Here is a 55,182-nt window from a genome sequence, read left to right on the forward strand (position 1 = left end):
CAAGGGCTGACCGGCATTCAACTGGGCACCTCCGGCTTGGGAGCCAAGGCGCTGCGTGGCGCCCGCATCCGTCCACTGTGGTCCGTTGTCCAGTGTGACTGTGTATCGGGACCGACCGACGTGGCCACCGTTCTCAACGGCCGGCTGGACACGCTCACCCGACAGTTGCCCGACAGCGAGGCGCACAGGTTCACGGCGGGGATTCGTCCGCTCGCCGAAGCGTTCGCGACCGCTGCACAGACGCCAGAACCACCGAAAGGACAGAATCCATGATCGTCGTTCTCGAAACAACCGCCACGCCCCCGGACGTCGTCGAGATTGTCGACATCATCGAGAGCGGGGGCGGAAGTGCCAGCGTGAGCAGCGGCAGTGGCCGGACCGTCGTCGTCGGGACCGGCGCCGCCGTCGATGTGACCACGGATCTGCTGGCCCTGTCCGCAGTCAGCGGCGTGGTTCCGGTGACCAGCTCCTACAAGCTGGTGAGCCGCGAGCACCAGCCGGTGCGCTCGACCGTGCGAATCGGCGGCACCGCCATCGGCCCGGACACGGTGACCCTCGTCGCCGGGCCGTGCGCTGTGGAAAGCCCGGAGCAGATGCTCGAGTGCGCGCTGATGGCCAAGACCGCAGGCGCGACGGTGCTGCGCGGTGGCGCCTTCAAGCCACGTTCTTCCCCCTACGCGTTCCAGGGGCTCGGTGAGCGAGGCCTCAAGGTCCTCGCCGCAGTTGGGCAGGAGACGGGCCTGCCCGTCGTCACGGAGATCCTCGATCCACGTGACCTGGACCTGGTCTGCGCGCACGCCGACATGCTCCAGGTTGGCACCCGGAACATGCAGAACTTCGAGCTGCTGAAGGCGATCGGTCGGACGGGGATGCCCGTACTGCTCAAGCGCGGGATGAGCGCGACGGTGGAAGAGTGGCTGCTCGCCGCGGAATACATCGCGACGAGCGGCAACCTCGACATCGTTCTGTGCGAGCGTGGGATCAGAACGTTCGAGAGGGCCACCCGCAACACCCTCGACATTTCGGCAGTCCCGGTGATCCAACAGTTGTCACACCTGCCGGTGATCGTTGACCCATCGCACTCGGGAGGTAGGCGTGATCTGGTCCTGCCGCTGACCCGGGCGGCAATCGCCGCTGGTGCTGACGGGGTCATCGTCGACGTGCACACGGACCCGGGCGCCGCCCTGTGCGATGGGGGGCAGGCACTGACGCAGCAGGACACGGTTGGTTTGCGCGAATCAATCAGAGATCTGGCGCGGGTCAGCGGTCGCTTGTCGGCTGCCTGACCGGGGCCTGTGACGGGGGCTCGCGGTCGCACCGCCACCGGCACCACGCATGCGGGTAATGCGACCACCCATTCATAGCGGTGGCCGACCCTTCCGCACCGGTACAAGGATGGGATGACGTGCGCGTACCAGTTGTGATCTCCGCATACGCCTCATCCACCTACGGCAGCTCCCTCAACATGATGGTGCTGGGGCTGTTCACCTTGGACGTCACCGGTTCCACCGTGCACACCGGGATGTTGATGGCCGTCCGCCTGGCTGCGGGGTTCCTGATGGGGCCGATCTCCGGAGTTCTCCTGGGCCGGTTTGCCTGGACCCGCCTGATGATCACGGCCGACCTCTTTTCGGCAACCGCCCTCGTGCTATTGGTAGTGGTCCCGGTTGGAGCGAAACCTGCGGTGCTCTACGGGCTCGCCGTTGTGCTCGGCGCCGGCCAGACCCAGTGGGGGGTCGCGCTGCGCACGGGGCTGCCCGAACTGGTGGGATCCCAAGGGCTCGCCCGGGCCAACGCGCATCTCGTGACCGCTCGTTCTACGGCGATGCTGCTCGGTTTCGGCACCTCGGGCATCCTGGTCACACTGCTCGGCTACCACGCCGCGTTTCTAATCGACGCAGCCTCCTACGTTCTCTCTGCGCTGCTGATGACCAGGGTGGGTAGGTTGCGTCCGGCACCGTCGCCCGCACGGCGGCAACCGGAGGGCCGTCCCCGCGGCCCGCACCTCTCGCGCGCTCTCGCAGGGATCGCCCCTGTGGTGCTGGCGATGATCACGCTACGGGCGACCGACGCCTTCGGTTCCGCGTCTCACAACGTGGGTCTGCCGGTGTACGCGAATCTGACCCGACCTGGCGCGCCCGCCTTCTTCGCCGCGATGTTCACCACGGCGTGGGCGGTTGGCAGCCTGGTTGTCGGCCGCTGGTTCGCCCGGTGGTCCGGTCAGCGGAACATCGACCTGACCTCCCCGGCAGTCTTCGGGTTCGCCACCTGCGCGATGTCAGTGCTGTTCGTCCTCGCCTTCACCGGCCCCCCGCTGTGGCTGCTGGTCGTCGTGGTGGTCATGGCCGGCATGGCGGACGGCTGCGCCGAGATCAGCTACACCACCCGCCTGCAGAACGTCGAGCCGTCTCGCCGTGCCCACCTGTTCGGACTGGCCGCAGCGTTCCAGAACGCCGGATTCGGCCTCGGCATGATCGTCGCCGCATTCGCCCTCGACCAGCTTCCCCCGTTGCCGGTGGTCGCTGCTGCGCACGGGCTGGCGCTCGTCGCTGCCGTCGTGTTCCTCGTCATCCACGCCCGTCCCCCGCAGCGCCGACCCGCCGTGCAGAAAGTCGAGGTTGCCCCGTGAACTCACCATCGCCCGCCCGACGTCCCGCCATCAGCTACGGCGGGGACGTGCCCGACGATGCCGACCACCCCCGCACCCTCGGGGCCGCGCTCGTTCGAGCGGCTCGGGACTTCCCCGGTTCTGGCATCCGGGTGGTGGACGCGGACGGGGGCGAGGAGTTCCTCGATTATCCGACGCTGCTGGCGAGGGGAGAGGCGGCACTGGCCGGCCTGCGGGCATGCGGGATGGGAACTGGTTCGTACGTCATTCTTCGCATCGCGTCCGGCGCCGAATACTGGCCCGTCTTCGCCGGCTGCATGCTGGGGGGCATGGTGCCGCTCACCGTCGGGGCCCTCAGCGGTTATGACCCGGACGCGCCGGGGGCTGGTGCCCTCTTACACGCCTGGAAGAAGTTGGGGGAACCTGTCGTCGTCAGCGGCTCCGACGACCTTGACGGGCTCGCCCGGCTGGCGGTGCGGGAGCGGGTCGTGGCGGTGCCTGAGCTGACCACCTTCGGGGCCGGAGGCGGGCGTCGGCAGGGGTGGGCTCGTGGCGATCTGGGACAGGACCCTCCGGTGGCCGACCCGGCGGCGGTGGCGCTCCTGCAACTTTCCTCCGGCAGCACCGGGACGCCCAAGATCATGCCACTGACGCACCGGGCGCTGGCCGAGAACGCCATCGGCGCGCGCACGATGCTCGACATTGGCTCGAGTGATGTCCTGCTCAACTGGCTGCCGTTAGACCACTCCGCCGGCCTGCTGCTCTACCACGTTGCCGGAGTTTTCCTAGGCGCCACCTCTGTGCACGTCCCCACCGAGCTGGTGCTCGCCGACCCGCTGCGCTGGCTGGATCTGATGGACAGGCACCGGGTGACGCACGGCTGGGCGCCGAACTTCGGATTGCGGCTGCTTGCCGACGCCGTCGCGGATGCGCCCGATCGGCAGTGGGACCTTCGCGCGGTGCGCTGCATGGTTAGCGGTGGGGAGCAGTGCCTGCCGGAGACGTTCGAGGCGTTCCTGGCCGCGACCGGGTTGCCAGCGGCGGCGATGCGCCCGGCCTGGGGCATGTCGGAAACCGCCACCGGGATCACGTACGCCTCCTACGGAGCACCCGGTGCTCGGCACCGCATCCGCACCGCCAGTGTGGGTGGTGACGTCCAATGGGCCGCCAGCGAGGATGCCTCGGAGAGCGTCACCGAGTATCTCTCCGTCGGGCGCCCGGCCCCGGGGGCCACGGTGCGGATCGTCGATCACGACGGGGCGGTACTCCCCGAGGGTCGCATCGGCTGCCTCCAGCTCGCGTCAGCCCGGGTCACCGCCGGTTACCTTGACGATCCGGAAACGGTCCGGCTCGCCTTCCCGCACGGGGACGACTGGCTGGACACGGGCGACCTCGCGTTCATGCACGACGGGGAGATCGCGATCACCGGACGGACCAAGGACCTGATCGTCCTCAACGGACAGAAGCTTCCCTGCCACGAGGTCGAGCGGGTGGTGGGCGGGGTGGACGGGGTACGCGACGGGCTGGTCGCCGCGGTCGGCGTACCGGAACCACTGACCGGCACGGAATCGCTGGTGATCTTCTACGTCCCCGCCGACGGGGGCATGCCCGTCGGGCAGGTAGCCCGAGCCGTCACCGCGGTGGTGGCCCGGCGCTGGCAGGTCATGTTGGCCCAGGTTCTCGCGGTACCGGCAGCGGAGTTTCCGCGTACGTCGGGCGGGAAGATCCAGCGTGCGGCGCTGCGCCGGCGCTTTCTGGCCGGGGAGTTTCCGACGCCGTGCCACGACGACGGCGCGCGCCCTACCCTCGACGGCGCGATCGCCCCGGCCGATGGCCGGCCCGCCGCGCGCGGTCGCGCTGAGGTACAGGCACTAGTGGCCGACATTCTCGCCGACTTGACTGGCCGTCTGGTCGACCCTGCCGTGCCGTTCTACGAGCTCGGGGTCGGATCGGTCGAGATGGTCCGGCTCCGGTCACGTCTGGAACAGGCGCTGGGCCGCCGAATCTCCGCACCCACGCTCTTCGCCCATCCGACGGTCCATGCGCTCAGCGCCCACCTCGCCGCCGCCCCCGCCCCGTCGCCACGGTCGCCGGAGCCGGTCGGGGCGCCGACGCGGGACCGGCGCATGGCGGTGGTCGGCATGGCGGCCCGGTTTCCGGGCGCCGACACCGTCGAGCGGTACTGGGCCAACCTGCTCGCCGGGGTGGAGAGCATCAGGTCCTTCACCCCGGATGAGCTGATAGCGGCGGGGATTCCGCCGGAGACTGCTATGGCACCCGACTTCGTTGCGGCGAGCGGGACTCTAGACGACATCACCGGCTTCGACGCGGGCTTCTTCGGCATCACCGCCCGGGAGGCCCAGATGCTGGACCCACAGCATCGCCTGTTCCTCGAGACGTGCCACCACGCGCTGGAGGACGCCGGGCACCCGGGCGACGGCCCCGGTCTTCGCACCGCGGTCTACGCGGGCAGCGGGATGAACCTCTACCCGCATCACAGTTACCTGCGAAACCAGCTTGGGGAGTTGGCCGGATCTGCCGATCCGGTGGCCTCGATCGGCGCGGCGCTCGGCAATCAGCCCGACTTCCTGGCCACCCGGGTCGCCTATCGCCTCGGGCTGACCGGGCCGGCGATCAACGTGCAGACCGCCTGCTCGACCTCCCTGGTCGCGGTGCACCTGGCGGTGCGGGCTCTGCTCGACGGCGAGGCGGATCTGGCGATCGCCGGGGCCGTGGCGCTGCACGTGCCACAGGTGACCGGCTACCGGTACCACCCGGGATCCATCCTGTCGGCCCGCGGGCGCTGCCGGCCGTTCGACGCCGACGCCGATGGAACGGTCGGGGGCAACGGTGTCGCCGCGGTCGTCCTCAAACCGCTCGATCGCGCCCTCGCCGACGGGGATCGCATCCACGCGGTGATCCTCGGCTCGGCGGTCAACAACGACGGTGCCGGCAAGGTCGGCTTCACCGCACCCGGCGTGTCCGGCCAGGTCGATGTCGCCCGACGGGCGCTGGGTGCCGCAGCGGTGCCGGCCGAGTCAGTCGGCTACGTCGAGGCGCACGGCACCGGCACCGCCCTCGGCGACCCGTTGGAGCACCAGGCCCTCTCCGAGGTTTACGCGGGCGCTCGACCGTTCCTCGGCTCGGTCAAGGCCAACATCGGTCACCTGGACAGCTGCGCCGGCATGGCCGGGCTGATCAAGGCGATCATGACCGTCCGCGACGCCCGGATCCCCCCGCAGATCAACTTCACCCGGCCGAACCCGGCCATTGACAGGCCCGGCGGGCCCTTCACGATCGCCACCACCGGCACGGCCTGGCCGGAGGCCTCCGACCCGCGCCGGGCGGCGGTGAGCGCGCTCGGGGTAGGCGGCACGAACGCACACCTGCTTGTCGAGCAGCCGCCGGAGGCGGCACCCACCCCGGTCGGTGAGACCCGGGTTCACCCAGCGCCGGGACTACTGCCCCTCTCCGCGGCCGATCCCGACGCGCTGCGCGAACTCGCCGCCCGATACCGCGACCGGCTGCGGTCCCAGCCGGGGCTGCCGCTGACGGACGTCATCTCGACCGCCGGGCGGGGGCGCCGTCACCTGCGACACCGCCTGGTCGCCCGCGGCAGCTCCACGGCCGCGCTGGCCGACGCCCTGAACGGGTACCTGAGTGGCGGCAGGGCCGGCAGGGTGCTGGTCGGGCAGGTCGGCGCGGACGCGCCCAGCTCGGTCGCGTTCGCCTTCCCGGGCCAGGGGGACCTTCGGGAGGTCGTCCTCGACCTCGCCGAGCGCTTTCCGGTGGTCCGAGAGGTGCTCGACGAAGGCGCCGAGGCGTACCGGCGGGCGGTCGGCGGCGACCTTGTCGCTCGGCTGCGGGAGCGACCAGGCGCCAGCGCCCAGGTGACTGAGGTGGCGCAACCGGCCCTGGTCATCACCGGCGTGGCGCTGACGGAACTGTGGCGGACGTGGGGGCTGAACCCCGAGTACCTCCTCGGGCACAGCGTGGGGGAGTACGCCGCCCTGGTCGCCGCGGGCGCCCTGTCACTGGCCGACGCTGTCACGCTCACCACCCACCGCGGCCGACTCATGCAGCAGGACCTGCCGCCCGGCGCGATGCTGGCGGTGCTGGCGGGCGCGGATGTCGTCGAGGAGCTGCTCGCCGGATCCGGGGTGGAGGTCGCCGCCCGCAACGGTCCGAGCCAGTACGTCGTCTCCGGGTCACCCGAGGCGGTGGACGCGTTGACCGGCCGTGCCGAGCGGCTGGCGGCGGTGACTCGCCGGCTTCCGGTGGATCGGGCGTTCCACTCGGCGGCCGTGGAGCCGGTGCTCGACGCGTTTCGGCGGGGGATCGACGAGGTGACGGTGCGGCCGACCCGGGTATCGGTGGTCAGCACCGTGGACGGGCAGGTGCGGCCACCGGGCTGGCTGCCCGACGGCGACTACCTGTGCCGCCAGGTCCGCCAGCCCGTCGCGTACGACGCAGCGGTAAGGACCCTCGTCGACCAGGGCGTCACGACGGTCGCGGAGGCGGGGGCGGACGGTGTGCTGACCGGGATCGCCCGGGGCTCCGGATCGCCGTTGCGATGGGTGCCCTCCCAGCGCAGGGAGCTGGCGCCGGTCGACGGACTCTGGCAGGCCGTTGCCGAGCTGCACGTCGCGGGCGTCGGGGTGGACTGGGCCGCGATCACCGCCGACTGTGGCGGCCGCGGCACGTCGTTGCCGGCTTACCCGTTCCAACGGCGGCGGTTCTGGGCCGAGGTGTCCGCGCCGCTGCCGTCTCCGGGGGCTGCGGATCCGACGCCGTCCGTGGCCGTCGTCGCGGCAGCGGAGGACATCGAGTCCCCGCCGGTGACTGCCGCGCCGCCCGGGCCCGCGCTGGAGAAGCTCTCCGGCCCGGCTGTCGAGTCGGCGCTGACACGGGTGCTGGCCCTGACCGCCGAGCGGCTCGGCGTGGACGCGGCCGAGGTCGACCCGGACCAGACGTTCCTGCAGGCCGGCGCCGATTCACTGCTCCTGATGACCATGTCTCGGGAGATCAACGACGTCTTCGGCGTCCGGGTTCCGGTACGCGACCTGTTCGGTGCCGTCGGCACTCCCCGTGGGCTCGCCGAGGCGGTGGTCGCCGGTGCCTCGCCCGCGACCCCACCGGTCGCGGCAGCGCCGCCCGGCCTGTCGACGAGGCAGGCGAAGGAGCCGGGACCGGCGGCGGCAGAGCCGGCACCCGTGCGCTCGACGGTCACGCCACCACCGGTGCCGCCGGCTGCCGCAGCCCCGCCGCCCGAACCGGTGGCCGCGGGCGGCGGCGGCAGCGCCCGGGAGGTGCCGGCCGATCTCGTGGCTGTCGTACACCGCCAGCTCGATCTGATGCGGGAGCAACTCGCTCTGCTCGGGGGTGGGGTACCGGCCCCGCCTGCCCCACCGACCCGACCCGTGCCACCGGCGCAACTCGTCCCGCTCCCGCGCCCGGCGATCGACGCGCGCCGGGCGGCGGCCGGGCCGGCCGACGAGGCGGCCGACACCGTCGACTTCAGTCTCTACTTTTTCGGCGACTACGCGGAGCAGGACGGGGACGACTCGTACGAGGTCATCCTGGACGCCGCCGAGTTCGCCGACACCCACGGCTTCCACGCCGTGTGGTTGCCGGAGCGGCATTTCCACTCGTTCGGCGGGATCTTCCCCAATCCTTCCGTGCTCGCCGCGGCCCTGGCGGTGCGGACCCGCCGGTTGCGGATCAACGCTGGGTCGGTGGTGCTGCCGCTGCACCATCCCATCCGGGTCGCGGAGGAATGGTCAATGGTGGATCGGCTTTCGGGAGGCAGGATCGGACTCGGCTGCGCACCCGGCTGGCATGCCAACGATTTCGTCTTCTACCCGGACAACTTCGCGCGGCACAAGCAGGTGATGTACGAGAACCTGGACACCGTGCGGCGGCTGTGGCGCGGCGAGGCCGTCCGTGCCCGCTCCGGCACGGGTGATGACATCGACGTGCGCCTCTTTCCTCGCCCGGTGCAGGCCGAGCCGCCAACCTTCACCGCCATCGTGGGCAATCCGGACAGCTACCGCGAGGCCGCCCGCCGCGGTCTCGGTGTGGTGACCAACTTGATGACACAGGACGTGACGCGGCTGACGGAGAACATCGCACTGTATCGCCGCACCCGCGCCGAGCATGGGCTCGACCCCGATGCCGGACGGGTTGTGGTGCTGATGCACACGTACCTGGACGAGAACGCCGAGCGGGCCCGCGCCACGGCGTTCGAGCCGTTCTGCGCGTACCTGCGCTCGTCATTCAGCCTGCTCGGGCAGGTGGTCAACAGCCTTGGAATGAACGTCGACCTGGCCGACACCCCCGACGACGACGTCCGGTTCGTGCTCTCCCGGGCCTACCAGCGGTACTGCGATCAGCGGGCGCTCATCGGCTCACCGGAGAGCTGCCGGCCGGTGCTGGATCAGATCCTCGCGGCGGGTGCCGACGAGATCGCCTGCTTCATCGACTTCGGGCTGCCGGCGCAGGCTGTCCGGGACGGGCTGCCGCTCATCGACACGCTGCGCCGAGCCACCCCCCGCCGGAGCTCCCGCACCAGGACCAAGGCCGTCGACATGGCGCCGCTCACCCCGGGCCAGCGGCGGTTGTGGTTGGCCGAACAGATCCATCCGGGCACCCCGGCGTACACCGAGGGTGCGGCGGTACGGCTGCGCGGCGCGCTGGACCCGGTTGCGCTCCGCGACGCCGTGCAGGACGTCGTGGACCGGCACGCCCCGCTGCGGACCACCTACCGCGAGATTGGCGGAGAGCCTCACCAGATGATCCGTCGGGCACTGGAGGTCGACATCCCGGTGCGGGAACACCCGGGAGCCGACGAGGCGGCAGTGGTACGGGCGGCGATGGCCGCGGCGAGCGTACGGCTGTTCGATCTCACCGACGGCCCGGTGTTCGCATTCGAGCTGCTGCGCCTCTCCCCGACGCATCACGTGCTGGTGATGTCGTTCCACCACCTGGCCACCGACGGCGGCTCGTACGCCGTGCTGACCCGGGAGGTGTCGGCCTGCTACCAGGCCCGCGTCGCCGGCCGTGCGCCGCATCTCCCCCCGCTGCCCGTGACCTATCCGGAACTCGCCCGAGCGCGGGCCGCCGCCGACGAGGTCGACAAGCATCTGGACTACTGGCTCAGCCAGCTCGACCCCCTGCCGCCCACCCTGGTCCTGCCCTCCGACCTGCAGCGACCGGCCGTTCCGTCGGCTGCCGGTGACAGCCTCTTCGTGGACTTCCCCGCCGACCTGCACGAGCGGATCCGGCGATTCAGCCGGGCCGAGGGACTGACAGTCTTCAGCACGTTGCTCAGCGCGTTCGGGGTGATGCTGTTTCGGTTCAGCGGCCAGCCTGACCTGCTCGTGGGCACGGGCACGAGCGGACGGGACGAGAGTTCCGAGAACCTGATCGGGTTCTTCGTCAACACCCTGCCGCTGCGACTGGACCTCACCGGCGACCCCACGTTCCGGGAACTGGTCGCCCGCACCCAGGCCAGCGCGGTCGACGGGTACGACCACGTCGTCCCGTTCGACGTCCTGGTCCACGCGCTCGCCCCGGACCGGCAGGTCGGGCACCACCCGCTCTTCGACGTCGTCGTCGAGTACGAGAGCGGCGACGAGACCTTCGCGTTCGAACTACCCGGGGTCACGGCGGAGCCCCTCAGGATTGGTCTGGACAAGGCGCCGGTCGACCTGATCGTCTACCTGTCCCACCGGGACACCGTGCGCTGCCACGTCGAGTACCGCACCGAGGTGTTCGACCGCGCGACCGTGCAGCGGTTCCTCGACTACTTCCGCCGGGTCCTCGACCGGGCGACGCAGCAGCCGGATGACCGGCTGTCCCACCTGGCCACGCGCCTGGACACGCCCACCGGCCAGCTCCGTGGGCCGCGTCGCGAACCGCTGGCAGACCGGTTGCACGACCCGTTCGTCCGGCAGGCTTCCCGCGCGCCTGACGCCGTCGCGGTGATCGGCGGCCAGGTCCATTGGACATACCGGGAGCTGCACCGGCGAGCCGAGCTGTTGGCCCGCCGGATCGCCGCCGCGGGTGTGGGGGAGGACGACATCGTCGCGGTGCTCCTGCCACGTCGGCCCGAACTCGTCGCCGCGCAACTCGCCGTCCTGATGGCCGGCGCCGCGTTCCTGCCCCTCGATCCGGCGATGCCGATCGCCCGCGTCAATGCCCTGCTGGCCGACAGCGGCGCGCGACTGCTGCTCACCACCGCCGAGGTCGACCACCCGACCGACGTGGCGTACGTCCGGGTGGAAGAGCCGGTGGATCCGCACCTGCCGCCACCCGAGCGGATGCCCGCACCAGAGCATCTGGCCTGGTGCGTGTACACCTCGGGCTCCACCGGCCGCCCCAAGGGGGTCCTGGTGCCGCACCGGGCCGCCGTGGACACGGTGTCCTGGCACGTGCGGGCACTTGCGCTCAGCGAGGCCGACACGGTGGCGCACGGCATGGGGCTCGGTTTCGACGCGAACCTCGCCGAGATCCACCCGGCTCTCGCCGCCGGCGCCACCGTCCACCTCGTCCCGGCCGAGGTCCGGTCGGACCCGGCGGCCCTGGTCGCCGAGTGGTCCCGGCACGGCGTCACCGTCGCCCTGGTGCCGGCGCCCCTGGCTGAGCTCATCTTCGCGCTGCCGACCCCCCCGCCCAGCACCCTCCGGGCCCTTGTCGTCGGCGGCAGCCAGTTGCGGCGTCGCCCACCCGTCGGCTTCCCGGCGGCGGTGATCAACGCCTACGGCCCCACCGAGTGCAGCATCGTGAGCACGGCCGGCCCGGTGTCGCCGACGGATACCGGGCCGATCGACATCGGCACCCCGGTGGACAACCGGAGTCTGCACCTGCTGGACGCCGCCGGCCTGCCGGTGCCACCGGGGGCGGTCGGGGAACTCCGTGTCGGCGGCGCTGGAGTGGCCCGGGGCTACCGGGGACGACCGGCCGACACCGCGGCCGCGTTTGTGCCGGACCCGCTCCGGCCCGGTGACCGGATGTACCGCACCGGAGATCTTGTCCGGCTGCGCGGGAACGGCACCCTCGAGTTCGTCGGCAGGACGGACGATCAGGTCAAGATCGCCGGACATCGGGTGGAACCCGGTGAGGCGGCCGCGGAACTGGCCCTGTTGCCCGGCGTGCGCCAGGCGACGGTGATCGCCCGTCACGACCGGGGCGACGATCCCTATCTGGCCGCGTACGTGGTGGCCGAGGGCGACGAGCCGGCGGGGGCGCGGACCGCGACGCTGGCCACCCTGCTGGCCGAGCGCCTCCCGGCGTACCTGATGCCGGCGGCCTGGGTGCTGCTGGAGGCCCTGCCCACCACCGACGTCGGCAAGGTGGATGCCGCCCGACTGCCGGCGCCGCCCAGCGCACCCGTCGCCGAGCGACCCCGCACGACCCAGGAACAGCTCGTCCACGACGCCTGGTGTGCCGAGTTGGCGCTGCCCCAGCTGTCGGTGGACGTTCCCTTCGCGGCGGCGGGTGGCCACTCTCTCGCCGCCGTGCGGCTGGCCAACCACCTGACCGCGCTCGGTGGGGTCACGGTTGGCGTCCATGATGTGCTGCGCAGCCGTGGTATCCGCGACATGGCGGCAGCCCTGTCGCCGGCGGATGACGCCGCGGTCCTCGACCGGGCGCCGGCGACGTACCAGCAGGAGCTGATGTGGCGCCGCCAGCGCCAGGCGCCCAATCCCGCCGCCGTGCACATGGCGGTACGGATGAACCTCACCGGTCGGCTCGACGTGCCCGCTCTGGAACGTGCGGTCGACGGGCTCGTCGCGCGGCACGAGAGCCTGCGAACCCGTCTGGTGGATCGCGCCGGCGAGCTGACCCAGGAGGTCCTGCCGGCCGGCCACGTGGGTCTGCCCGTGGCCGACCTCCACCGTGACCAGCTCGACGAGTGGTGCCTCCGGGTCGGACGGGAGGCATTCCCCGACGATGCCGATCGCTGGCTCCAGACCCGGCTGGCCCGGGTCGACGACGGGACCTGGGTGCTGATGCTCGTCGTGCACCACCTGCACGGCGACGGGTGGTCCATGCTCCAGCTCCTCGACGAGCTGGGGCGCGGGTACGCCGCCGAGCGCAACGGCGAAGCAGTCCCCCCGCCGCCCGCCTCCAGCTACCTGGAGTACGCGCGCCGACAGCGTGCCACCCCGGTGGCGCCGGGAGCGCTCGCGTACTGGCGACGGCAGCTTGCCGGCGCTCCCCGGACGCTGTCGCTGCCTACGGATCGGCCACAGCCGGCCAGGTTGTCCGGCCAGGGCGAGGAGTTCACCTTCGAGATCCCCGCAGACCTGACGGAGCTGCTGACAAGCTTCGCCGCCGCCCGCGGCAGCACGATCTTCCCCGTCCTGGCGGCGGCGTACGCGTCCCTGATGCGCGAACTGACCGGCAGCAGCGACGTCGTGCTCGCGATCCCCTACGCCCACCGCGACGATCGGGCCTACGAGTCGGTGGTGGGTCTGTTCACCAGCACCTTGCTGCTGCGGCCACCGCTGGCGACCGCGGCGTCCTTCACCGAACTGGTGGCCGGCACCGAACAGGCGTTCCTCGACGCGATACGGCACCAGCCGGCACCCCTGCCCGCGATCTACGCCGCGGTCGATCCGGAGTGGCGCACCGGCACCCCGCCGGTGGCCACCATGCTGTTCGGAATGAATCCCGGGATGCCCCGGGTCGAGCTGCCCGGCCTCGCAGTGGAGGTGGCGGACCAGGGGCTCAGATGCGCCCGCCGGGACTTCGCGATGATCGTCACGCCATTCGCCGGCAGCCTGCGTGGCGTGGTCGAGTATTCAACCGACCTGTTCGACTGCTCGACGGTCGACGCCTGGTGTGGAAGGTTCTTGGAACTCCTTGTCAAGATTGGCGGGAAGTCCAGGCCAGGGCTCAGTCGAGCAGGTAGCTGGCAGGGACCGCGTCGGTGAGCCAGACGCCGTTGGCGCTGCGGTGGAACACGTGCCCGGCGGCGGCCATCGCCGCCGCGTCGATGGTGAGGATCACGACCCGGCCGGCCCGTCGGGCGCCGACCCGGTGGGCGGTCTCGGTGTCGGCGGAGAGATGGACGTGGTGCCGGCCGCCGCGGTGCAGCCCGGTGGCCCTGATCGACTCCAGCGCACCGGCGCCGGTGCCGTGATAGAGCCGATCCGGTGGGGTCACCGGGGGCAGCCCGAGGTCCACCGGGACCGAGTGGCCCTGGTTGGCCCGGATCCGCAACACCCCGTCGGTGCCGCGCTCGACAGCGAACCGCTGCTTGTCGTTGCCGGCGACGACCGCGTCCAGCTCGGCCCGCTCGATCCGTAGGGCGGCGAGTAGAGCGTCGACGGGAGTCCAACCTGCCGGATCGAGCACCAGGCCGGCCCGGTCGGGATCGTGCCGGAGCGCCTTCGACATCCGTTTGCTCAACTTCACCAGGCGTTCGCGTTCCACGGTGACATTGTGGTCGATAGCCGTTGCTCGAATCGAGAGGTTTTCCGACGACACCGAACCCGGGTTTCCTCTCCGGTCGGCCCGCCGGTTCCAACCTGTCTGCTGGAAAGGCGGGTCACCCGAAGACCTTCTTAGCGCTGGCGGTCCGCGCCCGGTGGCTGGTCTGGGTCGGGGTCCGACGGGCGGGGCATTTCCGGGCCGCTGGCGCCCATGCGCAGCAGGGTTTCGATGCGGGTGACCCGGAAGTGGCGCCCGAGCACGGTGACGTCGTCGACGGGTTTGGTATCGAGGGTGTCGGCGGTTTGTTGGTAGGCGGCGGTCTGGTCGTCGGTCAGCCTCAGGAGGCGCGGTTCCATGTGGCGCAGGCCGAAGGCGATCTCGTCGCGGGCCAGCTGCGGTGTGGCCACCGCACGACTGTAGGGCCGCCACGACCCACCGACGGATTCGGCGGCGGCGTGGCGGGTCGGCAGGATGACCCCGACCGGGTGGGAGGCGACGGCGGCGACGCTGTCGGCGTAGACGTTGGCGGGCACCTGGGCGCGGGGGTAGTGCGCGGTCGTCAGCTCCACCCGCAGCCTCGCCTCACTCAGGCCGGTCGCCGCGTCCGGGTCGATGACGATCTCTGGGGCGAGGAAGCTGTCGTTGTCCTCGGCGTCGCGGGGGTCGAGGTCGGTGGGTCGGGGCGGTTCCGGCCCGTCCGGGCCGAACCGCGCGAACGTGTCCACCCGCACGATGCGGTGTACGCGGCCGGTGATCACCACCTCATCTACCTTCTCCCGGTCCAGGACGCCGAGCGCGGTGGTCAGCTCCGCAGCCAGCGGGGGGTCGGTGGTCTCGTCGAGCTGCTCCATCAGGTGGTGCGCGAGGTCGTCCCGCGCGGCCTGCGGCGTGTCCGACACGACCGCGTACACCTGCCACCGCCCGCCGTCTGCCTGCACCGCGTGGCCGAACAGCGGGGCACCGACGCGGATCTTCGGGTACGCCGCCGTTCGCCGTGCCGCGTCGTCCTCGGTGACCGCGCCGACCGGGTCGGTGGGCTGCTGCACCCGCAGGATTACCGGCGGCGGCATTTCGTCGGCACTCATGCCACGGATTGTGCGACGGCTCGATGGCCTGTGTCACGACGGCACGCCATCACCGCGGTGGCGTCATCGGTGACTGCCGACACCCAAGCGGGCTCTGACCTCCGTGGCGGCTTCTCGTGCGTGGGCGGCGGTGCCGTTCGTTACGGGTATCGGGAGGTGTGGCGGAACAGGCCGAGCCGGTCCAGTCCCACCAGGGTCAGCACAATTCCGGCCAGGAGCGCCAGCCACTGCTCGACCAGCGGATACAACGGTACGGCCCACCCCTGCGTGAATGTGACGTTGTCCGTTCAGGAGACCGGGGCCGGCCCGGAGAACCACGGGTTGATCCGGCGGCCGCCGATGTGTGGGCCACGGCTGGGCCAGGACGGCACGTCGACGGGCCGTTCGTCGCCGCTCACCGGGGTGATGGTGCAGGTGCGCGTGCCGCCGCGGACGGCGCTGGTGAGGTACGCCGGACCGGCGCCGTCCCAGGTGTGGCCAGTGCCGACGGCACCGGTGCGGGCGTAACCCACGAGAGCCAGGCACAGCGCTTACCCTGACCGTCCGCTAGCGTTCGGTGTGGGCCGGCCCGTCACGGCTGCGCCGGCTCACACCGCACATCGTGGACACGGCTCCCGGAGGTCTGCGTGGCGACCCTGCTGGGCAGCATTATCGCCACCCCCATGCCTGAGCGCTGCCTGATCACCATCATCGGTGCGGACTTCGACGTGTTCGGCCACCCCGAGACCACTGCCCGCCTCCTGTGCTGGGCCGGCACCGAGCAGATTCACCTGTTCAGCGAGATCAGCAGCGGCCACCGTGCCCACGTCGAAGTCGAAGCCTGGGACGGCCCCGCACCAGCGGAGACCGATGAATGGGAGGCCCACGGCCGCGCCGAACTGCGCTCCACCAGCGGCACGCTGTGCATCAGCGCCCTGGACGAGCGGCTGCTCACCCCACCCCTGCCGATCGGCAAACCCGGGCCGTACGCCGTGGATGTCCACGCCGCCGGCCGGCGTCGGCTGCGCACCCTCTACGGGCAGGACGCCTGGTACGCCGACGAGCCCTCGATCGGCGTCGAACGATTCCGGGTCCGCGTCTGGCCACAGCCTTAACCATCTCGCGCGGGTCCTCCCCAACGACGCGGAGAGGACCACAAGCCGCCTCTGCTCACCGGGGCTGCCCCGCATCGAGATCCGGCATGGATGCGGTCGCGCGGCAACGCGGCGCCGGCCGCCCGGGTAGGTCGATCCCGACAGATCACCTCGCACAGCAGCGGCGGCCACCACGTGCTCCGCCCGGCGGCGGCGTTGCGGATGCGATGCAGTGGACCGGTGATCGCACGATCGGCGTCAGCATCAGCGCTTGGCAGGAATCTGTTGCTGGGCAATCAGCACTGTGGCTGAGCCCTCTCCATCAGCACATCGTGGGCAGGACGTCGTCCCAGGTTGCCAGCTCGGCGACGAGTTCCTGCGTGGTGGCCTTCTCGCGCAGCTGGTTAGCCGCCTGCAGCAAGGCTCGCGTCAGCTTGGACCGCTGGACATCGGCGGGCCTGAGTTCGCGCCAGTTGATGGGCAGCGACCGCGCCGCCTCGCGGGTGAGCGGCAATACGTCGAGGCAGCGGCCGATCATGGCGTCGGGTGACGGGGGGCCGGGACGCGCGGGTAGGGCGTCGAAGGTTCTGCCGCCGGCGCAGCGCGCCGACAGCAGTGCCTGCTCGACGTCAGACCAGACACTGATGGCCTCTGCCTGGCTGAGGAGCCAGTCGTGCAACGCCGTGGCCTGCGGTGCCCGCTCGGGGTGCTCTCGGACGACCGTATGGATCGCTGCATGCGCCACCCGGAACCATTGTGCGCGGGGTTCTGGCTGCTGGGCGGCCAGCCATGCCGTCCAGGACCGCTCTGGCTCGGCGATGACGGCATAGACTTCGCGATGGACCGCGTTGAATTCGTACCGTGGCGATGGCGACCACAGAGGCAGCCAGTCAGACGAGGAGATTTTCGCGATGTGGCCGCGTGGCCATCCGGTGTCTTCCCCGTTCACCACTGCCCCCGCTCCGGACTCGCAGACGAGAAAGTAGTCGTCTGTATCGGCGATGACCACGGCAATCCGAGAACTGGTGCGCATCGGAGACATCACGAGCGTTGGCATCCGATGCCACGGCCAAGACCGATACACCTCGGCCCTCGACGGTGACTGACCCCTTCAACCGATGCCTCGAACCCGATCTGGGTCGATCCGGATGCCCGGCTGCGGCACTGCCGATCGTGCGTTCACCGTCGTGGTCGGCACAGCAGTGCGGGTGCTCGTCTGCCCGGTGACGCTAGCCCGAAGGTGCCCCACCCGGTGCTGTCAGTGTGCCACGATCAACTCCACCTGAAGCTGGCGAGTTGTTGTTTGAACTGCTTCAGAGTGAGGCCGTGGCCCGCTGGCGGTTCGAGCGACAGCGAGTAGGTGACCTGCCCGACCTCCCACCAGACCGTCCAAGAGCCCGCTGCGCCGTTGCCAGTGATGATGCCTTTTCCGGAACGGACCGGGACCGTGGCGATAGTGGCCGGCCGGTGTGCGCTAGTTGTGGGCAGCGCGTTGACGACAAGCATTGTGCCGCCGGCTTTGCTGTAGCGCTGAGACCAGCGTGCGTCGCGGGACGTCAGGTGTCCTCCGGTGGGATCCCACCGCTTGTCGGCAAGGAGGTCCGGCAGATCTCGCTCGTAGTACGTCGGATGCGGCCGGGGGGTGGCGGCGTCGCGCAGAACTTTGTCACCCAGGGGTTCTTGCAGCGACACGAAAACGCGCGCGGCGTCACCGGTGGCGGCGCATGCTTCTTCTTCTGCTCGCGCAATGCTCATGGTCACCGAAATGACCACCTCGGTGTCGTCCTGGTGGGTGATCGTCGCCTCCGGGCGAAGCTCGGGCTCTCCGCAGCTCGCGCTGTCGAGGGTGGTGGCCACGGTGATCGAGGTGTCGTCGCGAGCGACGATCACTGCGACCCATTGCAGCACAACGTGTCCATCCGGTGTCGAGCCTCGATCTCCATGCTGCGGTGCCGCTGACGCGGAGGGTGTCGCCTCTTGCGGAGGTTCGGCTACGGCGTCCCGGCGACCTGTTCCGCAGGCACCACAGAGCAGCGCGACGAGCACTGCTGCGGTGGTGCGCACAACCTTGCGCGAGCTCATGATCACCGCCGTAGCCTGCCACGATGGCCAAGCTCCCGCCGTCCTCACCTCATGGGGCGTTGGTCTGAGCCAACCCCGATCGGCAGGTAGCAGGCGTTACCCGGATCAGGCGCGGTGAGCCGTAGGCTGACCCAATGCGGTCCGGACGTGCCCTCGTCGGGCTCACCACGCTCCTGACCATCGTGTTCGCCGTGCCCGAGTGGCGGATCGTCGAGGAGTACCCGCTCCGCGCCATACCCCTGCTACTCGCCAACACCCTGCCGGTGCTGGCGATCCGATGGAACCCCGTCGCGATCGTGCTCGTCTTCGGTGTCACGTACCCGCTCTGGCTCCAAACGCCCATCGACGGAGGAGCGCACGAGGGTCATTTCCTCCAGTCGCTGCCGCTGCTGGTCGCCCTCTACGCCGCCGGCGCCTGGCGCCGACCGCTCTGGCAGCGGGCCATCGCCCTCATCACCCCGTTGTGGATGATGGCCGCGGTCATCGCCGGCCAGTGGCCGGTGAGCGTGACCGATCTGCTCTACGTCGCCGTGGTCTGCGGTGTGGTCTGGGCCCTCGGAGTCGCCATCGACGACCGGCAGCGCTACGCCGAGGACCTGGAGGTCAAGGCCGAGCAGTTGCGGGCGGCGCAGCAGGCGCTGGCCGAGCGCGCCATCGCCGACGAGCGGTCCCGGATCGCCCGCGAGCTGCACGACGTCATCGCCCACGCGATGAGTGTCATCACCGTGCAGGCCGGCGTCGGCGCGCACCTGGTCGCCGCCCGCCCGGCGCAGGCCGCCGAGGCGCTCACCATCATCGAGCGGACCGGTCGGGAAGCGCTGTCGGAGTTGCGCCGCATGCTGACCGTGCTGCGCGACCCGGCCCGAAACGACCAGATCGGTCCGGCCCCAGCACCGCAGCCGGGCCTCGCCGACGTGCCATCGCTGGTGGCAGCCGCAGGCGACGCCGGGGTCGCCGTCACCGTCGCGGCCTCCGGACCGCAGGTGCCGCTCCCACCCGGCCTCGACCTGGCCGCCTACCGGGTAGTCCAGGAGTCGCTCACCAACGTCATCAAGCACGCTCCGGGCGTACGGGCCCAGCTCACTATCAGCTACCAACCAGACCGGCTCACCGTGGAGGTCCAGGACCCGGGCGCGGCCGATCCGGCGTACATTCCTGGCCAGGGCCTGCGGGGGATGGCCGAGCGGGTCGCCCTCTACGACGGCGAGCTGTCGACCGCTGGCGGACCCGACGGGTTCCGGGTAACCGCGACCTTCCCACTGGAGGCGCCGTGATCCGAGTGCTGATCGCCGACGACCAGGCGCTGCTGCGGGCCGGGTTCCGGGCGCTACTCGACTCCGATCCACAGATCGAGGTGGTGGCCGAGGCCGAGGACGGGGAGCGCGCGGTGGCCGCCGCCGCCGTACACCGGCCCGACGTGGTGCTGATGGACATTCGGATGCCGAAGCTGGACGGGATAGCGGCGACCCGCCAGGTGCTGGCCGCCGCCGACCCGCCGCACGTGCTGATCCTGACGACCTACGACACCGACGAGAACGTCTTCGACGCGCTGGAGGCGGGGGCGGTCGGCTTCCTGGTGAAGGACACCCCGCCGGCGCAGTTGCTGGAGGCGGTCAGGTCGGCGGTGCGCGGCGGCGCGGTCATCTCGCCGTCGACGACCCGCCGCCTGGTCGACCATCTGGTCGCCGCTCGGCTGCGGCGGGACCGCCCCGCGCCGCCCGCGCTGGCGGCCCTCACCGGGCGGGAGCGGGAGGTGTTGGGACTCATCGCCCGCGGCTGCTCCAACCGGGAGATAGCCGGCCGGCTCCACATCGCCGAGCTGACCGCGAAGACCCACGTCTCCCGGGTCCTGACCAAGCTCGCGGTGGAGAGCCGGGTCCAGGCGGCCGTGGTCGCCTACGAGACGGGGCTGGTCCAGGCCGTACCTCCTTCGGAGTAGCCGCGAACGCCGCCTTTGGCGGACGTGCCAGGCTCGGCCCTCTCGTAGCGTCACCTCATGGACGTCGTGAGGGTCGAGAATCTCCGCAAGAGCTACGGGTGCGTGGTCGCCGTCGAGGACGTGTCGTTCAGCGTGCGGCGGGGCGAGATCTTCGGATTGCTCGGCCCGAACGGCGCGGGCAAGACCACCACCGTGGAGTGCCTGCAGGGTCTGCGGGGACGCGACGGGGGCCGGGTCGAGGTCCTGGGCCTCGACCCGGCCCGCGAGCCGGAACCGCTGCGCCGCCGGATCGGCTCGCAACTGCAGTCCTCCGCCCTGCCCGACCGGCTGCGGGTGGCCGAGGCGATCCGGCTCTTCACCCCGCCGGGGTCCGCCGGAGACGTCGAGGCGACGCTGGCGGCCTGGGACCTGGCCGCGTTGCGTCGCCGGCCGTTCGCCGCGCTCTCCGGCGGCCAACGGCAGCGGCTCTTCCTCGCCCTGGCGATGCTCGGCCAGCCGGAGGTCGTCTTCCTGGACGAGCTGACCACCGGGCTGGACCCGCAGGCGCGCCGCGCGACCTGGGACCTGGTCCGAGGGGTACGCGAGCGGGGGGCCACCGTCGTCCTCGTCACCCACCTCATGGAAGAGGCGCAGGCACTCTGCGACCGGGTGGCCATCGTGGACGGTGGTCGGGTCGTCGCGCTGGACCGCCCGGACACCCTGACCGCCCAGCAGGGCGGCCCGATCGCCATCACCTTCACCGCCGACGGCCAGGACGTCGGCTTCCTCGCCGGAATACCGGGCGTCAGCAACGTCAGCACCACCGGCGGTGTGGTCACCATCGCCGGGCTGGCCCGGGCCACGGTGCCGGTGGCGGCTGCCCTCGCCGAACGACGGCTGTTTCCCGACGACTTTCGGACTCACCATCCCACGCTCGAGGACGTCTTCCTCGCCACCACCGGTCGCCGGCTTCGCGACTGACCACGGAGGAGACCGCCATGACGGCCCGCATCGTCTGGACCGAGATCAAACTGCTCGGCCGGGAACCGATCACCCTGCTGATGGGCCTGGCGTTCCCCGCCCTCCTGCTGGTCCTGCTGGCCGGCTCGTTCGGCAACGAGCCCGATCCGGAGATGGGCGGCATCGGCGGCGTCGACTTCTACGTACCCGTGTACGCCGCCGCGGCGATCGCCGTGATGGGCTTCCTGGGCGTTCCCACCCACCTGGCCGCGTACCGCGAACGGGGAGTGTTGCGGCGGTTCCGCGCGGCCGGGGTCTCCGCCTGGCCGCTTGCGGGTGCACAGATCATCGTCACCGCGCTGATGGCGGCGGTCGCCGCCGCTCTCATGATCGCGATCGGATTCGGAGGCTACGACCTCAACGCGCCGTCCTCGACCCTCGGGGTGCTGGCCGGGTTCCTCGTCGGCACGCTGGCCTTCGCGGCGCTCGGCGTCCTGCTCGGGACGCTGCTACCGACCGCGCGGGCCGCCCAGGGTGTGGGACTCCTGCTCTTCTTCGGGCTCTTCTTCATCGCCGGTGGCGGGCCTCCGCCGTACCTGCTGCCCGACGCCCTCAACACCGCCGTCGACTTCACCCCGATGGGGCCGCTGATGGACGCGGTCAGCGACCCGTGGCACGGCGCCGGGTTCAACCCGACCGCCGTGGCGGTGTTGCTCGGCATGGCGGTGGTGGCCACGCTTCTCGCCGTCCGTCGGCTCGCCCGAACCTGAACCGCGGATCCCATCGTTTGCCCCATGATGAGGCGGGTCCTCCTCGTTCGACATCCCCGTGTAGGAGTGGCCGGCGGGCGGAGCTACTGGTGCCAGGCGGTCAGATACAGCGACTGTTCGGCGGCGTCGTCGGTCCATGCCTTGGTTTCGACGTTGTCCTCCTCGCGGCGGTGTGATCTGTACACCCGGTCTGCGGGCAGGGTCCAGCCGAACTCCGCCGCCCGCTTGTCTCTGGTGACCGTCAGTGGTGCGGCGGGCAGCGGCTCGGACGTGCTCAGCCGGTTCTCCTCGATGAACCGGCTGACGCAGTCCGGCGGTGCGGTGATCGTCAGATACAGATCCAGACTGCCCGCCCAGTAGCGCATCCGCCCGTCGGTGCACGCCGGCAGGGTGATGTCAAAGTCGGTGAAGACCTCGTCAGGCGTTTTGCTGAAGCTGCTGCCCGAGTACGCGCGGTCGTCGAACCGGGTGGTGTCTCGTAGCAGGACGCGCGTGCCCACGAGCCCGATCAGCACCACGACCACTACGGACACACAGCCGACGATCCACTTGCGCACGCTCGTCCCCGCTTCTGGTCTGCCCACGTTGATAGGGTGCTGCTCTGGTCCCGGACCGCGAATCCGCAGCCCAGCCATACTCGTAAGCTAGCCGACGAGGGCCATGGCTTCGGCGAGGCCCGGTCCCGGCCCGCGCGGCCGGCCATCGACTCCGATGACCGGCGCACGGAGAGGACCGCGCTGCGTTTTCCTGGTGAGACCAAGCGATCGGGCTCCGCAGCGCGGTCACACTCGCGGTGGCAGGGTCACGCGGAGTTGCGCCACTTGCGGCCGTTGCGGCCGATGAGCCGGTCGGCGTCGGTCGGGCCCCAGGAGGCGGCCTCGTAGGTGGGGATCGGCGAGTTGTCCTTCGCCCAGTTGTCGATGATCGGGTCGACGATCCGCCAGCACTGTTGCACCTCGTCGCTGCGGATGAACAGCGACGCGTCACCGATCAGCGCGTCCAGGAGCAGACGCTCGTACGCCTCCGGGGATTCCTCGACGAACGTCTGGTCGTAGGAGAACTCCATCGTCGCGGTGCGGACCCGGAAGGAGTGGCCCGGCACCTTGGCGCCGAAGCGCAGCGAGATGCCTTCGTTCGGCTGGATCCGCAGGATCAGCGCGTCAGCATCGAGGCCGGTGAGCTGGTCGGTCGGGATCGGCAGGTGCGGCGGCCGCTGGAACTGCAGTGCCACCTCGGTGAGCCGGGCCGGCAGGCGCTTGCCGGTGCGTACGTAGAACGGCACCCCGGCCCAGCGCCAGTTGTCCACGTTGAGCCGCATCGCGGCGTAGGTCTCGGTCCGCGACAGGGGATCGACTCCGGCCTCCTCGCGGTAGCCGGGCATCAGCTCCTCGCGGGTGCCGCCCCGGGTGTACTGTCCCCGGACCGCGGCCTCGGCGATGTCCCGGTCGGTGGGGAGCCGGATCGCCTGTAGCAGCTTCACCTTCTCGTTGCGCAGGCCCTCAGCCTCGAATGAGGCCGGTGGTTCCATCAGTGCCAGCGCGAGAACCTGGAGCACGTGGTTCTGCACGATGTCCCGCATCGCGCCGGCGTCCTCGTAGAAGCCACCGCGGCTGCCGACGCCGAGGGTCTCGGCGACGGTGATCTGCACGTGGTCGACCCAGGAGCGATCCCAGATGGGCTGGAAGATCGAGTTCGCGAAGCGCAGCGCCAGCACGTTCTGGACGGTGTCCTTGCCCAGGTAGTGATCGATACGAAAGACCTGGTGCTCGTCGAAGGCGCTGTGCACGACGCCGTCGAGCTCGCGGGCCGTGACCAGGTCGCGCCCGTACGGCTTCTCGATGACCAGGCGGGAGAAGGAGCCTTCGGCCGGCTGGTTGAGCCCGACACCGGCCAGTCCGTTGATCACCGGTTCGAAGGCCCCGGCCGGCGTGGACAGATAGAAGAGCCGGTTGCCGGACGTGCCCCGCTGTGCGTCCAGCTCGTCGAGGGTCTCCACGAGCTTCTTGTAGGTCTCCGGGTCGTCGTAGCCGCCGGACACGTACCGCACACCGCCCTGGAGTTGGCGCTTACTGGCGAGGGTGCGTTCGCCGAGGGCGCTCTCGGCGAACTGCTCGTCGGTCATCGACGTGCGCGCGACGCCGACCAGCGCGAACTGGTCCGGGAGCCGCTCGTGCCGAGCCAGGCTCTCGATTGCGGGCAGCAGCTTACGCCGGGTCAGGTCACCGGAGGCTCCGAAGATCACCAGCGTGGCCGGCGGGGCACTCCGCTCCTGGATGAGCTGAGATGCGTGGTCCATGGTCTGCGTTCCTCCGGGCACAAGGGGTGTGGGTTGGGGGATGCTGTGCTGTCAGGCCAGGAATTGTGCGGGCTTTGGCGGAAGTGTCCGGGGCCACCGCGGTGTGGCCCGTTGGTCATGGAGCTTCAGCGTCGCATGCCCGGCTGACGGGCAGGTGCCGGCCACCTCCAGGAGAACCTCGCGCTGTCGTGTGTCAGCCGGTCGAGCGCCAGGGATCGGCCCATGGTTGCCGGGGCGAGGCCATCGGCGAATCGAGTCACCAGGCGGCGTGTCACCGACGGGTCGATGAGCGCCTCTCCGCGCGACGGTCCCGACCGCGGCCGGCGGGTGTGCAGTCGCGCGTATCGTCGTCGCATGACGACGGACGAAGATCGGGACCGTCTTGCGGAGCAGCTCGTAGGGCTACCGGTCTACGAGCTGGTCGACGTCATGCGGCGGGTCCTGCCGCACTACACCGACGAGCGGTACGGCTGCCAGGAGAGGCTGATCCTGGCCACCTCGTATCGATGCGACGAAGCGCCGGACACAGTCCTCAGCCTGGTCGCGTGGCCGGACCGCGATTACTACGACGGCGGCCTCGGACCCGACCAGGGTTTGTGGGAGGGCGGCCCGTGCTCGACCTGCGAGATCGACGTGAGCTCGAACGCAAAGCGCGGGTACTGCCCGGCCTGCGACACCAGGTTGGGCATGACCTGACCTAACCCTTGGTGTGTGACACCGCGCGGCCCTGACCACGACAGCCGCCCACTAGGTTGAAAATCGTGACAGCTCTCAGCGCTCTGTGGTCGTTCGTCATCGTCGTGGGCCTGCTCACCATGACCCCCGGGATGGACACCGCCCTCATCCTGCGCACCGCAGCCCTCGGAGAAACCCGCCGTGCCTGGGGAGTCGTTCTCGGCATCCAAACCGGCACCCTGGCCTGGGGTGCGCTCACCTCCGCCGGTGTCACCGCGTTGCTGACGGCTTCCCAGTTGGCCTACGAGGTGCTGCGATGGGCTGGCGCCTGCTACCTGATCTGGATGGGGCTGAGCATGCTGTGGGGCACCCGCCACCGTCGACCAGACACAGCGAATCCACCGGTCGACGAACCCGCGACGGCCGGCAACGACTTCTACCCGGGGTGGCGTCGCGGCGCACTGACAAACCTGCTGAACCCGAAGATGGGCGTGTTCTACGTCGCGCTCCTGCCACAGTTCATTCCCGCCGGCGCTTCCCCGTTTGCCTTCGGTGTGTTGCTGGCCTGCGTGCATATCCTTCTGGGTACTGCCTGGTCGACCGTGCTGGTCGTCCTGGCACGTCGGCTGCGCACGGTGTTGCGACGTCCCGCGGCTCGCCGGCTGTTGGACCGCGTCACCGGGACGGTGATTACCGGATTCGGGATCCGGCTCGCAACCAATAGTCACTGACCTCGCCGAACCCCTCCGGCCGCGGCGACGACTACGCTGCGAACGTGATCAAGGGACTGCTGCTGGACTTCTACGGCACGGTGGTCGAGGACGACGACGCGATCATGCAGGCGATCGCTGACCAGGTAGCCGCGGGCGCCTCCACATCCGTCTCCGGGGGCGACGTCCTGGCTGCCTGGGCCCTGCAGTACGAGGCGGTCGCCGACGGCCCGCAGTTCCGGACCCTGCGACACTGCGCGATGCGCAGCCTGGCCACGGTCATGGCCGAGGTGGGCTGCGCCGGTGACGCGGCCACACTGTGCGCGGCGCAGTTCAGGTACTGGCAGTCGCCGCCGTTGCGTCCGGGTACCCGCGAGTTTCTCTCCCGGGTCACGGTGCCCGTCTGCGTGGTGTCCGACGTCGACCGCGCCGACCTGGACGCGGCGATGGCGCACCATGGCCTGGCCTTCGCCGCCGTCGTGACCAGCGAGGACGTCCGCGCCTACAAACCGGACCGGGCCATGTTCGCCCGAGCGCTCGCCGCCCTGGACCTGGGTGCGCACGAGGTGCTGCACGTGGGCGACTCGACGAGCGCCGACGTGCGCGGGGCGCACGCGGCCGGCATCCGGGCGGCGTGGATCAACCATCGCGGGCATACCCTGCCGGACGATACGCCCGTCGAATACGAGCTCACGGACCTGACCGGCCTTACCGACATCATCCGATAGTCACGGTCGGCATGCCCCGGATCCCCCGCCGCTCACCGGCGTTCGGATCAGCAGGACGCCGTACGCCACGATCCATACCAGCCCCAGGAGCCAACCGGCGAGGCCGAGGAGGGCGAGTGGGTTGACGCTGCCGACGCCGTACGGGCTGGTCGTCGCGGTGACGAAGAGAAGTGTGGCGGCGAGGAGGCCGGTGCCGGCGTGCCATCGGGCTATGGCACCGGTGTGGATGCCGGACATGGTCAACCCGAGGAGTGCGGTGGCCAGGAAGGCGGTCGGTCAGTACGCGATGCCGATCGCCCGGTGGATCGTGGCGGGGTCGCCTGCGGCGGCGAGCATGGCGTGGGCCGCGTCGGCCCGGGAGATCGTGTAGCCGCGGGCGACGTTGCCACCGATGACGGTGCGGTACCGGCCGGTCAGCGCCTTGTCCACGAGCTTCGGCGGCCGCACCACCGTCCACTGCGCCGGGCTGTTCGCCATCGCGTGCTCCATGGCACGCAGGTCCGCGTACAGATCCCTGAGCAGGGCACTGATGACCGGCAGAACGATGCGGCGGTTGAGGAAGCTGTCCCCGTCGGGTGTCGGGCCGACCGGGGCGGCGCTGACCGTGACGAGCCGGCGGACACCTTCGGCGTGCATCGCTCCCAGGATCGCGCGCGTGGCGGTGGAGGCGACCGGCCCGTCGTGGCGTCCGCGTGGGCCCACACCGGACAGGACCGCGTCACTGCCGCGTACCGCGGACCCCAACGCGTCGGCGTCGTCGAGCGTGGACACCGTCGTGACCTCCAGCGCCGGATGGCGCACGTCGAGGCGGACCGGGTCGCGGACGACCGCGGTCACGGTCAGACCGCGGTCGAGTGCCTGGCGTACGACGTGGCTGCCGATGCCGCCGGTAGCACCGAAGACGGTCACCTTCATCAGCATCTCCCAAGTATGGATCGCCAGTTACTGTTACCGTAACGGACAATAACGAGGACGTACAATGTTGGAGTGCTCGACGACGCCGCACCAGGCACCGACCGGCCGTTGGCCGGTCGGGCCAACTTCCTGCTGTCCCAACTCGGGTTCCACGTCGCGCAGACGTTCGCCGCGCGGCTGGCGCCGCTGGGCATCGCGCCGAACCACTTCGGGCTGCTCATGCACCTGGAGCGAAATGAGGGCACCACCCAGCAACAGCTCGCCGACGCGCTGGGCATCCACCGCAAGGTCATGGTCGGCCTGCTCGACGACCTCGAACACCGCGATCTGGTCGAACGTCGGCGGCACCCCCGCGACCGTCGTGCCCACGCCATCCACCTGACCGAAACCTCGCGCAAGCTGCTGCCTCGTGCTCGCTGGGTCGCCGACCAGCACGAGGGCGAGATCCTCACCCCGCTCGACGCCGGCGAACGCGCCCGGCTTGTCACTGTCCTGCAACGGCTCGCCGAGCACACGGGGAGCCCGGCCGGCGTCCACCCGGGTCTGCACCAGGCAGCCGCGCGACTTCGCCATCCGGACGACTCGTCGGGCGCCCGGTAGGGCCTCGACCGCGGGCGGACGTGGGCCCATCTGCGGTAGGGGAGCGGACGGACCCTCAGATACGCATCGAATGGTCATGGTCGATGCGCCGGGCGGGCCATTGGCGGCGGCAGCGGAACGTGCTCAACTGTGCTGGCGACCACCGACCCGCGCCGCGCGGGGGGCGGTCCTGAGTGAATCAGCCGTACTACCAGGAGGTCAGGTGTCCCGACCCCCTTACCGTCCTGACGTCGTGCTCGTGCCCGCGTGGGTGGCGGAGCGTCCGGAGACGGTCGAGCGGCTCAACGGGCTGCTGGCCGAGGCTGGTCTCGGCCGGCCGTTGTCCCCGCCGGCCGCCCCCGCGCCGCCCGCCGTCGAGCTGGTCGAACTGCCCGTCCAGGGTGACCCGGTGGCCGTGGCCCGGGCCAGCCGCCGGCTGGCCGGCCGACCCGACACCGACGTGCCGGAGTGCCTGCCCGACTACGAGTGCGTGGCCGCCACCGTGGAGGACGACGCCCGGTCGGAGGCACGTCTCTTCCCGTACTTCCGGGCCAGCGGCCGCAAGAGCGGACACGGCACCGTTGCCTGGCTCCCGGCCCCCGACCACGTGATGCTGCCGAAGCCCCCACGGCGCCCGGCCAGCCAGTTCCCGGCCGGGCGGCCCGTGGTGGCGCTGCTCGACACCGGGGTGCGGGAGCACGACTGGCTGGTGGAGACCGACGGCGAGCCGTACTGGGAGGAGGCGCGGGGATGGACGCCGCTGCGCGCCATTCCGGAGATCGCCGGCCAGGAGAGCCACGGCCAGGACAGCCACGGCGAGGAGAGCGACGAGACGGACTTCGGCAGTCACTGGGGGCACGGCACCTTCCTCGCCGGACTCCTCCGCCGTGCGGCGCCCGACGCGCGGATCCTCTCGGTGCGGGTGATGAGCGACGCGGGCCGGGTCAGCGACCTGAACGCGGCACACGCGCTGAACTGGCTGGCGGACCGGGTTCGCGACGGCCAGCGGATCGACGTCGTGCTGACCGCGTTCGGCCGCCCGGGTGTCGGCGAGGAAGCAGAGATGAAGCCGGTCCGGGCGGCGCTCAAACGCCTGGCGGACCAGGGCGTCGCGGTGGTCGCCTCGGCCGGGAACGGCGGTACGGACAGTCCAATCTATCCGGCTGCCTTCGCGGTTGATCCGGCGCTTACGGTGATCAGCGTCGGGGCCTGCGCCTCGCCGACCACCCGGGCGCCATACAGCAACCACGGGGTGTGGGTGCGCCAGTGGCACGAGGGCACCAACGCGGTGAGCCTCATGCCACTGACCACGGCACAGATCACCGGGCAGGGCGCGTACGCCTACTGGAGCGGCACGTCGTTCGCGGCGGCCCGGTACGCGGGCCGGCTCGCCCAGGAGCTGGCGCCAGCGCCGGCGTCCTCGCGGCTGCCGGACTGACGCGATGTCGAATGTGCCGGTGGACCGCGCGAGCGCGTCGCTCGACCGTGCGGCACGCCTCGGCGAGCGCCTCGATCGGGCCAGGGCGGGCGACCGGGACGCCCTCGACGAGGTGGTTCGGGAACTCAACCCGCTGCTGTGGCGCGTCGCCCGGGCACAGGGTCTCACCGCCGAGGAGGCCGCCGATGTCGTCCAGACGACCTGGCTGGAGCTGGTACGCGGACTGCACACCATCCGGTCCTCGAGCGCCCTCACCGCGTGGCTGGTGACCACCGCCCGCCGGGAATCCTGGCGGGTCCGTGGGCTCGCGCAGCGGCAGACACCGCACGACGCGGCGACGCTGGACTCCTCGCCCGACCCGGATCCCGGCCCCGCCGACCTGCTGCTGTCCGAGGAACGTGACCGGACGCTGTGGCGGCACGTCGCGCGGCTGCCGGAGCGGTGCCGGGCGCTGCTGCGGATCGTCGCGCACGTCGACCGCCCCGACTACACGGCGGTGGCCGAGGCGCTGGACATGCCCCGTGGCAGCATCGGGCCGACCCGTGGCCGGTGTCTGGCGAAGCTGCGGGAGATGCTGGCCGCCGACTCGACGTGGAGCCCGACATGACCGCCCCGCACTCCGCCGACCAGCCGCTCGACGGCCTGGACCAGGCGATCCTGGACCAGTTGGCAGCGGTGCTCACCCAGCTCGACCCGCCACCCCCCGACCTCGACGACCGGGTACGCCTGGTGCTGGCACTCGACGACGTCGACCGGGAGGTCGCCCGGCTGCGCGAAGAGCAGCTCGTCGGCGCGGTGCGTGGCACGCAACGGACCCGCACCCTGACCTTCGACGCGGAGAGCCGGACCGTGATGATCACGATCGTGGACCGGCCCGACGGCCTGGTCCGGATCGACGGCTGGCTCGCGCCCGGCGCCGCCGTACGGGTCGAGCTGCGGCACCCCGCGCCCGACCCGTCCCAGACGGTGGAGTCCGACGCGTCCGGCCGCTTCGTGCTGGACGGTGTGCCGCACGGCCTGGCGCAGGTGGTGGTGCACCCGGCACGGGGTGAGCACGCACCGCAGGTGGTCACGCCGGCCCTCGCCCTGTGACATGGACCAGGCCGCACTCGCTCGCCGGGCCACCCGCTGGCACGCGGCGGGCCTGGCGTCCAGCGACGCCGGCCAGCCGGGGCGGGCCGCCCGGGAACTGCGGGCGGGCCTGCGGCTGGCGAAGAGCCACCCCGGCCTGCGCGACATCCACGCCCGCCTGCTGATCAGCCTCGCCTGGGCCGAGTCCGAGCGGGGCCGGGTGGAGCTGGGCTTCCGGCTGCTGGACGAGGCCGAGGCACTCGTGGCTCCACCGCAGCGGCCGATCCTGCTCGGCCAGCGGGCCCTGCTGCTCAAACGCAGCGGCCGCAACGCGGAGGCGCTGCGCCAGTACGACGAGTCCATCGGCCTGTTGGGCGACCTGACACACCCGCCTGATCTGGTCAAGGCGCTCAACAACCGCAGCCTCGTGCACCTGGAGGCGGGCAACGTCCGGCTCGCCCGGGCCGACCTGCGGCGCTGCGCCGAGGTCGCCGCCCGGCACGGGCTCGGCCTGCACGTGGCCATGGCGCGGACGAACCTGGGTTGTCTCGACGTGATCGCCGGTGACCTGCCCGCCGCGCTGCGTGCCTTCGCCCAGTCCGACGCCGACTACCGGATGCTCGCGCCGGGCCGGCTCGCCAACCTGGCAGTGGAACGGGCCCGCGCGCTGGTCGCGGCCGGGCTCTACCGCGAGGCCGAACGGCAACTCGCCAGCGCGGTGGAGCGGGCGACGCGGCAGCAGCTCGGACACACCTATGCGGATGCTCTCCAGGTGCGCGCGGAGGCGGCCCTCCTCGCCGGCGAGCCGGTCGCTGCCGCGCACTGGGCCCGACGCGCCCGCGCCGCGTTCCTCGGCCGTACCAACGTCCGCCGTGCGGCCCTCGCTGCCCTGCTCGAGCTGCGCGCCGACCAGGCGGTCGGCGAGGTCGACCAGGCGACGGTGGCCCGGCGCGCCGGGGTGCTGGCCGGCCGGTTGGCCCGGCTCGGGCTGCCCGAGGACGCCCGAGTCGCCGGTATGGTCAAGGCCCGGGCGCTGGTGGCCGCGGGACGACCCCGCCGGGCGGCGGAGCTGATCGGGCGACAGCCCGGGCCACAGCGGAGCGATCGGCTCGACACGCGCCTGCTCTGGCACATGGCCCGCGCGGAGGTGGCGGCCTCGACCGACCGGTCGGCCGAAGCCCGGCGCAGTCTGCTGGCCGGAATGACCGCTCTGCACCGGCACCGCGCCCGGTTCGGCTGCGCCGACCTGCAGACCGGGGCCGCAGTGCACGGCCGCGACCTGGCCCGGGCGGGGCTCGCCGCGGCGTTGGCAGAGGGCTCCGCCAGCGCCGTCTACCGGTGGTCCGAGCGGGCCCGGGCGCAGGCGCTGCTGCTGCCGCCGGTGCGGCCGCCCGACGACCCGGTCGCCGCCGAGGCGCTGGAGGAGCTGCGCCAGCTACAGCACCGCGTCCGGCAGGCGGAACTCGCGGGCCACCCGACCCTGGCCTTCCACGGTCGGCTGGAGGCGCTCCAGCGGGTGATCCGGGAGCGCGCCTGGGCGACGCCGGGTCCCCGGGACGCGGCACCGCCGACGCCGGCGCCGCTGACCGCCGTGACGGCGCAGCTGGCCGGCGCGGCGCTCGTGGTGTACGTGGCCACCGGGGACGTCCTGCGCGCGCTCGTGGTCACCGACCGGGGGACCTCGGTGGTGGTGCTCGGCGACCGCGGCACGACCGAGGAGGCGGTACGACGGTTGCGCGCCGACCTGGACGCGCAGGCGGGCCGGGCCATGCCCGCCCGGCTGGCGGCGGTGGTCCACGCCACGACACGCCAGGACGCCGACCGAGTGGGCTCGATGGTGCTCGATCCAGTGCTGCCGCTGGTCGGCGACCGAGACCTCGTGGTGGTCCCGACCGGGCTGTTGCTGACCACGCCCTGGCACGCCCTGCCAGCGTGCGCGTCCCGGCCGGTCACGGTGGCGCCGTCGGTCGGGGTGTGGCTGGCCGCCCGGCGCCGCCTGAACGCCGGCCGGCCCGTCGCCGGGTCGGCCGCGGTGGCGGTGGTGGCGGGACCGGGAATCCCCCGCGGGGAGGCGGAGGCCCGGGCCGTGGCGTCGCTGCACCGCGGTGCCGTGGTGCTCACCGGGCCGGAGGCGACCCCGGCGGCGGCACTCGCGGCGATGGCCGGCGCCGACCTCGCCCATATCGCCGCGCACGGCCAGCACCAGACCGAGAACCCACTGTTCTCCACGCTGGAGCTGGCCGGCGGCCCGCTGATGGGCCATGACGTGCAGGAGCTGCGGACCGCGCCGCGTACCGTGGTCCTGTCCTGCTGCGACCTGGGCCTGACCGACGTGCGGCACGGCGACGAGGCGCTCGGCATGCCGACCGCCCTGCTCGCCGCCGGCACCGCCACGGTCGTCGCGAGCGTCGGCCGGGTCGCCGACGAGGCGGCCACGGAGATCATGGTGGCCTATCACCGGGCGGTCGTCGCGGGCCGGCCGCCGGCGGCGGCACTGGCGGAGGCCGTGCGCGACAACCAGCCCCCGAGCTTCGTCTGTTTCGGCGCCGGCTGAACCGACAGCACCAGAGTCGCGCCGACAGCAGGTATCCAGGACGCCGCCCGGCCCCCCATCCAGGCATGACTGACCACAATGTGAGGAAGCTCCCAGGCCGGGCGGGTCTCGCCGCCGGCCTCACCGTGCTCGCCCTGGCGTCCGGTCTCCTGACGGGATGCCGCACGAACGGCGGCGCGGCCGGCGGCGGTGCCGAGAACCGCCCCGGCACGGCCAACGGTCTCGCGAAGGTCGCCGGAGGCGGCTGCCCGGCGGCCGGCACCCGCAGCGGCGGACTACTACCGAAGCTGGACGAGAAAAGCTACACCTCGATCGAGAACCCCTGTCTGCCGCACGTCGACCTGGTGAGCGAGGTGACCCAACGGATCGTGCCCGGGCAGCGGCCCCGGGTCGGTCAGTTCCTCGACAACGTCGGCCGCTTTGCCGACCGGCTCGGGCAGGTCGACGACGCCGTCCAATGCGCCTACGAGACGGACCGGCTGGCGGTGCGGATCTACCAGAGCCGACGCGACTCGTGGGCGGTCGGCGTCGTCGCGGTCCTCCGTGGCCGCCTCGGCGCGGTCGCCGACACGACCGCCTGCTTCCTGATCAAGCAGATTCCGCTCTTGGACCTGGCCACCCGGGGCAATGGACCGGAGCAGGACAAGCCGGCGTACTGCTTCGACACCAGCCACCAACGACGCGACGGCGAGGACTACACAATCATGTGGATCGGCTCGTCGGCGAACACCTGCCGGGGCCTCCAGGACGGCCTGGTTCCCGGCGACGGCCGGCTTGTCGCGATGAAGGCCCAACCCAACGTGTCGATGCGCGCCGGCCCCTCGACGGGCGACCGGGTGCTGCGCAAGGTGCCCGACGGCACGCTGGGCCGGGTGACCTGCCACCGCACCGGGGAAGCCGTCAAGGGCGACGACGTGTGGGCCCGGACGACAGTCCTGGGCGACACCGGCTGGATCGCGGCGGCCCACCTGGACAGCGCTCTGCCGATCCGCGGCACCCGGTTGTGCCCGGACAACTGAGCCGCACCGTCCCCGCTGGCGGCATTCGGCCGGGGAAAACCCGACGGATCGGTATCTGCCGGCGACCCTCCCGCCACGTATCCAGGAGACCGGCCGGAAGTCGTTCCGGCCGGAGAGGGGAGCAGGACAGATGTGCGGTATTCAGATCGGTGCTGAAGAGCTGGAGAACATCCTCGTCAACCGGGGGCCGGACACCTCCGTTGAAGAGGCCCTCGCCTGCGGAGTCCAGGTCGGGGCGCCGGAGGTCAGCCGGATTCTCGCCAACCGCAGCTCCGCACAGCTCACGGACGCGGCCTGCGGGATCCAGATCGGCGCACCGGAGAACGCCACGCTGCAGCAGAAAGCCGGCCCGGAAGCCTAGCCAAGGTGCGTTACCGCGGGGCCCGTTGGCGGCTGCGACCGGCCTACGGGCCCCGCTGACCCGACACGCAGCACCATCGAGGGAAGGAAAAGTCATGATCGGCACCCGCCTGGACGACACCGACGCGCCGCGCCTGATCCGCAGCGAACACGGCTGGTGGTTCATCGGGAACCAGACCTGGACCCTGCTGCGCCCCGAGTGTGTGGGCCCCGACGGCAGGGTGGACGACGCCACCACTGGCATCCTGCGCCGCACCGGGGCGTTCCAGCCGCGTGTGCCGGCCTCGTTCTCGCTGACCGTGCTCACCACGACCACCTGCAACCTTGGCTGTGGCTACTGCTTCCAGAACACCGGGCTGGACAACACCGGGGGCGCACGCCCGCCGCGGATCCGGCGGGCCTGGCTGGACACCGACACCGTCGAGCGCATCATCACATTTGCCGGCGACCGGATGCGTCGGTGCGAGCTGGATCGCCTCTACCTGCTGCTGTTCGGGGGTGAACCGCTGCTCAACCCGCGTGGCTGCCTCACCCTGCTGGACCGAGCCCGCGAAATCGGACTCGACCAGAGCGCCATGACCACGAACGGCGTCCTGCTGAGCCCGAGGCTGGCCCGCGAGCTGTACGCGGCGGGTCTCAACGGCGTGCAGGTGACGTTCGACGGCAGCCGGGCCGACCATGACCAGATCCGGGTCAAGCGGTCCGGGGCGCCCACCTTCGACACCATCCTGCGCAACGTGGCCCGCGCGACCGAGGTCACCGGGCTCAACTGGAATCTGCGGGTGAACGTGTCGCACCACAACGTCGACCGGATCGCCGACCTCGTCGGGGAACTGGCCGCCGGCCTGAGCCCTGACCGGTGCACGGTGACGTTCGCCTGGGTCGGCGACGCGGGCTTCGGGTACCGCAACACCATGCGACACCTCGACGACGTCAGCGATGCGTTCGCGAGCTGGAGCATCGCGGCACTGGAAGCTGGCTTCCGGATGGTCCGGCCCAGCATGAGAACCACCTGCCACATCTGTTCGGCGCCCGGAGGTCGGTACGGCGCCGTGGTCAACGCCGACGGTCAACTCTTCAGCTGCTGGCAGTCGGCCGGAAAGCCCGGCTTCGAGGTGGGCAGCATCGACGAGGGGTACCTGGACGTGGCAAGCGTCCCGGACCGGTGGGTGCGCTGCGGTTACGAGTACGAACAACCGTCAACCGCGCTGGCCGACACCTTCCAGGACCGGGTGGACGGCCGGTTGCTGGACTACCTCTACACCAGCGGCCGCCTGTAATCCTGCCGACAGATGACGCCGATCAGCACGTCGAGGTCACGGACGTAGCTGGCGCTGGCTGGCCACCCCCTTGTCGATATCGTCAACTCCCTCTGGAAGGAACGGCATGAAGATCCTCCGCCGGACGTCAATGGTGCTCGCGGTGTGCATCGGACTCGTAGCCGCCAGCCTGGTGGCCGCCTCGCCAGCCAGCGCCGCCACCGAGTACTCATTCAGATCCGAGAGTTCCGCCACCAGCGAGCACCCCTTCGGCAGCCTGTGCATCGACGTGTCGTATGCCAGCACCGCCAACGGCACGGCCATCAAGCAGTGGCCCTGCGACGGCGGCGCGGCCCAGAGGTGGACGATGGTCTTCGAGGGAAGGTGGGGCGGCGTCGTCTACTACCAGCTTGTCAGCTCGCTCTGGTCGCCCGACGGCCCCAAGTGCCTCGACCTGCCCTGGGGCAACCCGGCTGCCGGTCAGACGCTCCAACTGTGGGACTGCCTGGGCGCCGCCCGGCAGCTCTGGTCCGTCACGCAGGTACCCGGCGTGAATGGCTACGCGCTGCGCAACCTCCAGACCGGGCAGTGCGCCGATGTCCCCTGGGGTGACCCCGTCGCGGGCAACGCCGTGTGGCAGTGGACCTGCAACAACACGCCCGCCCAGCAGTGGAACTTGCGCTCCTGGTAGACGGACCGCCGCCTGATCAACCGCTCGGTTGATCAGGCGGTGGGCGGGTGGCCTCGAAGGCTGCCGCGCCATGGCTGCTGTCGTCGGTGCGAGCCCTGTTCCTGACCCAACCGCCTCCGACTCGGATGCGGCCAGGATGGATGCTGTGACTCACCTACGGCAGTTCACCTGGACGGATTACGACGGCGTCGCCGAGGTGTGGAAATCCGCGGGCCGGGCCGTGCTACCCCGGGCGGAGCTCGCGGCCACGCTCGTACGCGAACCGCAGTTGTTCCTGGTCGCCGAGCACGCCGGCACCCTGGCGGCGGTGGTACTTGGCACCTTCGACGGCCTGTCCATCCGGGTTCGACGCGGTCCTGCGGCGACCGGGCTGCCGGCCGGAGCGTGTGCGCCCTACCGACGGCGGCGGGCCTCGCTCTCGGCGTCGAGCAGGTCATTGAGCGTCAACGCTGAGTTGATCAATGAGAGATGGCTGAACGCCTGGGGATAGTTGCCGATCTGTTCCCCGGTCGCGGCGATCTCCTCGGCATAGAGACCCAGGTGGTTGCTGAAGGTGAACATCTTCTCGAACGTGAGTCGGGCGTCGTCGAGGCGTCCGGAACGGGCCAACGCCTCGACATACCAGAAGGTGCACATGTTGAAGGTCCCCTCGTGGCCGGGCAGACCGTCGGGGGAGTGCGCCGGGTCGTACCGGTGGACCAGGCTGTCGGAGACCAGTTCACGTTCGATCGCGCCCAGGGTGGACTGCCACAGCGGGTCACTCGGCGTCACGAAACCGACCGCGGGCATGGCGAGCAACGCCGCGTCCAGCACGTTCTCGTCGTACGCCTGCACGAAGGTTCCGCGGGCCCGGTCGTATCCGCGGGCCATGACCTGGTCGTAGATGCGGTTGCGTTGCTCGGTCCAGCAGGTCAGGTCCCCGGGACGGCCGGTGCGGGTGGCCAACCGGATGGCCCGGTCCAGCGCGACCCAGGACATCACCCGGCCGAAGGTGTAGTTACGGGGGTGGTGGCGGCTCTCCCAGATGCCGGCGTCGGGCTGGTCCCAGTTGTGGCAGAGCCAGTCGACGAGCCGGATGGTGCTCTTCCACACCTGGTGCGAGACGCGGATGCCCTGCTCGTCGGCGAGGTGCATGGCGTAGAGCGCCTCGCCGTGGATGTCGAGCTGGATCTGGTCGGCCGCGCCGTTGCCGATCCGCACCGGCCGCGAGCCGCGGTAGCCCTCCAGATGGTCCAGCACCTCCTCGTGCAGGTCGGAGGAGCCGTCCACCCGGTACATGATCTTCAGTGGGTCCTGGTGCTCGCCGGCCTCGCGGATCCGCTCGTCCAGCCAGTTCATGTACCGGCTGACCTCCTCGGTGAAGCCGAGGCCGAGCAGCGCGTGCACCGAGAACGACGTGTCGCGTACCCAGGTGTAGCGGTAGTCCCAGTTACGGGTGCCGCCCACCAGTTCGGGCAACGCGGCGGTGGGTGCGGCGATCATCGCGCCGGTCGGCGCGTACGTCATGAGTTTGAGCGTGATGGCGGAGCGCTCGACCATCTCGCGCCAGCGGCCGGTGTAGCGGGAGCGTTCCAGCCAGCGCCGCCAGTAGTCCCGAGTCCACTCGAACATGCCCTGGATCTCCTCCGGCGGGATGATCCGCGGCTCGGTGCCGGCCGTCTCCAGGACCACCCCGCCGGTGTCGCCCTCGTTGAGCGTGCCGTACGCGACCAGGTCGCCGCCCTCCAGATGGACGTCGCCCTGTTCGGAGATCAACCGCCGCACGGGGTCGACCGGGTTGAACGTCAGCGTCGCCGACCGGCTGCGGAAGACGTAGCCGTTGTGGTGGCGCTCCAGCTGATGCTCTTCGCGGGCGTAGTCGAACCGCGGCCGGCACTCCACCTTGAAGCGCATGCTGCCTCGGACCATGGTGACGATGCGGACCAGGCGATGGGCGTCGGTGGCCTTCTCGCCGGTGACCGGCATGAAGTCCATCACCTCGGCCACACCGTCGGCGCTGATGAACCGTGTGATCAAGATGGGTGTGCCGGGGAGGTAGAGCTGCTTGGTCACGTACCGCACGTCGTGCGGCGCGATCTGGAAGTAGCCGCCCTTGTCCTTGTCCAGCAGCGCGGCGAAGATACTCGGCGAGTCGAACCGCGGCGCGCAGAACCAGTCGACCGTCCCGTCACACGTCACCAGCGCGGCGGTCTGCAGGTCGCCGATGAGTCCGTGATCCTCGATCGCCGGATAGCTGTCCACGTCTCTCCCCGGTTCGGCTGCGTCCTGCGCATCGAACCTAGGGGGAGGATCGTCGAGGCAGGTGAGTTTCGCGTTCAGCCACCCTGACGCGTACCCCATGGGCCTCGACCGGCCGGGAAACCGCTGATATTTCGACCGCCGGGAGACTCACGCGTCTGCCCAGCGCCAGTGACCTGCCACCGCCGTCCGCGAGTCACATGAAGGTGGCTCGGAATATCCATTGCCATCCGAGCGGCGCAGCGCCTACCTTGAATGAGCAAGGCCGTTCCGACAAACCCAAGGAGTTCCCCGTGTTGCAGTACGCCTACGCCGAACCTACGCGGTTGATGCCGCGCGGCGGTGTCGTGCTGCCCTCGATCGGGCGAGCCCACGATCTGTGCGCGAGTGAGCAAAACTGGAAGCCGGGGTGGCGGCGCGAATAGCGTCAGCGCAAGCTGCGAAGCCGCCCACCCCGACAGGGACAGGGCGGCTTTCTCGTTACCGGAACAACCCCACAGGGGCGTAGCTCAACTGGTAGAGCACCGGTCTCCAAAACCGAAGGTTGCGGGTTCGATTCCTGCTGCCCCTGCATTTCGTCTCGGCTGCGGCCGGCGGCGTAGCAAATTCTCAACTCCACAGTGGATGGCATAAAAAAGACCCCGGCCGGCGCCTGCACGGGCCGGCCGGGGGCGCGACCTCCGGGACGAGGGAGACGGCTGACCCGCTCGCTTTGGGAGCGAGAGACACGGGGTTCGACACCCGGTCCCGGACCACGGGGTTGTAGCTCAGATGGGAGAGCGCCGGTTCGGCAGACCGGAGGTCGAGGGTTCGAATCCCTTCTTCTCCACCAGGGGCCGTTGGAGCAAGGTGGCAGCTCACCTGGTTCTCAACCAGGAGGTTACGGGTTCGAGCCCCGTACGGCCTACGTGAACGAAATGCCATGCGGTCGTAGTGAACTCGGCGGACACGTCGGTCTTCCAAACCGAAGAAGCGGGGTCGGTGCCCGCCGACCGCTCGACCGTTCCGGGATGCTCTGCTGGCAAGGGCGACGGGACTTTGGATCCCGGTACAGACGCAGGTTCGATTCCTGCTCCCGGAGCTGACACGCGACCGGCGCAGAGTCGCCAATGCGGCGCCGGTCACCGGCCGGCGAACCCGCCGTTCGTCGACCACCATTCCCGGGTCGTCTATTCGGTAAGACGCCGCACTCTGGATCCGGAGTTCTCTGGGGGTCCGGCGGCCTGGCGTGGACTCCTCGCCGGAGTTTCAGCAGCTCAGTGGCTATGTTCAAGAACCGTAGCGATCACAACACGTGTTGCGCAAGCGGGCTTGCTCAGTGCCGCCCAACCGGGTGAACGGAACGCGGGCAAGCTGCAGCGCCCCGGCGAGCCAGGCATTGAGAATTGAGTGCCTGCCGTAGGAGCGGCACCCGTACTCTCTCTGGGTGAGCGATAGCAATGACTTCGTGAGGCTGCGAGAAACTTTCAACGAGGACGCTGAACGGTATGACCGTGCGCGGCCCCGGTACCCGGCACAGATGTTCGATGATCTCGCTGCGGCCGGAGTAGCGCCCGGTGCAAGGGTGTTGGAGATCGGCTGTGGCACTGGGCAGGCGACCGTGCCGCTGGCGGAACGGGGCTACCGGATCGTGGCCGTCGAGTTAGGCGCAGACATGGCTGCTGTGGCTCGGCGAAACCTTGCCGGCTCCGACTCGGTGGAGGTCGTGGCGGCAGCGTTCGAGGAGTGGCCCTTGCCTGCGGAACCGTTCGACGTGGTCTTCTCCGCGACGGCGTTTCACTGGATCGATCCGGCCGTGCGGGTGTCGAAGTCTGCTGACGCCGTGCGTCTCGGTGGTCTGCTGGCCACCGTGGGAACCCACCACATCGCCGGTGGCACCTGGACCGAGGCGTTCTTCGTTGAGATTCAGAAGCTTTACGAGCGCTTCGATCCGTCGACCCCACCGGGCCTGCGTCTTGAAGGTGCTCAAGACATTCCGGAGGACGATCGGGAGCTGACCTCGTCGGAGCGGTTCGGGCCTGCGAGCTTCTACCGATACGAGTGGGAGTTGCCGTACTCGACAGCGGACTACCTGGATCTGCTGATGACCTACTCGGGCCACCGTGCCTTGCCGGACGCGCAGCAGAGCGCATTGCTGGACTCCATCGCGCGGCTCATCGACGTCAACTACGGGGGCCAAGTCGTCAAGCGTTACCTGACTGAGCTGAGGCTCGCCGAACGTGTCCGGTGAATCGCTTCTATCGGTAGCGGTCGTCGGGTTCAGCAGCGGATTGCGCGCGACCGGCTGATCGCCGAAGATGCAGTTCGTAACGCCGAACGGCTCAACATTCGTGCCATCGAGGTCCACGGATCCCGTGACGCTCAATCCATGGCGGATCTGATGGCCGAACACTTCCGCGACTTCTTGCGGTAGGCCTTCCAGCAGCTCTGGCCTGAATCGATCCACGGCGCGCTGGTAATCGGCATCAGCTTCGCCGGTTCAGGTTGGCGAGGAGTTGCCGGTTGGCGGCCCGGGCGGCCTCGAGTTCCTGATCGCGTTCCTCGGTCTGGTTCTTCAGCTCGACGACTTGCTGCTCCAGCTGGGTGATCCGACGCTGCAACTGATCAACGTCGACCGGAGCGCCAAGGCCCGTCTCTCGCCAGACCTGCTCCCCGAGCAGCTCGGACGGTTTCTGCTCCAGTTGTCGGACGCGGGCGGACTGTCGGGCGATCTGGCCTTGCGCGTTGGCCAGGTCCGCCAGGAGGGAGGCCCGGCTGACCATCGGTCCGTCGCCGTCTCCGTCGCCGTTGGCGGCCGTCGGGTTGACCTGGGTGGCGTGGACCTGGCCGAGCAAGTCGTCGTGTCGGTAGAGGAAGGTGCGGTCGACGCCGGCCGCGCGGGCGATGGCCGACACGCTGATCTCGTCGCCTCGGGCCGAGGCCTCGTTGATGGCCTTGATCACCCGCTGCCGCCGGCGGGCCGAGTCGGCCCGCCGGCCTTCGATCATCGGGTTGCTGCTCATGCGGTGCGCTCCGGTCGCAGGTCGGGCAGGTCAGGCAGCGGTTGATGGACGCGGGGGAGCCCAAGGTTGACGATCTTGGTCCGGCTGCGGCGTACCTGGATGACGGCGTCCTCGATCTGGGTGCGGTCTTCGTCAGTCAGTTCCTCCAGGTCGCCCTTCATGCGGTTGATCAGGCGGCGGACGCGCATGATCTCCTGGTCAGACGGCATGGCCTCGTTTCGTGCCCACTCGTCGGCGTCGAGAGTCGCGGTCAGGCGTTCCCGGTGACGCAGCAGACCGGCGAGGTAGCGCTCGAGGTCGGGCAGGTAGGAGTGCTCGCCCTCGTAGCTCAGTGGATAGAGCAGCGGTCTACGGAACCGCGTGCGCTGGTTCGATTCCAGTCGGGGGCTCTTTCGGGATATGGCGCAGTCAGGTAGCGCTCCGGTCTGGGGGACCGGAAGCCGTCGGTTCGAATCCGGCTATCCCGACTCAACGGGTACTAGCTCAGCTTGGGAGAGCGCCGCGTTCGGGACGCGGAGGCCGAGGGTTCAATTCCCTCGTACCCGACTCGTGGAGGGTTCCGGCCCGTGGGGGCCAGCCGGTCTTGAAAACCGGAGGGGGGTGCAAGCCCTGGCGTTCGACTCGTCAACCTTCCGCCATGCGCCGTTAGCTCAGTTGGTAGAGCTTCCGACTCTTAATCGGAATGTCGCAGGTTCGATCCCTGCACGGCGTACCAGTTCGCCCCGCTAGCTCAGGGGATGGAGCAGCAGTTTCCTGAACTGCGTGTCGCCGGTTCGAATCCAGCGCGGGGCACGACACGGGCCGCTAGCTCAATGGCGTAGAGCTGCGTACTTTTAATACGCAGGTTCGGGGTTCGAGTCCCCGGCGGCCACTGCGGGGTGGAGGAGTTGGGTCGTCCTCGCCGGCCTCACGTGGTATGAGACGCAGGGACGAACGACGGTTCGCAGTCCGTCCGTCCTGACGATGCGGGTGTGGTGGAGAGGATCCACGCCGGGCTCATAACCCGGAGACGCCGTTCGAATCGGACACCCGCCACCAAGCCCTGATAGCTCAGTGGGAGAGCGCCGTCCTGACGCGACGGAGGTCGGGGGTTCGACACCCTCTCGGGGCACCACGGAGCCGTAGACGAATTGGCAAAGTCACCGCCCTTTCAAGGCGGGTAATGTGCGGGTTCAAATCCCGTCGGCTCTACCATTCTGGCGTAAACCGTAAACCGTAAACCGTAAACCGTAAACCGTAAACCGTAATCCGGTAGCGGTCCGGACTGTTAATCCGGCGGGCGTAAGCCCTTTACAGGTTCGAGTCCTGTCGCCAGAGCCATGCCCGTGTAGCTCAGTGGGAGAGCGGCGCCTTCACACGGCGCAGGTCGGGGGTTCGACACCCTCCGCGGGCACTGGCCTTCGGGCCGAAGTTGTGGCTGTAGCTCAATGGAAGAGCGGCGGGTTGTGGCCCCGCAGATGCCGGGTCAGTACCGGCCAGTCACCCCACGGGAGTGCGCCACCGATGGTGAGGTGGGCCGGGTTGTAGCCCCGGTGCGTTCGCGCTCGGGGAGTTCGAATCTCTCCACTCCCACGCATGCCCGCGTAGCTCAGGGGACAGAGCACCAGCTTCCGGAGCTGGGTGTCGGGGGTTCGATTCCCTCCGCGGGCGCTTTTGTCTGGTCGTGTGCCCGAGTGGTGAGGGAGCGGTCCGCAAAACCGTCTACGCCGGTTCGATCCCGGTCACGGCCTCAACTGCCATCCACCGTGGACAGAAAAAATCGGTTACGGCAGGAGCCCGAGACGTCCCGGCCGATGCAGCCAGGGTGCGACCCTGGGCGCCGCGGTGACAAGGGCGACCGCGAGCACCGTGATGACCGCTTGCCCGATCCGGCCGAGCGTGACCCCGGGAGCGACGTCCAGTACGTAGTTGGCGTACCCGTTCGCTACCGCGTCGGTGGCGAGCACGACGCAGCCGAGCACCAGTCCCTCAAGCCGGCGCAGCGCCAGCAACAGCGCGGCAAGCGGGTCGAACACGGTCAGCGAGGTGAAGTACCACATCAGCCACCCCGGCGTGGAGGGACTTGGACCACCCGGCCGGACACCGAGCACGTCGCCCAGGTGAACGATCCCGCCGTACGCGAAGACCCAGGCGGCGGCGAATACCACAACCCGAACCCACCTGGGTGCACCGGCCCACCGTCGCCACGATGTCCGTGCCGCCGCCAATGATCCCCCTCGGTCGGGCTGTGGTCGACCGATCGATGCTAACGCGACGCCCCAAGACGGCTCGACGGATCCGCTCGGTCAGCCGCCCGGGCAGCGGTTGTCACCGCCGCTGTGCACCACGCAGTGCCCCGGCGGGCCGGGCGTCGTCGCTGCCGGTGCCGGATCGAGGCTCCCGCCGACAGCGACGGCGAGCGGCATGGCGGGTACCGCGATGACGACGGTCAGCACCAGGAAGACGACCGCGGTGCGTACCAGCCGCAGGTGGTACGCGACGAGCGCGATGAGGGCTGGCCCGGCGGTCGCCGCCATCGCGGCGACCAGCAGGGCCTGGTCTGCCCGACGTTGGATGTCCTCGAACTCACCGGGTTTGTCGTCGTAGTTGGCGCTCCACTGTTCGAGGGCGATGCCCATCCACCACAGGGCCACTGCGATCAGTCCGCAGACCCAGACCAGTGCCAGGAATCCCACGATCGGACCACCCCGTCGGCCTGTCCCGACCTCTTCAGACGTCACGCGGTCCAGGGTGCAGGGCCTGACCCGGCCGGGCATGAGGTCGTGTACTCAGGTTTGCCCAGCGGCGGAACGTGTTGGCTAATGCCCTTCGGTCACTGGAGGTGCGCCGGCCCCGAGGACGTCGAGTGCTGCGGTGTGCAGCAGGCTGCTGCGCGCGAAGAGAGCTGGCCCGGGGGTGGGCTGTGTCTGTCCGTCGAGCCCGCTGTAGCGCCCGCCCGCCTCTTCGACGATCAGCGAGGTGGCGGCGTAGTCCCACACCTGTCCCCGAGTCTGGATGGCGAGGTCCAACTGTCCGCTCGCCACGAGCAGCGCGGCGTGGGCGCTCCACGGCACTGTCGACGTCATGGCGTCCAGCGGCGCTATCATCTCGCGTTCAGCCGGGAGGAGTTCGTCGTCGGTGGGGATCACGCCGAGTCGACTTCCGCGTAGGGTCTCCCGTCTGTCGACGTCGACGGTGACCCGTCGCGTGTCGGTCGCCGTCAGCCCGGAGAAGTCCGCTCGGAATGCTCCGCTGCCCCGCTGCGCCCACCAGATGCTCCCCTGGGCGGGTACCGCTGCCACTCCGACGACGATCTCGCCGGCCTCTTCCAGGGCGACCAGCACCAGCCACCTGTCGTCACCGGCGATGAACAGAGCGGTCCCGTCGATCGGGTCGACGATCCAACGGCGCCCGCCCTGACCGCTCTGCCCTTCCTCCTCGCCGAGGATCGCGTCGCGGGGTCGTGCGTCGGCTATCACCTCTCGGATAGCCGCTTCGACAGCGCGATCAGCTTCGGTCACCACGCTGCCGTCCGCCTTCAGCTCCCGGGGTAGCCGCGCGAGTGTCGCAAAATATCGCAGACCCACTGTGGCGCCGGTCAGAGCGGCTCGGCGAGCAAGCGAAAGATCATCTTCCATGACCGCCATTATGCCCAGGTCACCCTCCGGGCGCCGGTGCCATCGGAAACAGTGGAGCGAGTCGTGGCACCGATGGGATAGCTGGTCTACTCGGAGGTCTGCCACTGCTCCAGGTACTCCTCGGCGGTGATGCCGAGCAGCACGATGTCGTGTTGGCGACCCCGCCCGAAGTGGCTGCGGCGTCGGCGTCCCTCCTCGATGAAGCCCAGGCGTTCGCAGAGCCGCAGGGACGCCCGGTTGAACGGCAGCACCTCGACGTTGCATTTCTGGTAACGCCGCTCGCTGAACATGTAGCGCAGCAGGAGGGCGGCGGCCTCGGTGGCGTGTCCCTTGCCGCGCCGCTCCGCGTCCAGCGCGATGCTCGCGCCGAAGGTGCCGTTCCAGGGTTGCGCCAGTCGGGTCGACACGGTGCCGAGGATCTCCTCGTCGTGGGTGGCGACGATGGCGAGGGTGAACTCGTCGTCCTCGCGGGCGGTGAACTCGGGGGAGGTGCGCCGCTGGAACACCGTGGCCGGCCGGGGTGGTACGACGCCGCCCTGTTCGGCGTACTCGGCGTCCTCGGCGATGCGGCGCAGGACTGGCCAGTCGCTCGGCTCCAGGGCGCGTAGCCGGACGCTCGTGCCGGTCCACGGATGCATCGTCATCACCTCTCGGTCGAGCTATCTTTGAGGAAAGCTCAATATAGGACCTTTGGGTGACGGAAAATACCACCAAATAGAGTGTTGGTGCCTAGATCGTCAGGAAGTCACTGATAGTGCCACGTGTGGTACTCCCAGGTCGTGACATAATCATTCCGATGGATGAGCATGGCCGTGAGGCCCAGTCGGTGGCCCGGTTCAACGAGTGGGCGCCGCGCTACGACGACGATGGCGTGCAAAGGATCTTCGCACCCCTGCATCGGACCACTCTCGACTGGGTGGCCGCGCTGACGACCGAACCGGCGTCGTTGCTCGACGTCGGCTGCGGCACCGGGGCTCTGCTGGAGACGGCGGCGTCCCGCCTTCCCGGCGCGCGCCTGGTCGGCGCCGATCCAGCCGAGCAGATGGCGCGCCTCGCCCGCCGACGACTGCCCGCCGGCGCGCAGGTGGTCTGCTCCGGCGCCGAACCGCTGCCCTTCGCCGACGGCGCCTTCGCCGTGGTGGTCAGCACCATGGCGTTCAACTTCTGGCCGCGTCCTGTCGAAGGGCTGCGTGAGGCGGCCCGGGTGCTCGCTCCGGATGGGCTGCTGGTGATCGCCGACCTGTTCGCGGTGGGTTGGCTGCGTACCGTCGCTCCGATGGTGGGTGCCGGCAACCGGCCGCGCAGCCGGCCCGCGATGGGCCGGCTGCTGGCCGATGCTGGCCTGCGGGTCGTCGGGTGGCGCGCGGTGAGCCGGCGCGGGCCGGTGCCGATCCTGCACGCCGTGGCGGCGACCCGCCGCTGACGCTCAGCTCGCGCTGATGGTGCTGCGCCAGCCGCCCCGGCGGAACTCGATGTCGCCGGCGTAGGTGGGCGGAAGGCCGAACTCGGCCAGCCGGGTGCCGGCGTCGATTGTCACGTCGACCGTCGCCACGCTGGAGGGGCGCAGGGCGTTCTGGTACGACATCGTCACCTCGCCACGGCGTCCGGCGGCGTAGATCGGGGCGCTCGGCGCCTCGGTGACCGGCGTGGCCGCCGGTTCGGTCACCAGGGCGGTTCGCCGGTGGTCCAGTCCGGCGCCCTGGAAGGCCATGGTGACCTGGTTGCGGCCATCGGCGTCGGCCACGACGGACTGGGTCGCGGCCACCGGCCGGACCTTCAGGCCGAGCAGTTGGGCCTGCGCCACCAGGGACAGGTTCGTCGTGCCGTACCAGAGCTGGAAGAACGCCTCCTGGGGTACGCCGTCGCGCGACCGCAGCAGCGTCAGACCCATTGTGGTGACGTGCCGTCCCGGCCACCGGTGACCGTTGACCTCCACCCGCCCGCAGTGGTGGTCGGAGACCAGGAGGTAGCCCAGGTCCGGGCTCGGCGGGAACGGCGCGATCTCGTAGCGCGCGGGTATCACCGCGCGCAGCTCGGTCATCGGCGCGAGCAGCATCTCGTTGAACTCGTAGCAGTCCAGCTCCACAGTGGACACCGACCGGACGCTGGCGGCCGCGGACGCCGACGGCGCCTGGAGGGCCACGGCGACCGCGACGACAAGCGGGCACAGCGCGATGGCGACGGCGCGCAGCGCCGCCCGTGGGTATCTGGTCATGGCTCCCGCCCTTCGGTCCGACCCGGGTCGGGTCCGTCAGCCCGAATTCTTCCCCGGCGCCGGCCGTGGGCGGCAGACCAACCGACCTGACCGATGGGCCAGCGCCGGTCGGGGTCGCCGAACGGGCAGGGGCCGTGCGGGCACCCGATGTGCGACGGTGTGGTGCGAGGAAGGGAGGGCGGCGTGGTCGAGGAGAGCGAGCTGGCGGCGACCATCCGGGAGACCACACTGCCCGGCGGGCTGCGCGTGATCACCGAGACGGTGCCCTCGATGTCGTCGGTGGCTCTGGGCGCTTTCGTCGACGCCGGCTCCTGCGACGAACCGGCAGCTCTCGGCGGCCTCTCGCACTTCCTCGAACACCTGCTCTTCAAGGGCACCCAGCGACGCGGTGCCCTCGAGGTGGCCCGCACCATCGACGCGGTGGGCGGCGACTCCAACGCGCAGGCGTCCAAGGAGCTGACCTTCTTCCACGTGCGGGTGCGCGACACCGAGCTACCCCTCGCCGTCGACCTGCTGCTCGACCTGCTCACCTGCCCGCGGCTGGACGCCGACGACGTCGAAGCCGAGCGGCGGGTCATCCTCGGTGAGCTGGCGATGCAGGAGGACGACCCGGGTAACGTGGTACGGACGCTGCTGGGCCGGACGCTCTTCGGCGACGGCTCGCTGGCCCGCCCCGCGGTCGGCACCCGTGAGTCGGTCCTGGCGATCGACGCCGACGACGTGCGCGACTTCTACCACCGGCACTACCGGCCGGACCGGGTGCTGATCGCCGCCGCCGGCAACGTGCGCCACGACGAACTGGTCGAGCTGGTCGCCGCCGCGGTGGCCCGCGCCGGATGGCAGGGCGCGGCCGGCGGCGCGGACGCCGCCGCCGTCGACGCCCGGATGCGGGACGGCGGGCCGCGGGCGCGGGTGCTGCAGCGGCCCTGGGAACAGGCGCACGTCACGCTCGGCGTACGCGGTCTGGGCCACACCGACCCCCGGCGGTACGCCATGACGGTGCTGGGCACCGCCTTCGGCGGCGGCCTGTCCTCGCGCCTCTTCCAGGAGGTACGCGAGAAGCGCGGTCTGGCCTACGCGGTCGGCTCCTACGCGATGAGTTACCGGGAGACCGGCACCTTCGTGCTGTTCGCGGGGTGTGCGCCCGCGAAGGTCGACGACCTGCTCGCCTGTCTCGGCGAACAGGTCGTCGACCTTCGGGCGCGCGGCCTGACCGATGACGAGCTCGACCGTGGAAAACGGCAACTGGCCGGCAAGTTCGTGCTCGGCCAGGAGGACACCTACTCCCGCATGACCCGGATCGCGAGCAGCCGGCTCTTCACGGGCGTCGCGGAGTCGGTGTCCGATGTTCTCGACGGTATCGCCGCCGTCCGCGCGGAGGACGTCGACGCGGTGGCGGCCGAGCTCTGGGACGTCGGTCGGTCGCGCTTCGTCGTCGCCGGGCCGATGGACCCGGACCACGACTTCGCGGCGGTACTTCCGTGACGAGCCGGCGCGGCGCAGCGCCGGGTCATCCCACCAGCCGTGGGTCGTGGGTTCCGGTCCGGGTGGCGGCCCGTTGGTCGCCACCCTTGCGGCCGGAGACGACGTACGCGAAACTGAAAGCCTTCGTCGGCGCCGGGGATGCGGTCGGTGCGGCGGGGGCGGTCGCTGTCGGCGCGGTGGAGCGCGCCGAATCCAGCTGCCACAGCTGGCCACTGTCAACACGGGCCTCTACATCCGCGGCGACGGTCTCGATGCGGTTCATCGTGATTCTCCGTGACGCGGACGGGCACGGCCTGGCAGTGGACGGTGTGGCGGGGTTCCCGTCGGCCGGGTGGAGCCGGCCGACGGGAACCCAGGAATGCCTTACCGGGGTCAGGAAAGCCCGCCGATGGCGGCCTGACGGGTCGCGACGAGCTCGTTGACCGGCATGTCGACGAAGTTGCCGCGCACCCCGGTGAACGCGCCGTAGCCGGCCTCGGGGCCGTTGAACACCGCCTGCATGAACTGGTAGCCGGCGCCGACGCCGAGGATGAAGCCGGCGACGGTCGGGCAGGTCATCGTCGGAACGGTGGCCTGCACGGACTCCAGCGGCCGCAGGTAGTCGCTGTCGACCTCGGGCAGCAGGTTCTGGGCGACGGTCTCGATGCGGTTCATCGTTCTTCCTCCCTTGGTAGGTGTACCGGTGTTCCGGTGACTTCTACGTTAGGAAGATGAGCACCGAGAATCATCCCTCATATTGTTGGTTTGGATCGGGGCCGCCGGGGGCATGATGGTCGATCGCCCCGACGGCCCCGGATGTGGTCAGCCGCGCGCCACCCGGGCGGCGCTGACCAGGCACACGGCGGCCGGCAGCAGCCCGACGACCCAGGCCCAGTCCTGGTCTCGCAGCAGGTAGTAGCCCACCAGGGCGGCCACCAGCGCGATCCCGTAGGCGTTCAGCGTCGCCGCCGCGGCGCGGGCCGGCTCGGCGCCGGAGCGCCGGCGCAGCGACGAGTTGAGCCACGCCAGCGCGCCGACGAAGAAGATGACACTGAAACCGAGGACGGCCTGCACACCTGACGGCAGGCGGCCCGCGCCGAAGAAGATGACGACTGTCAGCGCGGCAAGGGCCAGCACCCCCGCCGCGTAGCGGGCCCGGGTCGAGTCGCGAGACCCACCGTGGGCACTGGGTCGTGCCGTCATACGCGTTCTCCTTCCGCTGTCGCGGCCGCTGGGGTGGCGTCGGGGATGTCGAAGTAGGTGGACATCGCGGCCGTGCCGGAGATGACGGCGATGAACGCCTCCCGGGCCGACCCCAGTTGCTCGTTGAAGGCCATCATCGCCTCCGCCTGCTGGAAATAGTCCTCCACGTCACGGTTCGGATTGTAGAAGAACCGGACATACTCCAAGAAACCGGAAACCATCTCGTGGTAGCCGGCGTGGTACCCCTCCAGCGCCCGCTCGGCCAGGTCGGGGCGGCGCACCGCGACGTCCGCGGCCCGCGCGGCCGGGTGGGAGGCCAGGATGGACAGGCAGACCCCGCCGGAGAACAGCGGGTCGATGAACGCGCCGGCGTCGCCGACCGCGAGCCAGCCGGGTCCGGAGAACCGATCGGTGAGGTACGACCAGTCGCGCGTGGTGCGGAACTGGTCGACCTGCTCGGCGCCGGCCAGCAGGTGCTTGAGCTGACGGCTCTCCGCGATGCCGCGGGCGTACAGCTCGGCGATGTTGACGTCAGCGGCCTTGACCGTCTCGGTGGGCGTCACGTAGCCGACGCTCAGCGTCGGCGGCGTGGTGCCCACCGGGATCGCCCAGAACCAACCGTCGGAGACCTTCTCGACGAGGATGTTGCCCTCCTGCCCGGCCGGCAGGTCGCCGGTAGGGGAGAAGTACGTCCAGTAGGCGAGGCTGCGCAGGTCCTCCTGCCAGCTGATGGTGGCCAGGTGCCGGGTCAGCGCCCGGGCCTGCCCGGAGGCGTCGACGACAAGCGCCGCGCGCACCACGCGGGGCGCCTCGTCGCCGATCGTGTACGAGACGCCGACCACCCGGCCGTCCTCGATGACCGGCAACCCGACGGTGGCCTGGAACCGCACCTCCGCGCCCAGCTCGACAGCGCGGTCCAGCAGCAGCTTGTCGAATTCGGCGCGGCGCACGTGGTACGAGTACGGGTAGGGCCCGCCCAACTCGGCGAAGTTGACGTTCCACAGCTCGCGCTTGGCGCCCCAGACCAGGCTCAGCCCGTTCTTCTTGGGAAAGCCATACGCCTCCAGGCGTTCCAGCAGCCCCAGATCCTCCATCACGCTGAGCATGCCGGTGATCAGCGACTCGCCGATGTGGTAGCGGGGGAAGGTCTCGCGCTCCAGCACCAGCACGCGGTGCCCGCGCTGGGCGAGCTGGCCGGCCGTGCACGAGCCGGCGGGGCCACCGCCGACGATCACGACGTCGAAGAACTCGTCTCCGGCGGTTCCCGATCCGGTCGGATCTGCCATGGGAAGTCTCCTTCGTTATCGGTTCTCAGGCATTGGGGGTGGGCGGACGGGGGATCGCGCACGCCGCGGTGCCGCCCGGCAGCCGCATCCGGTTGTCGGCCACCAGGCGGTAGACGCCGGCGGCGAGCCAGCGCGCCGGCGGTAGCGCCAGCAGCACGCCCACCGGTCGCCAGGCGGGCCGGCCGGTCCGCAGCAACCGCGCGAACGCCTGCGCGCCGCCGCGCACCCGGCCCGTGGCGTCGATGTAGAGCACCTCGTGGTCGGCGCGCGCGGCGGTCACGCCCAGCGGGGCCAGGTCGACGCTCTGGTACGCGGCGATCGGCACGTCCGGTCGTACCCAGTCGCTGATCCGGTTGATCGACTGGGTGCAGAAGCCGCAGTCGCCGTCGTACAGCAGGATCGGCGCTTCCGGGGCGGCCGGGATCCGGCGGGCGTACGCGTGGTCAGCCAACGGGACCTCCGGTGGGTTGTGGCGCCAGCGCGCCGAGCGCGGCGTGTCCCTGGCACAGCAGGCCCTGCTGCTGGGCGAAGACCACGGCCTGGGTGCGGTTGTTGACGCCGAGCTTGCGCAGGATGCTCAGCACGTGGCTGTGCACGGTCGCCGCGGAGATGAACAGGTTCTGCGCGATCTGCTTGTTCGGATGGCCCTCGGCGAGCAGGCCCAGCACGTCCAGCTCACGGTCGGTCAGGGCGTAGTTGACCGTCGACTTCGAGTGGGCGCAGGCCAGCCGGCACAGGGCGGTGGCCAGGGTGGCCAGGATCGACGGCGGCACGAAGGGGTGACCGGCGGCGACGGCGCGCACGCCGATCATCACCTCCTCGGGCGGGCTGTCGAGCAGCAGCACACCACGGGCGCCCGCCGAGATCGCTCGTGCCATCTCACCTGCCGACTCGAAGGCGGTCACCACGATCACACCGCCGTGCCGGCCACGGTTGCCGGGAGCGGTCGCCAACCGCGAGAGGTCGGCGGGGGACACCTCGATCGGCACCAGGCCGACCGCGCCGAGCGCGCCGCGCAGCCGCACGCACATGACGTCGACCGAGTTCACGACGACGACGTCGTGGGCCAGCCGCGGCGTGCGCAGCACGTCGATGATCCGGTCGAACGTCGTTGGGTATCCGTCCAGGACGATGACGGTGGTCACCGCGGCCTCCCGCTGTGGGTCCAGGTCAGGCAATTGGGTGTCGATTGGACAGGAAGAGCATCACCGGCTCCTCGTCGACGTCCCGGCCGGACGATCGGGCGACGAGGAACTGGGTCCGCCGCGCCCCGGTGTCGTGGCGCTGGCTGTGCGTGATGTAGTTCAGCAGCGTCAGGTAGGCCACCGAGACCTGGATGTCCTCCTTCTCCAGCGTGGGCTCCTGAGTGATCTTGATGATCTCGTTCATGGTGTCGAAGACGATCTTCTCGCCGCGCCGGTTGGGGTGCCAGAACGCGTGCCGCAACGTGCGCTCGCTGGCGACCAGCACCTCCTTCCACTCCGTGACGCTGCCGTCGGCCAACTCGTCGCGGAAGAGCAGGTGGTTGTCGTACGTGCCCGGCTGCGGCGCGAAGAAGCGCCAGTCGGGCAGGAACACGCCGTGCGGGTCGAACCGCTCGGACAGCTTCGACTTGCGCGTCGGGTCCTGCTTGATGGCACTGGCCACGAACCAGGTCCCCAGCACCCCGTAGAGCGCCATCCTGCGGATCGCGCCCCTGTTGATCCGACTCATCCCGATCACCGCTCCTTTCCGGACTTGTGGTCCGCCGGGTGCAGCGCCCGCTGCTCCCGGACGGCCCGGACGACGTTCTGCACCGCGGCGACCACCCGTGCCGCCGGCTCCTCGTGGGTGATCAGCTCGATGTGCTCGACCTCGTCGACGATCTCGTGCACCGCGTCGTCGGAGAGCCGGGCCAGCTCCTCCTGCAACTGCAGGTGCACCGGGTCGCCGGTGACGGTGGCGCCGGCCGTCAGCACGTACAGCCGGCACTGCGGCGGCAGCTTCGCGTCGCGTACCTCGGCGTTGACGTCGCTCTGCCACGCCTCGAACTCGGCGTACGAGCCGTGCCACATCTGCCGCGTGCAGAAGGCCGCCTTCGCCGACAGGCGCGCCTTCTCGGGCAGGCCGTCGATGCGGAAACGCCTGTCACTGTGCGGGTTGAGCCGGATCATCCCGATGGTGCTCTGCCACATCGAGTCGCGCAGGTACTGCTCCACGAACGGCAGGCCGACGCGCTGACGCTGCGAGCGCACCAGTTCCTCCGGATGCGCGACGTCGGCGAGGACCAGGCCGGCCACCTGCTCCGGGTGCCGCTCGGCGAAGTGCCGCACCAGCAGGCCGCCGTACGAGTGGGCGACAAGCACGTACGGCGGCTGGGCGCCCACCGCATCGAGCAGGGCCTCCAGGTCGTCGGTCGTGCACTCGGCGGTACGCGGCAGCGGGCCCGGCGCGCTACGGCCGATCCCGGCGCGGTCGTAGGCGACGGTGGGCGCGAACCCGGCCACCCCCTCCTGGATCCACGCCCACAGCTCCAGTGGGGTGGCCATTCCGCTCTCGAACACGACGGTGGGCCCGGGCTGCTCGCCCAGGCCGGTGGTGTGCACCCGCAGGGTGCGGCCACCGATGTCGACGTCGCTGCCGGGGCCGGGGATCAGGCGGCGGTCACGGCGGGTCGCGGCGGCCTGGTAGGTCGCCCCGGCCGCCAGGGCCACGGCGCTGACGCCGAGCCCCGCGGCCAGGATCCGCGGCATCATGGTGGGCATGGCGGTCCTCCGGTCTCAGGAGGCGGTGGACGCCGACAGCGCCGGCACCGCGGTGAACTGCGTACGCACCAGCCGCTCGTAGAGCGCGTCGGTGGCGAGCAGGTGGGCGTGGGTGCCCTGGGCGCGTACGGCGCCGTTCTCCAGCACGACGATGTGATCGGCCCGCACCACCGTGGACAGACGGTGGGCCACGGCCACCACCGCCCGTCGCTCGGCGATCTCCGCGACCGCGGTCCGCAGCGCGAACTCGGCCTCGGCGTCGAGTTGGGAGGTCACCTCGTCGAGCAGCAGCACGTCGGGGTCGGGCACCAGCATCCGGGCGATGGCGATCCGCTGCCGTTGGCCGCCGGAGAGCGTGCGGCCCTCCTCACCCACGGGGGTGCCAAGCCCGTCCGGAAGCGCGTCGATCCATTCGGTCAGGCTGGCCTGCCCGACGGCCTCGGCGACCCGGGCCGCCGGCGCGTCCGGGTCGGCGTAGCGGATGTTCTCCTCGATGCTGCCGTCCATCACCCGCGACTCCTGCTCGACGAACCCGATGCGGCTGCGCAGCGTGTCCAGCGGGATCTCCCGCACGTCGGCGCCGTCGAGCAGCACGCTGCCGGCGGGTGGTTCCCAGAGCCGGGTCAGCAGGCCGAACAGCGTCGACTTGCCGGAGCCGGACGGCCCGACGATCGCCACCAGGCCCTGCCGGGGCACGTCGAAGGACACCCCGCGCAGCACCGGGCGATCCGGCAGGTAGGCGAAGTGCAGGTCGCGTACCCGCAGCAGCGGCGCGCTCGGCGTGGCGCGGGCGGCGGGCGTGACCGGGGCGGCCGGCGACACCGGGGCCGACGGCACCGTGGTGTCGTCCTCCTGCGGGAAGCGCAGCAGCATGTCGATCCGGCTCACCGAGGCGAGCCCCTGCTGGAGCTGACCCATCGCCGCGAAGAAGCTGACCAGCGGCGCGATCAGGTAGAACAGGTAGAGCAGGAAGGTCGCGAACTCGCCGATGGTCAGCGCGCCGGATCCCATCCGCACCGCGCCGACCGCGAAGACCACCGCGAACGAGCCCTGCACGCCGGCGTCGGCCGTCGGCGCGAGCAGGGCGTTGAGTCGTACCGTGCGCATGCCGGCGTCGTGCGCGGCGACGGCCTTCTCGTTGACCCGGTCGGCCTCGCGCTGCTCGGCGCGGCTGAGCTTG

At 70.5% G+C, this 55,182-nt stretch carries 50 protein-coding genes and 20 tRNA genes (2 of these 70 running past the window's edge); 44 read left to right on the forward strand and 26 right to left on the reverse strand.

All coding sequences use genetic code 11. The annotated features are described in order from the left end of the window. The 4 genes from ACLQ29_RS30040 to ACLQ29_RS30055 form a co-directional block, all read left to right on the forward strand. Positions 1 to 273: the 3' portion of a GNAT family N-acetyltransferase gene (locus ACLQ29_RS30040; RefSeq protein WP_425774782.1), read on the forward strand. The gene continues 894 nt to the left of window position 1, outside the view; only the last 273 of its 1,167 coding nucleotides appear in the window; the start codon falls outside the window, past its left edge; the stop codon is at positions 271 to 273. Further along, positions 270 to 1,286, forward strand: coding sequence for a 3-deoxy-7-phosphoheptulonate synthase (gene aroF / locus ACLQ29_RS30045; RefSeq protein ID WP_425774783.1), 1,017 nt, complete (start codon positions 270 to 272; stop codon positions 1,284 to 1,286). Before ACLQ29_RS30040 ends, aroF begins: the two co-directional genes overlap by 4 nt. Before the next feature lie 134 nt (positions 1,287 to 1,420). Next, positions 1,421 to 2,629 carry an MFS transporter gene (locus ACLQ29_RS30050; RefSeq protein WP_425774784.1) on the forward strand — a complete coding sequence of 403 codons (1,209 nt, stop codon included), beginning with the start codon at positions 1,421 to 1,423 and terminating at the stop codon, positions 2,627 to 2,629. Then, positions 2,626 to 13,548, forward strand: a complete 10,923-nt coding sequence (locus ACLQ29_RS30055; RefSeq protein ID WP_425774785.1) for an amino acid adenylation domain-containing protein — start codon at positions 2,626 to 2,628, stop codon at positions 13,546 to 13,548. Before ACLQ29_RS30050 ends, ACLQ29_RS30055 begins: the two co-directional genes overlap by 4 nt. Here the strand turns inward: ACLQ29_RS30055 and ACLQ29_RS30060 are convergent. From ACLQ29_RS30060 to ACLQ29_RS30070, 3 genes are all read right to left on the reverse strand, one after another. Then, positions 13,511 to 14,014, reverse strand: a complete 504-nt coding sequence (locus ACLQ29_RS30060) for an RNA 2'-phosphotransferase (RefSeq protein ID WP_425774832.1) — start codon at positions 14,012 to 14,014, stop codon at positions 13,511 to 13,513. The two genes, ACLQ29_RS30055 and ACLQ29_RS30060, sit on opposite strands and share 38 nt — an antisense overlap. Positions 14,015 to 14,181: 167 nt before the next feature. Then, positions 14,182 to 15,135: a DUF5954 family protein gene (locus tag ACLQ29_RS30065; protein ID WP_425774786.1), complete on the reverse strand. Its 954-nt coding sequence runs from the start codon at positions 15,133 to 15,135 to the stop codon at positions 14,182 to 14,184. 287 nt (positions 15,136 to 15,422) lie between these two features. Beyond that, positions 15,423 to 15,647: a hypothetical protein gene (locus ACLQ29_RS30070; protein WP_425774787.1), complete on the reverse strand. Its 225-nt coding sequence runs from the start codon at positions 15,645 to 15,647 to the stop codon at positions 15,423 to 15,425. Positions 15,648 to 15,761: 114 nt separating this feature from the next. On the opposite strand from ACLQ29_RS30070, the gene ACLQ29_RS30075 reads away from it, so the two are divergent. Continuing rightward, positions 15,762 to 16,229, forward strand: coding sequence for a hypothetical protein (locus ACLQ29_RS30075; RefSeq protein WP_425774788.1), 468 nt, complete (start codon positions 15,762 to 15,764; stop codon positions 16,227 to 16,229). Positions 16,230 to 16,530: 301 nt separating this feature from the next. Here ACLQ29_RS30075 and ACLQ29_RS30080 read toward each other — a convergent pair whose 3' ends face one another. Both ACLQ29_RS30080 and ACLQ29_RS30085 read right to left on the reverse strand, forming a co-directional pair. Then, a complete protein-coding gene (locus tag ACLQ29_RS30080) occupies positions 16,531 to 17,241 on the reverse strand; it encodes a hypothetical protein (RefSeq protein WP_425774789.1) in 711 nt (236 codons plus the stop codon). 239 nt (positions 17,242 to 17,480) lie between these two features. Next, a complete protein-coding gene (locus ACLQ29_RS30085) occupies positions 17,481 to 18,116 on the reverse strand; it encodes a hypothetical protein (protein ID WP_425774790.1) in 636 nt (211 codons plus the stop codon). Positions 18,117 to 18,424: 308 nt separating this feature from the next. On the opposite strand from ACLQ29_RS30085, the gene ACLQ29_RS30090 reads away from it, so the two are divergent. The 4 genes from ACLQ29_RS30090 to ACLQ29_RS30105 are packed head-to-tail and all read left to right on the forward strand — an operon-like array spanning position 18,425 to position 21,938. Then, positions 18,425 to 19,564, forward strand: a complete 1,140-nt coding sequence (locus ACLQ29_RS30090) for a sensor histidine kinase (protein WP_425774791.1) — start codon at positions 18,425 to 18,427, stop codon at positions 19,562 to 19,564. Continuing rightward, positions 19,561 to 20,229, forward strand: a complete 669-nt coding sequence (locus ACLQ29_RS30095) for a response regulator (RefSeq protein ID WP_425774792.1) — start codon at positions 19,561 to 19,563, stop codon at positions 20,227 to 20,229. Before ACLQ29_RS30090 ends, ACLQ29_RS30095 begins: the two co-directional genes overlap by 4 nt. A 57-nt stretch (positions 20,230 to 20,286) precedes the next feature. Further along, positions 20,287 to 21,189, forward strand: coding sequence for an ABC transporter ATP-binding protein (locus ACLQ29_RS30100; protein ID WP_425774793.1), 903 nt, complete (start codon positions 20,287 to 20,289; stop codon positions 21,187 to 21,189). A gap of 17 nt (positions 21,190 to 21,206) precedes the next feature. Next, positions 21,207 to 21,938 carry an ABC transporter permease gene (locus ACLQ29_RS30105; RefSeq protein WP_425774794.1) on the forward strand — a complete coding sequence of 244 codons (732 nt, stop codon included), beginning with the start codon at positions 21,207 to 21,209 and terminating at the stop codon, positions 21,936 to 21,938. Positions 21,939 to 22,021: 83 nt separating this feature from the next. On the opposite strand, the gene ACLQ29_RS30110 is transcribed toward ACLQ29_RS30105, so the two are convergent. Both ACLQ29_RS30110 and zwf read right to left on the reverse strand, forming a co-directional pair. Further along, a complete protein-coding gene (locus tag ACLQ29_RS30110) occupies positions 22,022 to 22,495 on the reverse strand; it encodes a hypothetical protein (protein WP_425774833.1) in 474 nt (157 codons plus the stop codon). Between the two features lie 245 nt (positions 22,496 to 22,740). Then, the gene (zwf, locus tag ACLQ29_RS30115) at positions 22,741 to 24,234 is read right to left on the reverse strand and encodes a glucose-6-phosphate dehydrogenase (protein ID WP_425774795.1); all 1,494 of its coding nucleotides are present in this window, start codon (positions 24,232 to 24,234) and stop codon (positions 22,741 to 22,743) included. Positions 24,235 to 24,588: 354 nt separating this feature from the next. Between zwf and ACLQ29_RS30120 the strand changes: the two genes are divergently transcribed. The 3 genes from ACLQ29_RS30120 (at position 24,589) to ACLQ29_RS30130 (ending at position 26,347) form a co-directional block, all read left to right on the forward strand. Further along, positions 24,589 to 24,930: a hypothetical protein gene (locus ACLQ29_RS30120; RefSeq protein WP_425774796.1), complete on the forward strand. Its 342-nt coding sequence runs from the start codon at positions 24,589 to 24,591 to the stop codon at positions 24,928 to 24,930. Positions 24,931 to 25,049: 119 nt separating this feature from the next. Then, the gene (locus tag ACLQ29_RS30125) at positions 25,050 to 25,640 is read left to right on the forward strand and encodes a LysE family translocator (RefSeq protein ID WP_425774834.1); all 591 of its coding nucleotides are present in this window, start codon (positions 25,050 to 25,052) and stop codon (positions 25,638 to 25,640) included. A gap of 44 nt (positions 25,641 to 25,684) precedes the next feature. Further along, positions 25,685 to 26,347, forward strand: coding sequence for an HAD family hydrolase (locus ACLQ29_RS30130; protein ID WP_425774797.1), 663 nt, complete (start codon positions 25,685 to 25,687; stop codon positions 26,345 to 26,347). On the opposite strand, the gene ACLQ29_RS30135 is transcribed toward ACLQ29_RS30130, so the two are convergent. Beyond that, on the reverse strand, positions 26,348 to 26,584 hold the full coding sequence (locus ACLQ29_RS30135; protein WP_425774798.1) for a hypothetical protein: 237 nt from the start codon (positions 26,582 to 26,584) through the stop codon (positions 26,348 to 26,350). It lies immediately after the preceding gene. Positions 26,585 to 26,623: 39 nt separating this feature from the next. Further along, positions 26,624 to 27,268 carry an NAD(P)-dependent oxidoreductase gene (locus ACLQ29_RS30140; protein ID WP_425774799.1) on the reverse strand — a complete coding sequence of 215 codons (645 nt, stop codon included), beginning with the start codon at positions 27,266 to 27,268 and terminating at the stop codon, positions 26,624 to 26,626. Positions 27,269 to 27,334: 66 nt separating this feature from the next. Here ACLQ29_RS30140 and ACLQ29_RS30145 point away from each other — a divergent pair, with 66 nt between their 5' ends. From ACLQ29_RS30145 to ACLQ29_RS30185, 9 genes are all read left to right on the forward strand, one after another. After that, a complete protein-coding gene (locus ACLQ29_RS30145; protein WP_425774800.1) occupies positions 27,335 to 27,862 on the forward strand; it encodes a MarR family winged helix-turn-helix transcriptional regulator in 528 nt (175 codons plus the stop codon). Positions 27,863 to 28,064: 202 nt separating this feature from the next. After that, positions 28,065 to 29,279 (forward strand): S8 family peptidase, encoded by a 1,215-nt coding sequence (locus ACLQ29_RS30150; protein ID WP_425774801.1) that lies wholly within the window; start codon positions 28,065 to 28,067, stop codon positions 29,277 to 29,279. 19 nt (positions 29,280 to 29,298) lie between these two features. Beyond that, on the forward strand, positions 29,299 to 29,886 hold the full coding sequence (locus tag ACLQ29_RS30155) for an RNA polymerase sigma factor (protein ID WP_425774802.1): 588 nt from the start codon (positions 29,299 to 29,301) through the stop codon (positions 29,884 to 29,886). Next, positions 29,883 to 30,371, forward strand: coding sequence for a hypothetical protein (locus tag ACLQ29_RS30160; RefSeq protein WP_425755635.1), 489 nt, complete (start codon positions 29,883 to 29,885; stop codon positions 30,369 to 30,371). Before ACLQ29_RS30155 ends, ACLQ29_RS30160 begins: the two co-directional genes overlap by 4 nt. 1 nt (position 30,372) lies before the next feature. Further along, positions 30,373 to 32,904: a CHAT domain-containing protein gene (locus ACLQ29_RS30165; protein WP_425774803.1), complete on the forward strand. Its 2,532-nt coding sequence runs from the start codon at positions 30,373 to 30,375 to the stop codon at positions 32,902 to 32,904. Positions 32,905 to 32,969: 65 nt separating this feature from the next. Then, positions 32,970 to 33,923 carry a hypothetical protein gene (locus tag ACLQ29_RS30170; protein WP_425774804.1) on the forward strand — a complete coding sequence of 318 codons (954 nt, stop codon included), beginning with the start codon at positions 32,970 to 32,972 and terminating at the stop codon, positions 33,921 to 33,923. 130 nt (positions 33,924 to 34,053) lie between these two features. Beyond that, positions 34,054 to 34,284: a hypothetical protein gene (locus ACLQ29_RS30175; RefSeq protein WP_425774805.1), complete on the forward strand. Its 231-nt coding sequence runs from the start codon at positions 34,054 to 34,056 to the stop codon at positions 34,282 to 34,284. Positions 34,285 to 34,378: 94 nt separating this feature from the next. Beyond that, positions 34,379 to 35,563 carry a radical SAM protein gene (locus ACLQ29_RS30180; protein ID WP_425774806.1) on the forward strand — a complete coding sequence of 395 codons (1,185 nt, stop codon included), beginning with the start codon at positions 34,379 to 34,381 and terminating at the stop codon, positions 35,561 to 35,563. A gap of 106 nt (positions 35,564 to 35,669) precedes the next feature. Then, the gene (locus ACLQ29_RS30185; RefSeq protein WP_425774807.1) at positions 35,670 to 36,233 is read left to right on the forward strand and encodes an RICIN domain-containing protein; all 564 of its coding nucleotides are present in this window, start codon (positions 35,670 to 35,672) and stop codon (positions 36,231 to 36,233) included. Positions 36,234 to 36,626: 393 nt separating this feature from the next. On the opposite strand, the gene ACLQ29_RS30190 is transcribed toward ACLQ29_RS30185, so the two are convergent. Next, entirely contained in the window at positions 36,627 to 38,474 is a 1,848-nt protein-coding gene (locus ACLQ29_RS30190) for a glycoside hydrolase family 15 protein (protein ID WP_393368220.1), read from the reverse strand. A gap of 495 nt (positions 38,475 to 38,969) precedes the next feature. On the opposite strand from ACLQ29_RS30190, the gene ACLQ29_RS30195 reads away from it, so the two are divergent. From ACLQ29_RS30195 to ACLQ29_RS30220, 6 genes are all read left to right on the forward strand, one after another. Continuing rightward, a tRNA-Trp gene (locus tag ACLQ29_RS30195) sits at positions 38,970 to 39,042 on the forward strand. A gap of 185 nt (positions 39,043 to 39,227) precedes the next feature. After that, positions 39,228 to 39,303: transfer RNA gene (locus ACLQ29_RS30200), tRNA-Ala, on the forward strand. Between the two features lies 1 nt (position 39,304). Next, positions 39,305 to 39,378: transfer RNA gene (locus tag ACLQ29_RS30205), tRNA-Glu, on the forward strand. Between the two features lie 17 nt (positions 39,379 to 39,395). Beyond that, positions 39,396 to 39,468 (forward strand) — tRNA-Gly (locus ACLQ29_RS30210). 7 nt (positions 39,469 to 39,475) lie between these two features. After that, positions 39,476 to 39,552 (forward strand) — tRNA-Gln (locus ACLQ29_RS30215). 345 nt (positions 39,553 to 39,897) lie between these two features. Continuing rightward, positions 39,898 to 40,701: a class I SAM-dependent methyltransferase gene (locus tag ACLQ29_RS30220; RefSeq protein ID WP_425774808.1), complete on the forward strand. Its 804-nt coding sequence runs from the start codon at positions 39,898 to 39,900 to the stop codon at positions 40,699 to 40,701. Between the two features lie 235 nt (positions 40,702 to 40,936). On the opposite strand, the gene ACLQ29_RS30225 is transcribed toward ACLQ29_RS30220, so the two are convergent. After that, positions 40,937 to 41,473 (reverse strand): DUF6262 family protein, encoded by a 537-nt coding sequence (locus ACLQ29_RS30225; RefSeq protein WP_425774809.1) that lies wholly within the window; start codon positions 41,471 to 41,473, stop codon positions 40,937 to 40,939. Continuing rightward, positions 41,470 to 41,682: a hypothetical protein gene (locus ACLQ29_RS30230; RefSeq protein ID WP_425774810.1), complete on the reverse strand. Its 213-nt coding sequence runs from the start codon at positions 41,680 to 41,682 to the stop codon at positions 41,470 to 41,472. The genes ACLQ29_RS30225 and ACLQ29_RS30230 overlap by 4 nt, the downstream gene beginning before the upstream one ends. A 108-nt stretch (positions 41,683 to 41,790) precedes the next feature. On the opposite strand from ACLQ29_RS30230, the gene ACLQ29_RS30235 reads away from it, so the two are divergent. The 15 genes from ACLQ29_RS30235 (at position 41,791) to ACLQ29_RS30305 (ending at position 43,203) form a co-directional block, all read left to right on the forward strand. Continuing rightward, positions 41,791 to 41,862: transfer RNA gene (locus ACLQ29_RS30235), tRNA-Arg, on the forward strand. 4 nt (positions 41,863 to 41,866) lie between these two features. Further along, a tRNA-Pro gene (locus ACLQ29_RS30240) sits at positions 41,867 to 41,940 on the forward strand. A gap of 5 nt (positions 41,941 to 41,945) precedes the next feature. After that, positions 41,946 to 42,019 (forward strand) — tRNA-Pro (locus ACLQ29_RS30245). A gap of 5 nt (positions 42,020 to 42,024) precedes the next feature. Next, positions 42,025 to 42,111 (forward strand) — tRNA-OTHER (locus ACLQ29_RS30250). A 1-nt stretch (position 42,112) separates the two neighbouring features. After that, positions 42,113 to 42,188 (forward strand) — tRNA-Lys (locus ACLQ29_RS30255). 4 nt (positions 42,189 to 42,192) lie between these two features. Then, a tRNA-Arg gene (locus ACLQ29_RS30260) sits at positions 42,193 to 42,265 on the forward strand. A gap of 6 nt (positions 42,266 to 42,271) precedes the next feature. Next, positions 42,272 to 42,346: transfer RNA gene (locus tag ACLQ29_RS30265), tRNA-Lys, on the forward strand. A 92-nt stretch (positions 42,347 to 42,438) separates the two neighbouring features. Next, a tRNA-Ile gene (locus tag ACLQ29_RS30270) sits at positions 42,439 to 42,507 on the forward strand. 5 nt (positions 42,508 to 42,512) lie between these two features. Then, positions 42,513 to 42,587, forward strand: a tRNA-Val gene (locus ACLQ29_RS30275). A gap of 1 nt (position 42,588) precedes the next feature. Beyond that, positions 42,589 to 42,667, forward strand: a tRNA-Glu gene (locus ACLQ29_RS30280). Positions 42,668 to 42,794: 127 nt separating this feature from the next. Then, positions 42,795 to 42,866: transfer RNA gene (locus ACLQ29_RS30285), tRNA-Val, on the forward strand. A gap of 20 nt (positions 42,867 to 42,886) precedes the next feature. Beyond that, positions 42,887 to 42,960, forward strand: a tRNA-His gene (locus ACLQ29_RS30290). A 1-nt stretch (position 42,961) separates the two neighbouring features. Then, positions 42,962 to 43,045, forward strand: a tRNA-Tyr gene (locus ACLQ29_RS30295). A gap of 5 nt (positions 43,046 to 43,050) precedes the next feature. Beyond that, a tRNA-Arg gene (locus ACLQ29_RS30300) sits at positions 43,051 to 43,123 on the forward strand. Positions 43,124 to 43,132: 9 nt separating this feature from the next. Beyond that, positions 43,133 to 43,203, forward strand: a tRNA-Cys gene (locus tag ACLQ29_RS30305). A 33-nt stretch (positions 43,204 to 43,236) separates the two neighbouring features. On the opposite strand, the gene ACLQ29_RS30310 is transcribed toward ACLQ29_RS30305, so the two are convergent. The 4 genes from ACLQ29_RS30310 to ACLQ29_RS30325 form a co-directional block, all read right to left on the reverse strand. Further along, positions 43,237 to 43,620 carry a hypothetical protein gene (locus ACLQ29_RS30310; RefSeq protein ID WP_425774811.1) on the reverse strand — a complete coding sequence of 128 codons (384 nt, stop codon included), beginning with the start codon at positions 43,618 to 43,620 and terminating at the stop codon, positions 43,237 to 43,239. Positions 43,621 to 43,758: 138 nt separating this feature from the next. Further along, positions 43,759 to 44,148: a hypothetical protein gene (locus tag ACLQ29_RS30315; protein WP_425774812.1), complete on the reverse strand. Its 390-nt coding sequence runs from the start codon at positions 44,146 to 44,148 to the stop codon at positions 43,759 to 43,761. 123 nt (positions 44,149 to 44,271) lie between these two features. Beyond that, positions 44,272 to 45,090 carry an inositol monophosphatase family protein gene (locus tag ACLQ29_RS30320; protein ID WP_425774813.1) on the reverse strand — a complete coding sequence of 273 codons (819 nt, stop codon included), beginning with the start codon at positions 45,088 to 45,090 and terminating at the stop codon, positions 44,272 to 44,274. A gap of 86 nt (positions 45,091 to 45,176) precedes the next feature. Beyond that, entirely contained in the window at positions 45,177 to 45,728 is a 552-nt protein-coding gene (locus ACLQ29_RS30325) for a GNAT family N-acetyltransferase (protein WP_425774814.1), read from the reverse strand. A gap of 158 nt (positions 45,729 to 45,886) precedes the next feature. Between ACLQ29_RS30325 and ACLQ29_RS30330 the strand changes: the two genes are divergently transcribed. Next, positions 45,887 to 46,513, forward strand: a complete 627-nt coding sequence (locus ACLQ29_RS30330; protein ID WP_425774815.1) for a class I SAM-dependent methyltransferase — start codon at positions 45,887 to 45,889, stop codon at positions 46,511 to 46,513. Positions 46,514 to 46,516: 3 nt separating this feature from the next. Here the strand turns inward: ACLQ29_RS30330 and ACLQ29_RS30335 are convergent, their stop codons facing one another. Continuing rightward, the gene (locus tag ACLQ29_RS30335) at positions 46,517 to 47,305 is read right to left on the reverse strand and encodes a hypothetical protein (RefSeq protein ID WP_425774816.1); all 789 of its coding nucleotides are present in this window, start codon (positions 47,303 to 47,305) and stop codon (positions 46,517 to 46,519) included. A gap of 183 nt (positions 47,306 to 47,488) precedes the next feature. On the opposite strand from ACLQ29_RS30335, the gene ACLQ29_RS30340 reads away from it, so the two are divergent. Further along, a complete protein-coding gene (locus ACLQ29_RS30340) occupies positions 47,489 to 48,790 on the forward strand; it encodes a M16 family metallopeptidase (RefSeq protein ID WP_425774817.1) in 1,302 nt (433 codons plus the stop codon). Between the two features lie 25 nt (positions 48,791 to 48,815). Here ACLQ29_RS30340 and ACLQ29_RS30345 read toward each other — a convergent pair whose 3' ends face one another. From ACLQ29_RS30345 to ACLQ29_RS30385, 9 genes are all read right to left on the reverse strand, one after another. Beyond that, the gene (locus ACLQ29_RS30345) at positions 48,816 to 49,052 is read right to left on the reverse strand and encodes a hypothetical protein (RefSeq protein WP_425774818.1); all 237 of its coding nucleotides are present in this window, start codon (positions 49,050 to 49,052) and stop codon (positions 48,816 to 48,818) included. A 110-nt stretch (positions 49,053 to 49,162) separates the two neighbouring features. Beyond that, the gene (locus tag ACLQ29_RS30350; RefSeq protein WP_393368238.1) at positions 49,163 to 49,444 is read right to left on the reverse strand and encodes a hypothetical protein; all 282 of its coding nucleotides are present in this window, start codon (positions 49,442 to 49,444) and stop codon (positions 49,163 to 49,165) included. Positions 49,445 to 49,591: 147 nt separating this feature from the next. Further along, positions 49,592 to 49,972, reverse strand: a complete 381-nt coding sequence (locus tag ACLQ29_RS30355) for a hypothetical protein (RefSeq protein ID WP_425774819.1) — start codon at positions 49,970 to 49,972, stop codon at positions 49,592 to 49,594. Then, positions 49,969 to 51,258, reverse strand: coding sequence for an NAD(P)/FAD-dependent oxidoreductase (locus ACLQ29_RS30360; protein WP_425774820.1), 1,290 nt, complete (start codon positions 51,256 to 51,258; stop codon positions 49,969 to 49,971). The genes ACLQ29_RS30355 and ACLQ29_RS30360 overlap by 4 nt, the downstream gene beginning before the upstream one ends. Positions 51,259 to 51,283: 25 nt before the next feature. Continuing rightward, positions 51,284 to 51,709: a thiol-disulfide oxidoreductase DCC family protein gene (locus tag ACLQ29_RS30365; RefSeq protein ID WP_425774821.1), complete on the reverse strand. Its 426-nt coding sequence runs from the start codon at positions 51,707 to 51,709 to the stop codon at positions 51,284 to 51,286. After that, positions 51,702 to 52,403 carry a LuxR C-terminal-related transcriptional regulator gene (locus ACLQ29_RS30370; protein WP_425774822.1) on the reverse strand — a complete coding sequence of 234 codons (702 nt, stop codon included), beginning with the start codon at positions 52,401 to 52,403 and terminating at the stop codon, positions 51,702 to 51,704. Before ACLQ29_RS30370 ends, ACLQ29_RS30365 begins: the two co-directional genes overlap by 8 nt. 25 nt (positions 52,404 to 52,428) lie before the next feature. Further along, complete coding sequence (locus ACLQ29_RS30375; protein WP_425774823.1) at positions 52,429 to 52,971, reverse strand: hypothetical protein; 543 nt, start codon at positions 52,969 to 52,971, stop codon at positions 52,429 to 52,431. Between the two features lie 5 nt (positions 52,972 to 52,976). Continuing rightward, positions 52,977 to 54,002, reverse strand: coding sequence for an alpha/beta hydrolase (locus ACLQ29_RS30380; RefSeq protein WP_425774824.1), 1,026 nt, complete (start codon positions 54,000 to 54,002; stop codon positions 52,977 to 52,979). Between the two features lie 15 nt (positions 54,003 to 54,017). Continuing rightward, a protein-coding gene (locus ACLQ29_RS30385) for an ABC transporter ATP-binding protein (protein WP_425774825.1) crosses the window boundary here: on the reverse strand, positions 54,018 to 55,182 show its 3' portion. It continues 668 nt past the right edge of the window; only the last 1,165 of its 1,833 coding nucleotides appear in the window; the start codon falls outside the window, past its right edge — the gene reads right to left on this strand; it ends in the stop codon at positions 54,018 to 54,020.

This window comes from Micromonospora sp. DT228, assembly GCF_049841595.1.
Lineage (GTDB): Bacteria > Actinomycetota > Actinomycetes > Mycobacteriales > Micromonosporaceae > Micromonospora.

What these genes read in the sequence shown, in the direction of transcription:
- aroF (WP_425774783.1), top strand. Translation starts at nt 270, where the DNA reads ATGATCGTCGTTCTCGAAACAACCGCCACGCCCCCGGACGTCGTCGAG.
- ACLQ29_RS30060 (WP_425774832.1), bottom strand. Translation starts at nt 14,014, where the DNA reads ATGTCGAAGGCGCTCCGGCACGATCCCGACCGGGCCGGCCTGGTGCTC.
- ACLQ29_RS30065 (WP_425774786.1), bottom strand. Translation starts at nt 15,135, where the DNA reads ATGAGTGCCGACGAAATGCCGCCGCCGGTAATCCTGCGGGTGCAGCAG.
- ACLQ29_RS30080 (WP_425774789.1), bottom strand. Translation starts at nt 17,241, where the DNA reads ATGCGCACCAGTTCTCGGATTGCCGTGGTCATCGCCGATACAGACGAC.
- ACLQ29_RS30090 (WP_425774791.1), top strand. Translation starts at nt 18,425, where the DNA reads ATGCGGTCCGGACGTGCCCTCGTCGGGCTCACCACGCTCCTGACCATC.
- ACLQ29_RS30100 (WP_425774793.1), top strand. Translation starts at nt 20,287, where the DNA reads ATGGACGTCGTGAGGGTCGAGAATCTCCGCAAGAGCTACGGGTGCGTG.
- ACLQ29_RS30105 (WP_425774794.1), top strand. Translation starts at nt 21,207, where the DNA reads ATGACGGCCCGCATCGTCTGGACCGAGATCAAACTGCTCGGCCGGGAA.
- zwf (WP_425774795.1), bottom strand. Translation starts at nt 24,234, where the DNA reads ATGGACCACGCATCTCAGCTCATCCAGGAGCGGAGTGCCCCGCCGGCC.
- ACLQ29_RS30120 (WP_425774796.1), top strand. Translation starts at nt 24,589, where the DNA reads ATGACGACGGACGAAGATCGGGACCGTCTTGCGGAGCAGCTCGTAGGG.
- ACLQ29_RS30125 (WP_425774834.1), top strand. Translation starts at nt 25,050, where the DNA reads ATGACCCCCGGGATGGACACCGCCCTCATCCTGCGCACCGCAGCCCTC.
- ACLQ29_RS30135 (WP_425774798.1), bottom strand. Translation starts at nt 26,584, where the DNA reads ATGTCCGGCATCCACACCGGTGCCATAGCCCGATGGCACGCCGGCACC.
- ACLQ29_RS30140 (WP_425774799.1), bottom strand. Translation starts at nt 27,268, where the DNA reads ATGCTGATGAAGGTGACCGTCTTCGGTGCTACCGGCGGCATCGGCAGC.
- ACLQ29_RS30160 (WP_425755635.1), top strand. Translation starts at nt 29,883, where the DNA reads ATGACCGCCCCGCACTCCGCCGACCAGCCGCTCGACGGCCTGGACCAG.
- ACLQ29_RS30165 (WP_425774803.1), top strand. Translation starts at nt 30,373, where the DNA reads ATGGACCAGGCCGCACTCGCTCGCCGGGCCACCCGCTGGCACGCGGCG.
- ACLQ29_RS30170 (WP_425774804.1), top strand. Translation starts at nt 32,970, where the DNA reads ATGACTGACCACAATGTGAGGAAGCTCCCAGGCCGGGCGGGTCTCGCC.
- ACLQ29_RS30175 (WP_425774805.1), top strand. Translation starts at nt 34,054, where the DNA reads ATGTGCGGTATTCAGATCGGTGCTGAAGAGCTGGAGAACATCCTCGTC.
- ACLQ29_RS30180 (WP_425774806.1), top strand. Translation starts at nt 34,379, where the DNA reads ATGATCGGCACCCGCCTGGACGACACCGACGCGCCGCGCCTGATCCGC.
- ACLQ29_RS30185 (WP_425774807.1), top strand. Translation starts at nt 35,670, where the DNA reads ATGAAGATCCTCCGCCGGACGTCAATGGTGCTCGCGGTGTGCATCGGA.
- ACLQ29_RS30225 (WP_425774809.1), bottom strand. Translation starts at nt 41,473, where the DNA reads ATGAGCAGCAACCCGATGATCGAAGGCCGGCGGGCCGACTCGGCCCGC.
- ACLQ29_RS30230 (WP_425774810.1), bottom strand. Translation starts at nt 41,682, where the DNA reads ATGCCGTCTGACCAGGAGATCATGCGCGTCCGCCGCCTGATCAACCGC.
- ACLQ29_RS30320 (WP_425774813.1), bottom strand. Translation starts at nt 45,090, where the DNA reads ATGGAAGATGATCTTTCGCTTGCTCGCCGAGCCGCTCTGACCGGCGCC.
- ACLQ29_RS30325 (WP_425774814.1), bottom strand. Translation starts at nt 45,728, where the DNA reads ATGCATCCGTGGACCGGCACGAGCGTCCGGCTACGCGCCCTGGAGCCG.
- ACLQ29_RS30330 (WP_425774815.1), top strand. Translation starts at nt 45,887, where the DNA reads ATGGATGAGCATGGCCGTGAGGCCCAGTCGGTGGCCCGGTTCAACGAG.
- ACLQ29_RS30335 (WP_425774816.1), bottom strand. Translation starts at nt 47,305, where the DNA reads ATGACCAGATACCCACGGGCGGCGCTGCGCGCCGTCGCCATCGCGCTG.
- ACLQ29_RS30345 (WP_425774818.1), bottom strand. Translation starts at nt 49,052, where the DNA reads ATGAACCGCATCGAGACCGTCGCCGCGGATGTAGAGGCCCGTGTTGAC.
- ACLQ29_RS30350 (WP_393368238.1), bottom strand. Translation starts at nt 49,444, where the DNA reads ATGAACCGCATCGAGACCGTCGCCCAGAACCTGCTGCCCGAGGTCGAC.
- ACLQ29_RS30355 (WP_425774819.1), bottom strand. Translation starts at nt 49,972, where the DNA reads ATGACGGCACGACCCAGTGCCCACGGTGGGTCTCGCGACTCGACCCGG.
- ACLQ29_RS30360 (WP_425774820.1), bottom strand. Translation starts at nt 51,258, where the DNA reads ATGGCAGATCCGACCGGATCGGGAACCGCCGGAGACGAGTTCTTCGAC.
- ACLQ29_RS30375 (WP_425774823.1), bottom strand. Translation starts at nt 52,971, where the DNA reads ATGAGTCGGATCAACAGGGGCGCGATCCGCAGGATGGCGCTCTACGGG.
- ACLQ29_RS30380 (WP_425774824.1), bottom strand. Translation starts at nt 54,002, where the DNA reads ATGCCCACCATGATGCCGCGGATCCTGGCCGCGGGGCTCGGCGTCAGC.